This window comes from Klebsiella oxytoca NBRC 105695 (assembly GCF_001598695.1).
Taxonomy (GTDB): Bacteria; Pseudomonadota; Gammaproteobacteria; order Enterobacterales; family Enterobacteriaceae; genus Klebsiella; species Klebsiella oxytoca.
Window position 1 is genome coordinate 173,015 of record NZ_BCZK01000001.1, and the last position, 57,671, is coordinate 230,685.

Below are 57,671 nucleotides of genomic sequence, written 5' to 3' on the forward strand. Positions count from 1 at the left end.
ACCGCAAACGCTGGATTCAGACCTGATGGCAGTAGGGCGCTATGTGCTTTCTGCTGATATTTGGCCGGAGCTGGAGCGTACTGAACCCGGCGCATGGGGCCGTATTCAGTTAACCGACGCCATTGCTGAACTGGCGAAAAAGCAGTCGGTTGATGCGATGTTGATGACTGGCGAGAGCTACGACTGCGGGAAAAAAATGGGCTATATGCAGGCCTTTGTTAATTATGGTCTGCGTAACCATAAAGAAGGCGCAAAATTCCGCGAGAGCATTAAGAAGCTGTTAGCGTAATTTTGCCATCAGCAACCTAAGCGTACGAGGGTAAGCGGTTCGCATGATCTGATGATGAACTCAGGGATTCGGGACCGTTTACTCTTTTTAATACAATACGTCACGCTTTAAGGCTTGTGTAGAAAAACAAAGGGTTAGATTTTGCTTTGTTATATTGTATCGTTGAAAAGTGCGGTAAAGGTTCGGAGACTTCTGGTAGTCGAATAACATGTCGCATGGTGAAATGGTGTGACTAGCAAAATTTCATCTTTGCTGATAATTACTTACTAAGATTTTTCTTATGTAAATAGCCCTGAGTCAAGTTGTCAGACAAAAATAAAACTTGACTGAGATCATGTTTGCGCATTAAACAACGGTCATGCATGCATATAAATGTGAAGTGACTGATTGTGTATGCCCACATAAATGTCGCGGAAATGACGTTACGGACTGGAGAGATCGTCAAAGGATGAAAGGTAAATGAACTGGCAGGTTGTCACTTTTTTTGGCGATAGCACCGTACTGTTACCCAGTGCGGCCGTGTTGTTTATCGTTCTTTTTCTGCGCAAAGATTCAAAGCAGGTCGCCTGGCACTGGGCGCTGCTGTTCGGCATCACTGGCGCCATTGTCTGCGCATCAAAACTGGCATTTATGGGTTGGGGTATTGGGATTCGCGAGCTGGACTTCACCGGCTTTAGCGGGCACACCGCATTATCTTCAGCTTTCTGGCCAATTCTCTTATGGCTGCTGTGCGCGCGTGCTACACCAGCTCTTCGTATTGCTTCTGTCGTATTTGGTTATGCATTAGCCGGTTTGGTCGGCTATTCCCGCCTGGTGATCCACGCTCATTCAACGTCTGAAGTGATTGCCGGTTTACTGCTGGGAACCGCAGGCAGCGCATTGTTTCTGCTGCTGCAGTCGCGCACCCGCGGCACTCATACAGCGCAGTTATCATGGGGAGGGCTGGCAAGCGTGGTCATCATCCCGGCTCTGCTGTTGAATACCGGCGCTAAGGCGCCAACGCAATCGCTTCTGGGTGAGATCGCAGTGAAGCTTGGCCCGCTGGATAAACCTTTTACACGGGCCGATCTGCACAAGCGCTTTTACTGACGCAGAGGCGACCGGGAAAGGTCATGAATTCAGACAGGCGCGTGATGTGTTCACAATATAGTCAGTGTGAAATGATGGGGTGAAAAAGCCTTCATAAGCACTATTTCATATTCATGAAATAAATTGGTGATACGGCATTCTGCGCAATAATTAGCACAATGATAATCAGCCAGGATGTTTCCTAAATAAGTTTTCTGGCTAAATATCGAATTTATTAATGATAACAACACACTGGCATAATTCTTTTTACTATTAAATTTTGTAGTTGACTAACCATAATTAATTCGAAACTAAATCAACACTGTTTTTGTGGTAAAAAGCTAATGAAATCATAATGTTGAGATTAAGTTGTTGTTTGGTGCCGATCGCCGTTTTAGACGTTTAGTGTCAAACAATAACGTTATCGTCGTTATGGTTCATGCCGTTCGCGACGTCGCTAATAATTCGAGATTAGACTCCCAATTGAGGGCAGAATCTCGTAAACTTATGGCCGCGAAATTGATTGCTTTGATGGATTAATCGCCGATTCACCTGAATCCGGCGGTTGAAATTATATGGAAAGAAGTACAGTGCATTGGTAGCTGTTAAGCCAAGGGCGGTAGCGTACCTGCGGGCTGGCATTTTCTGCATATCACATCTCATTTCATGCGACCGAAATTCCTAAAGTGGCCTTCATCCAGGTGATTATCTTCATAACCTGTATATAATTGCGTGTTTGTCGCCACCTCAGAGAAGGTTCTGCAGGGCTGGCAAGAGGAAACTGCGGGTATGATGCGCGATGGAATGGCCTTCAATAACAATTTCGCATACATTGAGTACTGCAGATAGAGCCGTATGATGAAAACGTCTGTTGGTATGTGATCCATAACACATGCTTTCGTTTTCTCCGGTCAAAATCTGCAGACCGAACATACCAAAGGTTGGCGTCAGAGGGCGCTGCATCTATCAGTGTTCCCCTTGTCGCGCCAGCTTGCGGAAACGGGGCTTAAAATGGATCTTGTACAATGATAAAAATCGCGCGAATCGCACTCGCACTAGGGCTGCTTACTTCTGCCAGCTCACTTGCCTATGCCTCCGGCTTGGTAATGAACGACAACGAACTGCGCAACGATCTGGCGTGGCTCTCCGACCGCGGCGTTATTCATCTCAGCCTGTCGACCTGGCCGTTAAGTCAGGAAGAGATTAATCGGGCACTAAAGAAAGCAAAGCCCTCTTATTCATCCGAACAGGTGGTTCTGGCGCGAATCAACCAGCGCCTCGATTCTTTGAAAGCAGATTTTCGGGTCAGCGGCTATACCTCAACGGATAAGCCCGGCACCCCGCAGGGATTTGGTCAGAATCAGCCTGCTGACAGCTCTTTATCGTTAGCCTTCAATAACAGCGGCGAGTGGTGGGATGTTCACCTGCAGGGAAACGTTGAGGGCGACGAACGCATCAGCAATGGTTCACGTTTTAATGCTAACGGCGCCTACGGGGCGGTTAAGTTCTGGAACCAGTGGCTTTCCTTTGGACAGATGCCGCAGTGGTGGGGGCCAGGCTACGAAGGCAGCCTGATTCGCGGTGATGCTGCCCGTCCGATGACCGGCTTTTTGATGCAGCGTGCTGAACAGGCCGCGCCAGAAACCTGGTGGCTGCGCTGGATCGGCCCATGGCAGTATCAGATCTCCGCCAGCCAGATGAATCAATATACCGCCGTACCGCATACCAAGATTATCGGTGGTCGTCTGACTTTTTCCCCCTTCCAGTCACTTGAGCTTGGCGCATCGCGCATTATGCAGTGGGGAGGGGAGGGAAGACCCGAGTCGTTCAGTAATTTTTGGGACGGCCTGACGGGTAAAGATAATACCGAAGCAAACGATCCCAATGAACCAGGCAACCAGCTTGCTGGTTTTGACTTTAAGTTGAAACTGGAACCTACGCTGGGCCTGCCGGTCAGCTTATACGGTCAAATGATTGGCGAAGATGAATCCGGCTTTTTACCTTCAGCAAATATGTTCCTTGGTGGAGTCGAAGGCCACCACGGTTGGGGTAAAGATGCCATCAACTGGTATCTGGAAGCTCACGATACCCGATCGAACATGAGCCGCACCAACTATAGCTATACGCACCATATCTATAAAGATGGCTACTACCAGCAAGGTTACTCACTCGGTGATGCTATGGGAGGGGATGGCCAACTCTTTGCGGGTAAAGTTGAACTGGTGACAGAGGATAATCAGCGCTGGAGCGCGCGTTTAGCGTATGCGAAGGTTAACCCAGAAAATCAGTCAATCAACAAGGCGTTTCCTCGTTCGGATACATTAAAAGGTGTGCAGCTGGGCTGGAGTGGCGACGTGTACAAATCGGTACGACTGAGCACTTCTCTCTGGTATACCGATGCGAACCATAATGATAGCGATGATGTAGGCGCAAGCGCCGGGATTGAAATTCCCTTTAATTTATAGCCTTAACACAGCTTCTGGAAATAGACTGTTGTTTGGGGATTAGAAACTTTTGGTTTACTGATGATGTGACATTATGAAGAAAAAAATTGTTAGATTTTCGGCATTGGCATTAGCAATAGGCTTTTTATCAGGCTGTACCATTTTGCCGGGACAAGGGTTAAATAGTCTGCGTAAGAACGTCGTTGAGTTACCGGATAGCGACTACGATTTGGATAAACTGGTGAATGTTTATCCCATGACGCCGGGGTTAGTGGATCAGCTTCGCCCTGAAACCATATTGGCTCGCCCCAATCCACAGTTAGACAACTTACTAAAAAATTATGAGTACCGGATCGGTGTGGGCGATGTATTGATGGTGACTGTCTGGGATCATCCTGAGTTAACTACTCCTGCAGGCCAATATCGTAGTGCAAGTGATACTGGTAACTGGGTAAATGCGGATGGAACGATTTTCTACCCTTATATTGGTAGAGTACAAGTTGCTGGTAAAACACTAAGTCAGGTTAGACAAGAGATCGCGAGTCGTTTAACTACTTATATTGAAAGCCCGCAGGTTGATGTGAGTATTGCCGCTTTTCGTTCACAAAAAGTATATGTGACGGGTGAAGTTGCTAATTCTGGAAAGCAAGCAATAACAAATATACCTTTAACAGTGATGGATGCAATTAATGCTGCTGGTGGGCTTGCGCCTGATGCTGACTGGAGAAATGTTGTACTGACCCATAATGGAAAAGACACTAAAATCTCTTTATATGCGTTGATGCAAAAAGGAGATTTAACTCAGAACCATTTATTATATCCAGGAGATATTTTATTTATTCCACGAAACGATGATCTAAAAGTATTTGTTATGGGAGAAGTCGGTAAGCAAAGCACTTTAAAAATGGATCGTAGTGGAATGACCCTTGCTGAAGCTATAGGAAATTCTGAAGGTATATCTCAAGCAATGAGTGATGCAACAGGAATCTTTGTCATTCGCCAGTTGAAAGGTGATAAAGAGGGAAAAATAGCGAATATTTATCAATTAAATGCTCAAGATGCATCTGCTATGGTTATCGGAACAGAGTTTCAGTTGCAGCCATATGATATTGTATACGTAACTTCTACACCACTTGTTAGATGGAATAGAGTCATCTCTCAACTTGTACCAACCATCACTGGTGTTCACGATATGACAGAAACTGTACGATACATTAGGACGTGGCCATAATGTTTGATTCAATACTAGTTGTATGCACAGGTAATATATGCCGCTCTCCAATAGGAGAACGTTTTTTGCGAAGGGCACTGCCCAATAAAAAAATTGACTCAGCTGGCACTGGAGCACTTGTCGATCATGAAGCAGATATTAGTGCTGCGAAAGTATCTGCTCAGCATGGATTGACTTTAGAAGGTCATCGGGGACGTCAATTTACTGCTACGTTAGGCCGACAATATGATTTAATTCTTGTGATGGAAAAAATACATATTGAGCAGATTGGTCGTATAGCACCAGAATGTAGAGGCAAAACAATGTTGTTTGGTCAGTGGTTGAATCATAAGGAAATCCCTGATCCATATCGCAAAAGCGAAGAAGCATTTTCTTTAGTATATCAACTGATCGAGCAAGCCGGCTTGCGCTGGGTTGAAAAATTAGGCGCATAATAATCAGGAATTATTGCATGTCTCCACTTAAAAACAAGTCTGTCGAAAAAGATACAGATGAGATTGATTTAGGTCGTTTGTTTGGCGAACTTATTGATCATAGAAAATTAATTATTTCAGTAACGGCTTTATTTACTTTAATTGCTTTGATTTATGCACTTTTTGCTACGCCTATATATCAGGCTGATGCATTAATACAAGTAGAGCAAAAGCAGGGGAATGCAATTCTAAGTAATTTAAGCCAGATACTTCCAAGCGGACAACCGCAATCAGCGCCAGAAATAGCTTTATTACAATCAAGAATGATTCTGGGTAAAACTGTCGCAGATCTCAATCTTCAGGCGCAAGTGAAACAAGATTATTTTCCGTTATTTGGAAGAGGTTGGGCCAGATTGATGGGTGAAAAACCCGGGACTATAAATGTAACAAGATTATATATTCCTAATAATGGTGATGAAACGCCAGAATTAAAAGTAACTGTTATTGATGATGTTAATTATAAAGTTATTTATGGTGATTTTGAGCTAAAAGGAAGGGTAGGTGAATTATTAAATGAAAAAGGTATTTCATTAAAAATTGAGAGCATGGATTCTCAACCTGGAGTCTCATTCTCTGTCTCATATATAAGTAAATTAAAAGCTATAGCTGATTTGCAAAACACTTTTACAGTTGCAGATTTGGGTAAAGATACAGGAATGCTTAATCTTTCATTAATGGGAGATAATCCGGAGCAAATTAGAAACATTGTAGATAGTATTAGTCACAATTATCTTTCCCAGAATATTGCACGTCAAGCAGCACAAGATGCCAAAAGTCTTGAGTTTTTAAATGCTCAGTTACCAAAAGTGCGTAGCGAACTAGATGTTGCGGAGGATAAACTCAATCAGTATCGACGTCAAAAGGATTCAGTCGACTTGTCCTTAGAGGCTAAGTCTGTCTTAGAACAAATTGTAAATGTTGATAATCAATTAAATGAGTTAACTTTTCGGGAATCAGAAATATCACAGCTTTATACTAAAGAGCATCCAACTTATAAAGCGTTAATGGAAAAAAGGAAAACTCTTCAAGATGAAAAGGGCAAACTTAATGAACGTGTTTCAGCTATGCCGAAGACTCAGCAGGAAATTTTGAGACTTAGCCGAGATGTTGAGTCAGGACAAGCGGTATATATGCAACTACTCAATCGTCAACAAGAGTTAAGCATAGCAAAATCAAGTGCTATCGGAAATGTAAGGATTATCGATGAGGCAGTTACTGAAACAAAACCAGTAAAACCGATTAAGATTATTATTCTTTTAGTTGGTATAGTATTAGGTATGGTAGTATCTGTAGGGGTGGTCCTCTTGCGTGTCTTTTTAAGAAGAGGCATAGAGAGCCCTGAACAGCTCGAAGAAGTTGGTATCAATGTTTATGCGAGTATTCCAGTATCTGAAAATTTTGCCAAAAAAGCGCTTCAGACTGGTTGGAAGAAAAAAACGGAAAGTGAGATTCAAGGTTTCCTTGCTGTTGAAAATCCAGCAGATCTGGCAATAGAAGCAATCCGCGGATTAAGGACAAGCTTGCATTTTGCAATGATGGAAGCGAGAAATAATGTCTTAATGATTTCAGGTGCCAGCCCGAATGCAGGTAAAACCTTTGTAAGTACTAATCTTGCAGCTGTTGTTGCACAAACGGGTAAGAAAGTACTTTTAATCGACACAGATATGCGTAAAGGTTATACCCATAAATTATTTGAGGTTTCAAATGACAATGGCCTTTGTGACATATTGTCCGGTAAGATTGATATTGGAAGGGCAATAAAAACTATAAAACAAGCGGGTTTTGATTTTATATCAAGAGGGGTGGTTCCACCAAACCCGGCAGAGCTTCTAATGCATCGACGATTTGGTGAATTAGTCGATTGGGCAAGCCAAAACTATGATATTGTTATATTAGACACCCCACCAATCTTGGCAGTAACAGACGCCGCAATTATAGGACATTATGCTGGGACAACACTTCTAGTAGCCCGCTTTGAGCAAAACACTGTCAAAGAACTAGAGGTCAGCTTCAAGCGCTTCGACCAAAGTGGCGTTATAGCTAAAGGATGTATTTTGAATGGAGTAGTTAAAAAGGCTAGTAGTTACTATGGCTATGGATATAGTCACTACGGCTACTCATATACGGATGAAAAATAACATTACTCCTCGTATAGCCCGGATAAACTTATCCGGGTTTAATCAATTTAATTACAGTTGTCAAATAAAGTTTCAATCGGCGCATCTTATTAAATATATATTTAATAGTGAGAGGATTCATGACGCTTCTCGGTAAAAATATCTTGGTCAGTGTAGCGTTAGCCCTATCTGATCTTATTAGTTTCACGATTTCAACTTATTTAGCTATAGTATTACTTTCGTTAACCTTTAACAATTACAGCGAGGTAATTTCTTTACATGAGGCTGAAGGTTGGATTGTATTACACTGGCTTTTAGCATTTTGTTGTGTGGGTTGGTATTCTGTTAGATTACGGCATTATTTCTACCGTAAAACCTTTTGGTTTGAACTAAAAGAGATTCTTAGGACATTAGTAATTTTCGCAACTATCGAAATTGCAGTCATGGCCTTTACAACATGGACCTTTTCTCGCTTTCTGTGGGTGCTGACGTGGATATTCATATTAATATTACTTCCTGCATCAAGAATGTTAACGAAAAGGCTATTAGATACATGTGGATTGTGGCTAAGAGATACTTGGATTATTGGTAGTGGCGATAATGCTATAGAAGCTTATAAAGCAATTAGTAGCGAAAGAAACTTAGGTCTTAATATTGTAGGCTTTGTAAATTGTGATGAAGGTGTCCCCGCTGGTAACAATATAAATGGAGTACCGGTCCTTAGCAATGATATAAATTGGTTGTTGTCTATTGACACCAAAACTCAATTTATTGTTGCTGTTGAGTCACCACAGAGTGAAATAAGGAATACATGGCTGCGTAACTTTATGATTAGAGGATTTCGTTATGTCTCTGTAATCCCAACATTACGCGGTATGCCCTTAGATAGCACAGATATGTCATTTATTTTTAGCCATGAAGTAATGATTTTTAGAGTGCAACAAAATTTAGCAAAGTGGTCTTCAAGGATCCTCAAGCGAGTCTTTGGTATATTCGGATCTATTATGATTATAATACTTCTTTCCCCAGTATTATTTTATATAAGCAGGAAGGTAAAGCATGATGGCGGGCCCGCCATTTATGGACATGAAAGAATCGGAAAAGGTGGTAAGCCTTTTAAATGCTTGAAATTCAGGTCAATGGTAATTAATTCGAAAGAAGTTTTAGATGACTTACTTAGTAAAGATCCTGTTGCAAAGGAAGAATGGGATGCAACATTTAAATTAAAAAATGATCCCCGTATTACTAAAATTGGTCATTTCTTGCGTAGAACAAGCTTGGATGAGTTGCCTCAATTGTTTAATGTATTAAAAGGTGAGATGAGTTTAGTTGGACCAAGGCCAATAATTACTGCTGAGCTAGAAAGGTATAATGAAGAAGTTGATTATTATCTTCTGAGTAAACCCGGTATGACTGGATTATGGCAGGTCAGTGGTCGTAGTGATGTTGACTATGAAACAAGAGTTTACCTCGATGCATGGTATGTTAAGAACTGGTCTATGTGGAACGATATAGCGATCTTATTCAAAACGATTGGCGTTGTTTTGAAAAAAGATGGTGCCTACTAAAATTTGAATGTTTAGGTAGTTATGAAAAAAATAGTGATCGCATGCCGGGCCTATTACCCTGATGTTGCGGGTGGTGGAGAGATATCAACACGTGTACTTGCTGAACAACTAGCTAGTGTTGGATATAATGTTGAAGTATTAGCTATAGGTAATGAAACATGCACTAATGTGCAAAATGGGATAAAGATAAATAGGATAAAGTATAGAAATATTTACTGGTCATATAATAATAAAAATATTAGCGTTGTGAAAAAATTAATTTGGCACTCTTTGGATTGTAACAATTTTTTAATTGGTGAAATGATAAGTAACGTTTTAAAAGAAATAAAGCCAGATATACTAATAACCAGTACCATAGAAGACTTGTCGAGTATCATTTGGAAAATTGCGAAAAGTCAAGGCATAAGAGTTATGCATATCCTAAGGAGTTATTCTTTAATTTGTGTAAATGCAAATATGTTTAAAAAAGATAACTGTAAAAAAATATGCACTACGTGTAAGCCCTTTTCTATTTTAAAGAAGGAAAATTCAAAATATGTTGATGATGTAATTGGTATTAGTGAATTTATTTTAAATGTCCACTTGACTTACGGTTACTTTAAAAATGCGAGATCGCATGTTATATATAATATGTGTATGGATGAAATCCTTCTTGAACGCAGCTATAATGGCTTTAGAGAAAATAAAATAAGAATTGGTTATTTAGGTCGTATACATAAGACTAAAGGCATTGAGCTAATAGTTGAGGCTGTTAGCGGTCTATCAGATAGTCATAAAAATAATATCCTATTTAAAATCGCCGGAACCGGTGATGAGGATTATATAAACGAATTGACTAAACTAGCTAATGCAAAAAATGTTAAATGCTCGTTTGAAGGTGTCATTCCTGCTAATCAACTGTTAGACCAAATTGATTTACTGATTGTCCCTTCTAAATGGAATGAGCCCTTTGGGCGAGTAGTTATTGAGAGCTTGGGAAGAAGAGTCCCTGTAGCTGCAAAGAGAGTAGGGGGAATACCGGAGCTTCTAAATGATAATGAAGATTTTCTCTTTAATACTATTGAAGAATTAACAAGCATTATAATGTGTTATGTAAATAAGAGTATAAACTTTAATTTTAATTTATCTCGCTTTGAAAATAAGCGCATTATAAATGATTGGACGAAAGTACTTGGTGGATTGGGAGCATAGATGAAGAAAGTTTTATTTGATAGACGGTGGGAAGGTGGGCATGGAATAGGACGGTTCTCAAAAGAGATTACAAATAGAATACAGTTTGATAAATATATTTGTAATAAAATTAAGCCTACCAGTCCTGTTGATATTTTTATAACTCCATGGTACCTATGTTGGAATAGATTTTTGTATTTTACCCCAGGTTTTAATGCTCCATTTTTTTTCGTAAAAAGATCAGTCATTACTATTCACGATCTAAATCATGTTGATATTGATAATAATTCCAATATCTTGAAGAGAATTTATTATAATTTAGTTTTGAAAAGAGCTTGCAAAAAATGTCTAGCTATACTTACAGTTTCTGAGTTTTCTAAAAAAAGAATTATTGAATGGTCTGGCATTGAAAAAGACAAAGTTACGGTAGTAGGAAATGGTGTTTCGGATAGTTTTACTCCAAATGGTGAAGTTTATAAGCCAGGATATGATTATATCTTTTGCGTTAGCAATCGTAAGGAGCACAAAAATGAGAAAAGATTAATTGAAGCTTATTCTTTAATTGCAGAAAAAAATCATGTTAAATTGGTGTTTTCTGGCAAACCATCTTCGTCTCTGCATGAGCTAATTAAAAATTATAATTTAGAAGATAATATCATCTTTACAGGCTTTATAAGTGATGAGATGCTTCCAAATTATTATCGTGGTGCTCTGGTTTTAATCATGCCGTCTATTTATGAAGGGTTTGGATTGCCAGTGATTGAAGCTATGGCATGTGGAATCCCTACTATTGCTTCAGCAACTACGTCCTTAGGTGAGATAGCAGGTGATGCTTCGCTATTAATTGACCCTTTTGATGTGGAAAGTATAAAAGATGCACTGGAAAAAATTATTTCTGATCAGATGTTACAGAAAGAATTAAAGATAAAAGGGCTTGAGCATGTTAAAAAATATACTTGGGGGAAAACTGTAAACAAAGTGAAGGTGGTAATCGATTCGTTAAGATAAATTAAAAATTAAATCTTTACTTATTTAATTTTTGAAAAAGCAATCTTCATGAAGATAATAAGTAAGGTTTGTAATTTGATTCCCTATTTAAGTTTATAATCAAAACTGTCAATAAAATACTCTAATAACAAAACACCGTATATAAACAAATTAGAGGTAAGCTCAAATTAAACACAGTGATTCTGATAACTCTATTTCTATATTTATAACGCGAACGTTAAGAGGTTTATGTCTCTATGCATCAAGATCTTAGTATTGGCATTGTTGCTGATTGGTTTGTAACATATGCTGGATCAGAAAAAATAGTTGCAGAATTTATTGAATTATTCCCTAATTCTGAGCTTTATTCTATTGTCGACTTTCTTTCTAAAGAAAATAAACTCCATTTCAAAAATAAAAAAATCACTACTACATTCATACAAAACTTACCCTTTGCGAAAAAAAAATACCAATCGTATTTACCATTGATGCCTTTAGCAATTGAACAGTTAGACGTTTCTAAGCATGACATTATACTTTCAAGCTCCCATGCTGTTGCTAAAGGTATTTTAACTGGGCCTGACCAGCTCCACATAAGTTATGTACATAGTCCTATTAGATATGCATGGGATCTTCAACACCAATATTTACGTGAGGCTGGTTTAAGTAAGGGCCTAAAAGCAACCCTCGCACGATGGCTCTTACACAAAATACGTGTATGGGATTGTAGGACTGCTAATGGAGTGGATCATTTCATCGCTAATTCGCAGTTTATAGCGAGGAGGATCAAGAAAGTCTATGGACGGAAAGCTGATGTAATTTATCCGGCGGTTGACGTCGAGCGTTTTGCTTTACAAACTAACAAGCAAGACTACTATATGACTGCTTCACGGATGGTTCCGTATAAAAGAATGGACCTTATTGTTGAAGCTTTCAGCCATATGCCAACAAAAAAGCTTGTTGTTATTGGTGATGGCCCTGAAATGAATAAAATTAAATCAAAAGCAACTAGTAATATTGAAATACTTGGCTACCAACCAAATGATGTAATGCAGAAATACATGAGTGAGGCAAAAGCATTCGTATTTGCAGCAGAAGAAGATTTTGGAATCACGCCTGTTGAGGCACAGGCTTGTGGAACTCCTGTTATCGCTTATGGTAAGGGGGGAGCTCTGGAAACAATAATTTCAATAGAAAAAGAGAATCCTACAGGATTATTCTTTTACAAACAAGATGTTGAATCGTTGGTTGAAGCTATTTCTAAATTTGAATTATCAAGGGATTTAATATTACCAGAAAATTGTAGAGCAAATGCTTTAAAATTTTCTGTCGAACGGTTTAGAGAAGAAATTAAACACTATGTGGAACAAAAATGGAAAGACTTTGAAGATAGCAAAAAAATTCATGATTATTAATTAAAGTTGGAACTGCCAATTTTTATTAAAACTTAGTTTGTTGAAACCTTGGGGCTTTTATGAATGTCATTAAACATAGTGTAGCAGCAGTTCTAGTCACATATAATAGAGTTGAACTATTAAAAATTGCTATTGACTCACTAGAAAAACAAACGATTGAGCTTAAAAATATTGTTGTTGTGAATAATAATTCTACAGATGGTACAGAGGATTATCTAAGAAGTATTGCAAGTGACAAAATCCAATTTATAACTTTGCACAAAAATACTGGTGGCGCTGGTGGTTTCTCAGCTGGCATTAATTATGCCTACAAACTGAATATTGATTATGTGTGGATTATGGATGATGATGCTATTGCTAGCCCTTCAGCATTAGAAGAATTATTAAAAGCAAACGATACTTTACAAAATCATTCAGCGACACCGGGTTTTTTATGCAGCCATGTCCTTAGTGATAATGAAGATTGCATGAATGTTCCCGAGATTTCTAAGAAAAAGAACTCCACTGGTTATTTCAGTTGGCCTGAGTTTGCTTCAAAGGGCATAGTTGGAGTTGATAAAGCTACTTTTGTTTCTGTACTAATATCAAAAGATATTGTTGGTGAGTTTGGTTTGCCAGTTAAGGAAATGTTTATTTGGGGAGATGATACAGAATATACATGGCGAATAAGTAACAAATATAATTGCTATTATGTCGCGAATAGTGTTGTTTATCATAAAAGGGTCATGGCTAAGTCATTGTCACTTGCAACAGAAGACAATTTAAATAGAATGCCATGGTATGGATTGCTTTACAGAAATAATTTTTACAACGTACGGAAACATGGTAAAGCTAAAGACTATGTTTTCTATTTTAATTATGTTTTAAAAGATTTCTTTAAGGTTTTATTCAAAGCAAAAAACAAAAAGATCAAAAGGTTATGTATTATTATTAAAGGATTTATATCTGGTATAGTATTTAACCCCAAAATTGATAGACCATAAGTTTAATTCTGTGATTGTTAATTTCTATTTTTGAGAATATTATGAATTTACAAACTAAAATTATTAATAAGGTGAAAGGGAAAGTTAATGATCTTTCCCATCGCTTTTATAAATTGCCTAAATTTGATGGAAATAAAAACATTGCTTATGTATTAGGGGTTAGTAACCATCCTAACGCAGGGGATCAAGAAATAACATTAGCGCAAAAGAAGTTCATATTAAAATATTTACCAGATTATGCCTATGTTGAGATTGAAAAAGAAAAAATTGAATTTGTTGTTGACGAACTCGCTAGAACATTAAAGCCTCAAGATATTATCTTCATTCAGGGAGGGGGTACACTAAGTGATTTGTATCCAGAGCATGAGTTACCTCGTCAACTACTGCTAAAAAAATTAAAAAATTGTCCATGTAAAATAATTCAGTTTCCAGTCTCCTTCTATTATGAGAATATTGAAAGTTTCAGAAAAATTAAAAGCATTTATAATGAAGCAAAGAATTTGACTGTTTTCGTTCGTGAATCTAAATCTTACAATATCCTAAAAAGAGAACTTGAAATTCCTGTACATCATATTCCTGATATTGTTTTATCTCAAGATGAGTCTTCTTTAACAAATCGTGGAGATGATGTCTTAATTATGTTTAGAAGTGATGTTGAGTGCGTCTTGCCTAAACCATTAGCTCATTCTATAAAAGAACATTTTGCTAAGAATAACAATATATTAATTACAGATAATTATGTTGAGGATTATGTCCTTACATTTGAATCAAATAGAGACAATTTGTTAAATAAGAAATTTGATGAATTCCGTGGTGCAAAGCTGATTATTACAGATAGATTGCATGGTATGATTTTTGCGTATGTGACTAAAACCCCTGCGGTAGTATTTGATAATTCTTATGGTAAGGTAAAGTATAGCTATGAAGATTGGCTTTCTGATTCTAACTACATAAAGTATCTTGATTCAACTGTTGCAACATTGGAAGATGTTATAAATTATGCTTCCCAAGCTTCTAATTCAGAAAAAGCATTTTGTTTTGATGTAAAAGAGGCATTTGATCCTTTAATTAAGTTAGTAGTCGGTAACCGTTAGTTTGCATTGATGATTAGAAAGATCTATCTTTCTTTATTTTCATTTATAACCTTAAAGGAAGGCATCCATATGGTTGTCTTCCTTTGTGAGGTGTGGGATTTGAACAGATATAGTAAGCTTCTAAACAATTCAATCATATTTGCATTAGGGAATTTAGGTAGTAAATTAGTAGTTATCTTACTTGTCCCGCTTTATACGTTCTATTTAACGGCACAAGATTATGGTGTTGTAGATCTTATTTCTTCCACCCAAGCTCTAATGATGCCTTTTATAACTTTAACTATAGAGCAGGCACTGTTACGTTATATAATCAGTAATCAAAATAAAGACGAGACAAATTCACTATTTTCAACGTCCTTATTTATTTGTATTTGTACTCTTATTGTATTATTGATACTATGCTTAGTATTTGCCATATTTAGTATTTGGAATATTAAGCTAATAATATATTTCTATCTTTTAGTTTTAGTAGCAGTGGTTCAAGTTCTATTTTCAACCTATCTTCGAGCTGTTGGTAAAACTAAGATATTTGCATTTAGCGGTGTTTTACAAGTTGTTGCACTTTTAATTCTTAATGGACTTTTTTTAGTTTATTTCAAATTAGGTATTAATGGTTATCTCATCTCTTTGATCGGATCTTATATCTTTTCTTCACTGTATTGTATCTACTACGCCAGAGATATAACTATTTCTTATAAGTTGGTGAACAAAGAAGTTATTCATAAGATAATAAGATTCTCTTTGCCTCTTATTCCTAATTATTCTATGTGGTGGCTAGTGAACAATTCCACAAGATATGTGGTTCTTAGCTTTGTCGGACTATCTGCCAATGGTTTATTTGCTGTTGCTAGTAAAATACCTATGTGTATAAACGTATTTGTAACAGTTTTCCAGCAAGCATGGCAAATATCAGCTTTTGAAGAATTTGAATCTAAGGATAGAGCAAAATATTATTCTTCAGTGTTCCGAAGTTATTACCAGTTTCTATTTTTATTAGCCTCTATCCTTCTGGTTTTGAATAAGGATATCTTTCGGTATCTTGTAAGCTCTGAATATTTTATGGCTTGGCAAATGGTACCTTTCTTAATTTATGGTGTTTTATATCAAACTTTTTCCTCTTTTTTAGGAACTATATATACAGCTAATTATAAAACCAAAAGCGTCTTTTTAACTAGTCTTATTGGTGCCGGGATATCAATAGGAGCTAATTTCATATTTATACCTTTATATGGTCCAGCATATGCGGGGGTTGGAGCCTCATTAGGTTTCTTTATTATGTGGTATCTTAGACTTAAAGATACACGAAAAATAATTTATACTGATTTAAAATTAATTGAGTTTTCATTTCTCAATGTGGTTTATATTGCACAAGTGATCTTTTTGTTTTTAATTGATGATTACTCATGGCTAATTCAGTTATTTATACAGTTGCTATGTTTCACAATTATTATTTTTCTTACCAGGGATTTTTTGGGTTCTGTTTTTGTTTTCATCAAACAGCGCATGTTAAAAACGCGAACTTAATTTAATTATTAATGATATGTTTAGGAGCGGATTGTGTACGATTATTTGATTGTAGGTGCAGGCTTTTTTGGTGCAGTTTGTGCGCACGAGTTAACAAAAAAAGGAAAGAAAGTACTCATAATTGAAAAAAGAGAGCATATTGCAGGGAATGCTTATACAGAAAATTGTGATGGCATACATGTACATAAATATGGTGCTCATATTTTTCATACGAATGATAAAACTCTTTGGGATTACGTTAACCAGTTTGCAGATTTTAATAATTTTATTAATTCTCCAATTGCTAATTATAGGGGTAAACTTTATAACCTGCCTTTCAATATGAATACTTTCTATCAATTATGGGGAGTTAAAACACCTTCTGAAGCAAAGCAGGTAATAGATTCACAGAAAAAAGGATTGGTCAGCAGTACTGCCTCTAACTTAGAAGAAAAAGCTATTTCTTTGGTTGGAGAGGATATTTATAATATTCTTATTAAAGGTTATACTGAAAAACAGTGGGGGCGCAGTGCTCTGGAACTCCCTTCATTCATAATTAATCGACTCCCTGTACGTTTCACATTCGATAATAATTATTTTAGCGACCGCTTTCAAGGAATCCCTATTGGTGGATATACTAAACTGATTGAAAATATGCTTGAAGGTATTGAAGTAAAGCTTGGTGTTGATTTCTTTGCAGACAAAGAAAAGTATACAAGCATGGCTAATCAAATTATTTATACTGGCCCTATAGATCAATATTTTGATTATTGTTTTGGCCCGCTAGAGTATCGTTCACTGCGGTTTGAAAGTGAGCGTTTGTCTGAAGAAAATTATCAAGGTGTTGCGGTTGTAAATTATACTGAGTATGATATACCCTACACTCGCATAATTGAACATAAGCATTTCGAAGGCATTGATTCCGAACATACGGTTATTACTAAAGAATTTCCCGCTGAATGGTCAGTAGGTTCTGAACCTTATTACCCGATTAATAATGACAAAAATATGGATGTTTTCCGTCGCTACAGAGAGTTAGCAAAAAAAGAAGGGAAAGTTGTATTTGGTGGAAGGTTAGCAGAGTACAAATATTATGACATGCATCAGGTAATAGCATCCGCTTTAAAAACTGTTAATGATTTGGCATGACGTTAATCTAATAAAATTTTGTCAATCGTAGGTATGCTTCATATATTCACAAAATTACATTTGCCTTGTACTTATGCTTTTAGCTAATTATTCTATTTAACATAATGAATCTTATGCTCTGGGATGTCTTTGCCAGGGTTTTTATTCAACTTTCAGAGTAGATGTTACCAATTAATTCTGTATTGATAATTGTATTGCTATCTATCTTGAATTTACTGAATAGGGTAATATAGTTTGCACATGCTGTGAGATTGTTCACAGCAATAACACCTGACAGGAGTATGTAATGTCCAAGCAACAGATCGGGGTTGTCGGTATGGCAGTGATGGGGCGTAACCTTGCGCTCAACATCGAGAGCCGTGGTTATACCGTCTCCGTTTTCAACCGCTCCCGTGAAAAGACCGAAGAAGTAATTGCCGAGAATCCCGGCAAGAAACTGGTCCCTCATTATACTGTGCAAGAGTTTGTTGAATCACTCGAGACTCCGCGCCGTATCCTGTTAATGGTGAAGGCGGGTGCAGGCACTGACAGTGCCATCGACTCTCTGAAGCCTTACCTGGATAAGGGTGACATCATCATTGATGGTGGTAACACCTTCTTCCAGGATACTATTCGTCGTAATCGCGAACTTTCTGCAGAAGGCTTTAACTTCATTGGTACCGGTGTGTCCGGCGGTGAAGAGGGCGCGCTTAAAGGTCCTTCTATCATGCCTGGTGGTCAGAAAGAAGCTTATGAACTGGTTGCTCCAATTCTCAAGCAGATTGCCGCAGTTGCAGAAGACGGTGAACCGTGCGTCACCTATATCGGTGCGGATGGTGCTGGTCATTATGTCAAAATGGTTCACAACGGTATTGAATACGGCGATATGCAGCTGATCGCTGAGGCCTACGCTTTACTGAAAGGTGGCCTTGCGCTTTCTAATGAAGAGCTTGCGCAAACTTTCACTGAGTGGAATGAAGGTGAGCTGAGCAGCTATCTGATTGACATCACCAAAGACATCTTCACCAAAAAGGATGAAGAGGGTAAATACCTGGTTGACGTGATCCTTGATGAAGCAGCAAACAAAGGTACCGGTAAGTGGACCAGCCAGAGTTCTCTGGATCTGGGCGAACCGCTATCACTTATCACTGAGTCAGTCTTTGCCCGCTATATCTCCTCCCTGAAAGACCAGCGTGTTGCTGCTTCTAAGGTTCTTACCGGGCCGCAAGCGAAGACTGCTGGTGATAAAGCAGAGTTCATTGAGAAAGTTCGTCGCGCTCTCTATCTGGGCAAAATCGTCTCTTACGCTCAAGGTTTCTCCCAGCTCCGTGCTGCGTCTGATGAATACCACTGGGATCTGAACTACGGCGAGATTGCAAAAATCTTCCGTGCAGGCTGCATCATCCGTGCTCAGTTCCTGCAAAAGATCACTGATGCCTATGAGCAGAATGCTGGTATTGCCAACCTGCTATTGGCGCCTTACTTCAAGCAGATCGCCGATGATTATCAACAAGCGCTACGCGATGTGGTTGCATATGCAGTGCAGAATGGTATTCCGGTTCCAACCTTCTCTGCGGCTATTGCCTACTACGATAGCTATCGTTCCGCTGTTCTGCCCGCTAACCTGATTCAGGCGCAGCGTGATTATTTCGGCGCGCATACATATAAGCGTACTGATAAAGAAGGCGTATTCCATACTGAATGGCTTGATTAATTCGTGATAAAACAGCCTGGCAAGAGCCAGGTTGTTTTTTAATGGGGTAACACGGAATCTAATTTCAGTTTTTATTAGAAAATATAAGATTTATATTCCATCCGAAATTTTTTAATCTTTCTTCTTTTGCAATTTTGTCAAAATTTGCAAAAGAAGAAGTCATTACTTCCATAACGTCATATTTAATATTTCATTTTATTAAGGATTTTATCATGTTACTTCCTGTGATTATGGCGGGTGGCACCGGTAGCCGCCTGTGGCCGATGTCCCGTGAACTCTATCCAAAACAGTTTCTCCGACTGTACGGGCAGAACTCCATGTTGCAGGAAACCATCTCGCGCCTCTCCGGTCTGGATACCCATGAGCCTATGGTTATCTGCAATGAAGAGCACCGCTTCCTGGTGGCCGAACAGCTGAGGCAGCTCGGTAAACTGTCAAAAAATATCATCCTTGAGCCGGTGGGCCGCAACACGGCACCGGCCATCGCCCTCGCGGCGCTGCAGGCCACGCAGAATGGCGATGACCCGCTGATGCTTGTCCTGGCAGCGGACCACATCATCAATAATCAGCAGGTCTTCCACGACGCCATTCGCGTCGCGGAGCAGTATGCGCAGGCTGACCATCTGGTCACCTTCGGTATCGTTCCGAACACCCCCGAAACCGGCTACGGCTATATCCAGCGCGGTGATGCGCTGGGGGAAGGGGAGCACACGCCTTATCAGGTCGCCCGCTTTGTCGAGAAGCCGGACCTGGAGCGTGCGCAGGCCTATCTGGCCTCCGGAGAATATTACTGGAACAGCGGCATGTTCATGTTCCGGGCGAAGAAGTATCTCTCCGAACTGGCAAAATTCCGCCCGGATATTCTCGAAGTCTGCACGGCTGCGGTCCGCGCCGCCGACAGCGGCAGCGACTTTATCAGCATCCCCCATGAGGTGTTCAGCACCTGTCCCGACGAATCCGTTGACTATGCGGTGATGGAAAAGACCGCCGATGCGGTGGTGGTGGGGCTGGATGCCGACTGGAGCGACGTCGGCTCCTGGTCAGCCCTGTGGGACGTCAGCCCGAAAGATGAGCTGGGCAACGTGCTGACCGGCGATGCCTGGGTGCACAACAGCCAGAACTGCTACATCAACAGCGACGAAAAGCTGGTGGCGGCTATCGGCGTTGAGGACCTGGTGATCGTCAGCACCAAGGATGCGGTGCTGGTGATGAATAAAAACCGCGCCCAGGACGTGAAAAAGGTCGTGGAGTACCTGAAGGCCAACCAGCGCAGCGAATACAAACGACACCGCGAAATCTACCGTCCGTGGGGCCGCAGCGATGTGGTGGTCCAGACGCCGCGCTTCAACGTTAACCGTATCACCGTCAAGCCGGGCGGGGCGTTCTCCATGCAGATGCACCACCACCGCGCCGAGCACTGGGTGATCCTCGCCGGGACGGGGCAGATAACGGTCAACGGCAAGCAGTTCCTGCTGACTGAAAATCAGTCGACCTTTATTCCCATTGGTGCCGAGCACTGCCTCGAGAACCCGGGACGTATCCCGCTGGAAGTGCTGGAGATCCAGTCCGGCTCCTACCTGGGCGAAGACGACATTATCCGTATTAAAGACCAGTATGGTCGTTGCTAATTTGTATTTAAGGATTAAATAGATGGCAAAATTAAATTGTTTTAAAGCTTACGATATCCGCGGTGAACTGGGCGAAGAATTAAACGAAGATATCGCCTACCGTATCGGACGCGCCTACGGTGAATTTCTGAAGCCGAAAACGATCGTGGTGGGCGGCGATGTGCGTCTGACCAGCGAGTCGCTGAAGCTGGCGCTGGCCAGAGGCCTGATGGATGCGGGAACGGACGTCCTGGATATTGGTCTGAGCGGGACCGAAGAGATTTACTTCGCCACCTTCCACCTGGGCGTGGACGGCGGGATAGAGGTGACGGCCAGCCATAACCCGATGAACTACAACGGCATGAAGCTGGTACGTGAAAACGCGAAGCCCATCAGCGGCGACACCGGGCTGCGCGATATCCAGCGCCTGGCGGAAGAGAATCAGTTTGCGCCGGTGGATGCGTCCCGTCGCGGCACCCTGCGACAGATATCGGTGCTGCAGGAGTACGTGGACCACCTGATGGGCTACGTGAACCTGGCCAGCTTCACCCGTCCGCTGAAGCTGGTGGTGAACTCCGGCAACGGCGCAGCCGGTCACGTGATTGATGAAGTGGAGAAACGTTTTGTGGCGGCAGGCGTGCCGGTGACCTTTATCAAGGTGCATCACCAGCCGGACGGCCACTTCCCGAACGGTATCCCGAACCCGCTGCTGCCGGAGTGCCGGCAGGACACCGCGGATGCGGTGCGCGAGCACGGCGCGGACATGGGTATCGCCTTTGACGGTGACTTCGACCGCTGCTTTATGTTTGATAACGATGCAGAATTTATCGAAGGCTATTATATTGTTGGCCTGCTGGCGGAAGCGTTCCTGCAGAAGCAGCCGGGCGCCCGGATTATTCACGACCCGCGGCTGACGTGGAATACGGTGGATATGGTGACCCGCAGCGGCGGCACGCCGGTGATGTCGAAGACCGGGCACGCGTTCATTAAAGAGCGGATGCGTCAGGAAGATGCGATTTACGGCGGGGAGATGAGCGCACACCACTATTTCCGCGATTTCGCCTACTGCGACAGCGGGATGATCCCGTGGCTGCTGGTGGCGGAGCTGCTGTGTCTGAAGAACAGCCCGCTGAAGGCGCTGGTGGCGGACCGGCAGGCGGCGTTCCCGGCGTCGGGGGAAATAAACCGCAAGCTGGAGAACGCGGCGGCGGCAATAGCGCGCATCCGTGAGCGCTATGAACCGGATGCCGTCAACGTGGACACCACAGACGGCATCAGTATTGAATATCCGGAGTGGCGTTTTAACCTGCGCAGCTCGAACACCGAGCCGGTAGTGCGCCTCAACGTCGAGTCAAAAGCTGATGATGAATTAATGAAGGCTAAAACAGAAGAAATATTAGCTTTACTTAAATAGAAATTATTCTGTTTAGAGCCATAGGGTTGATGTGTGGAATTATGCATAACCTTATGGCTCTTTCTTGACTTCCCATCTTTCTGAGAGTAAAACCGCCACAAGTGTTGATTACCAGGGTGGCTAATATGCCGCCGTCCAGTTAACTGATTAAAGTGTGATCGAATGAAAATTACTATTTCCGGTACCGGTTATGTCGGTTTATCGAATGGCATCCTGATTGCGCAAAACCACGAAGTGGTGGCGCTGGATATCATTCAATCCAAAGTTGATATGATTAACCAAAAGATTTCTCCGATTGTCGATAAGGAGATTCAGGAATACCTGGCGGAAAAACCGTTGAATTTTCGCGCAACAACTGACAAGCATGATGCTTATCGCAATGCAGATTATGTCATTATCGCCACGCCGACTGACTACGATCCGAAAACAAACTACTTCAATACGTCGACCGTTGAAGCCGTTATTCGCGATGTTACCGAGATTAACCCTGATGCGGTCATGATCATTAAATCAACCATCCCCGTTGGTTTCACTCGTGATATTAAAGAGCGCCTGGGCATTGATAATGTTATTTTCTCTCCAGAGTTCCTCCGTGAAGGCCGCGCGCTCTATGACAACCTGCACCCGTCGCGTATCGTTATTGGCGAGCGTTCAGAACGCGCGGAACGTTTTGCTAATCTCCTGAAAGAAGGGGCGATCAAGCAGGATATCCCGACGCTGTTTACTGATTCTACCGAAGCTGAAGCAATCAAGTTATTTGCCAATACCTATCTGGCGCTGCGCGTGGCTTACTTCAATGAACTGGATAGCTACGCTGAGAGCCAGGGCCTGAACAGTAAGCAGATTATCGAAGGCGTGTGCCTCGACCCGCGTATTGGTAACCACTATAACAACCCGTCCTTTGGCTACGGTGGTTACTGCCTGCCGAAAGATACCAAGCAGCTGCTTGCGAACTACGAATCTGTACCGAATAACATTATTGGCGCCATCGTTGATGCTAACCGCACGCGTAAAGATTTCGTTGCTGACTCTATCCTGGCGCGTAAGCCTAAGGTCGTTGGGATCTATCGCCTGATCATGAAGAGTGGTTCTGATAACTTCCGCGCTTCCTCAATTCAGGGCATCATGAAGCGTATTAAGGCTAAAGGTATTCCGGTTATTATCTATGAACCGGTTATGCAGGAAGATGAATTCTTCAATTCCCGCGTTGTTCGCGATTTTGAAGCGTTCAAACAAGAAGCTGATGTGATTGTCTCTAACCGTATGGCTGAAGAGCTGTCGGATGTTGCAGATAAGGTATATACCCGCGATTTATTTGGCAGTGACTAATCTGTCTTCTGGCCGGGAGCAGCAGCTGCCGGCCACCGCTTTCCTCCCCCTCTAAATGATTACGCATTTTTTCTGCCAGTCTCACCGTTCCTTCACCTAAACCATATCCCCTTAAAAAACGTGACCCCGCTTAAATTCTTCAATTGTTCATCTTGTCGCAATCATTGAGGTCGGATATGTTAAATTCACCTTGTGAAGAGCTACCGTCACTGAGATGTAGACGCTGGAGATAAGCGCCGGAAGGTAAAACAGAGCCTGCTTGCAGGCTTTTGTTGTTTATAAGTTCCTGCCGGTGTACAGCCTCCTTCCCTGGAATACGATGAGATTCAGATTCCAGTTTAAACCGACGCTTCGGGATCGTTCAGGGGGGAGGCATGGTATGCATGAGTTAGCCGTGGGTATAAAAAATCATCCTGATGTCTGGGATGTTGTTTCCGATTCTAATAACTTTTATAAAATAGCTTCCAGCGCCAGCTGTAAAGACGGAACGCATCTCCACGGCTGGCAGTATTTTATATTATTATTTCCTATGCCAGTATTATAATTATATTAAGTTTTCTTTTCACCACTTTCGCTTGTTAAAAGTCAGCTTGGTTTTTTTCTGGTCCTTAATATAAGAAATCAGAAAATAAACGGAAACAATCAACAGGATGGCAGCAACTGCTAAGAAAATTATGTTTGCCATAATTCGTACCAGAATGAAAGGAATGTGATAAATCCATTTGCTTGCGAACTAATACTTCTGACAAAGTCCGTCCTGACATGCTTAACATATCCTGGAATTAAGAAAATTCCTATATGGAGGTTGTGGCTTTTTTACAGGAAAGTGAATAAATCTTTTTTATCGCTTCTGCTATGAATAAACGATCTGTAACAGACTTAAATGCCAGCCAGACCCTCTGGGGATGATAATCTGTCTAAGCTAATGCTCTTCAGATAGCGTAAGGGAAGGGCTTTATTTTGCCTCTGGTGATATTTTGCTTTTACCAGGTTCAGGTTTCGTTAATGTACGGTATGGGCTGTTCTGTGCCACTTTACCCAGCCTGCTCTGTTACCGACAGAATCGTAAGATTGCTCAACATGGCCTACCAAACAGAAAAGCCGCAGCGGGGTGCCGCTGCGGCTTAATAGCATGCGCATTGCCCGGGGGCATTACACCTTATAATATGCCTTATACCAGTCAACGAAGTTCTTCACCCCCTGACTGACCGTTGTTTGCGGTCTGAATCCCACCATATCATACAGCGGCTTTGTATCCGCGCTGGTCTCAAGCACATCGCCTGGCTGAATAGGCATCATATTCTTCTCCGCGACCATACCCAGCGCTTCTTCCAGCGCAGTGATGTAATCCATCAGCTCAACCGGTGAGCTGTTCCCGATGTTATACACACGATAGGGCGCAGAGCTGTCAGCCGGGGAACCTGTCTCAACGGTCCATTCAGGATTGGGCTGCGGGATAATATCCTGCATCCGTACAATCGCCTCAACGATATCATCGATGTAGGTGAAGTCGCGCTTCATCTTGCCGTAGTTGTAGACATCAATACTCTTTCCTTCCAGCATGGCTTTTGTGAACTTGAACAGCGCCATGTCCGGACGGCCCCACGGGCCATAGACCGTAAAGAATCGCAATCCGGTGGTCGGAATACCATAAAGGTGAGAGTAGGTGTGCGCCATCAGCTCATTTGCTTTCTTCGTCGCGGCGTACAGAGAAACCGGATGGTCAACAGAATCGTCGGTTGAGAATGGCATCTTGCGGTTTAAACCATAAACCGAGCTTGATGAAGCATACAGCAAATGCTCAACGTGATTATGTCGGCAGCCTTCAAGAATGTTCAGATAACCAATCAGATTGGAATCAGCATAAGCGAACGGATTTTCCAGCGAGTAGCGAACGCCAGCCTGGGCAGCAAGGTGGATCACCCGGTTAAATTTCTCATGAGCAAAAAGTTGGGCAATACCTTCACGATCCGCCAGATCGATTTTATGGAAACTGAACAGGGGGGATTGCAGCAAATCCAGCCGGGCCTGCTTCAGATTGACATCATAGTAATCGTTCATGTTGTCGAGTCCGACAACCTCATGACCCGCCTGCAGAAGGCGTTTGCACGCATGAAAACCGATGAATCCTGCGGCTCCAGTCACTAAAAACTTCATATTTATCCTCCGGGTTCACTTTGCCCCGCTATATATAATTGCCGATTTTACACTGGCTTGCTGTAGGGATCACCTGCTTTACCGTTAGCGGTTAAGTTGTCGCCAGCAAAAGCTTGAGAGAAGCATTTCATAAGAGCCTTCACCGCCAGAGAATGGCGTAAATAATAATGATTATCATGTACTTAGCTTAGCTGGCAAATAATAACCCTGTGGTCTTTATGTCTGGTAATGATTTCTCTGTTCACAATGTGATCTTTTTTTCGAGATGAAATAAGTTGAATTCATATTGTCGTGATTTATGAATTTGCTTACGTTTCATGCATGATCATTCGGAAAAACCAAGCTAAAATTCGAATCGGTTTTTAAGTTGTTGATTTTATTTTTATTTCTTAAGCATCTGAGTGAGGGTGGAAAAAAGCCAGGCCTGAAGTTCATCTGTTGAATTTATTTTTCATTGAGCTTTTTCATTTTTATTCTTTTAGGCCAACGCGTATACTTCGCAGATAATTCGTTTGTATGGTGTATGTGTTGTCGAGATATGAACCACCCATCCCATCTTCTGGAACATATCGTGAGCGTAATGCTAAAAAAGAGAGTCAATCCGTTCTGCTCAGCCTCCACTGGTATCCAGAGTGTTCTGGCTTTCTCCCGCAGCGCTGCCGTTAACATCGCCATTCAGCGTATTTCTCTCGCTTCTCTCTACGCCTGCAAAGCATCTCTTTCCGCCAATGCGTCTGCCGACAGCGGCAGTGTTCTATCCTTACTAAATGAGAAAGTCCTGATGGATAGCCCTTACGGAAACGGCGAAAGTACTCTGCGTTTTTTGCGCGTGTGATGGTGCGATTACGGATGAAAACAGAGATATGTTCGCCAACATATCTCTGTTTTTAGAATGATTAAGCTCTCAGGCAGATCGTTAAGCGCCGAAGTGCTTAGCCGGTCTGGGGAACGACTCACCTGGCGCTAACGCAGCGACTGCATTAACGCCGTAAGAGAGTGGGTACAACAATAAGGCCCGACGCAATTTGGTAGCGAAAGCCAAGGGCGGTAGCGTGCGCAAAATCCAGCCTGAAGCCAAACGTGTGCCGTTGATTGATAGTAAACAAAATGATTATTTATTTAAGGATTTTATCATGTTACTTCCTGTGATTATGGCGGGTGGCACCGGTAGCCGCCTGTGGCCGATGTCCCGCGAACTCTATCCAAAACAGTTTCTCCGACTGTACGGGCAGAACTCCATGTTGCAGGAAACCATCTCGCGCCTCTCCGGCCTGGATACCCATGAGCCTATGGTTATCTGCAATGAAGAGCACCGCTTCCTGGTGGCTGAACAGCTGAGACAGCTCGGTAAACTGTCGAAAAATATCATCCTCGAGCCGGTGGGCCGCAACACGGCTCCGGCCATCGCCCTCGCGGCGCTGCAGGCCACGCAGAATGGCGATGACCCGCTGATGCTTGTCCTGGCAGCGGACCATATCATCAATAATCAGCAGGTCTTCCATGACGCCATTCGCGTCGCGGAGCAGTATGCGCAGGCTGACCATCTGGTCACCTTCGGTATCGTTCCGAACACCCCCGAAACCGGCTACGGCTATATCCAGCGCGGCAATGCGCTGGGGGAAGGGGAGCACACGCCTTATCAGGTCGCCCGCTTTGTCGAGAAGCCGGACCTGGAGCGTGCGCAGGCCTATCTGGCCTCCGGAGAATATTACTGGAACAGCGGCATGTTCATGTTCCGGGCGAAAAAGTATCTCTCCGAACTGGCAAAATTCCGCCCGGATATTCTCGAAGTCTGCACGGCTGCGGTCCGCGCCGCCGACAGCGGCAGCGACTTTATCAGCATCCCGCATGAGGTGTTCAGCACCTGTCCCGACGAATCCGTTGACTATGCGGTGATGGAAAAGACCGCCGATGCGGTGGTGGTGGGGCTGGATGCCGACTGGAGCGACGTCGGCTCATGGTCAGCCCTGTGGGACGTCAGCCCGAAAGATGAGCTGGGCAACGTGCTGACCGGCGATGCCTGGGTGCACAACAGCCAGAACTGCTACATCAACAGCGACGAAAAGCTGGTGGCGGCTATCGGCGTTGAGGACCTGGTGATCGTCAGCACCAAGGATGCGGTGCTGGTGATGAATAAAAACCGCGCCCAGGACGTGAAAAAGGTCGTGGAGTACCTGAAGGCCAACCAGCGCAGCGAATACAAACGACACCGCGAAATCTACCGTCCGTGGGGCCGCTGTGACGTGGTGGTCCAGACGCCGCGCTTCAACGTTAACCGTATCACCGTCAAGCCGGGCGGGGCGTTCTCCATGCAGATGCACCACCACCGCGCCGAGCACTGGGTGATCCTCGCCGGGACGGGGCAGATAACGGTCAACGGCAAGCAGTTCCTGCTGACTGAAAATCAGTCGACCTTTATTCCCATTGGTGCCGAGCACTGCCTCGAGAACCCGGGACGTATCCCGCTGGAAGTGCTGGAGATCCAGTCCGGCTCCTATCTGGGCGAAGACGACATTATCCGTATTAAAGACCAGTATGGTCGTTGCTAACTTTTGCAGGACATTGATTCCGAATGACACAGCTAACTTGTTTTAAAGCCTACGATATCCGCGGCGAACTGGGCGAAGAATTAAACGAAGATATCGCCTACCGTATCGGACGCGCCTACGGCGAATTTCTGAAGCCGAAAACGATCGTGGTGGGTGGCGATGTGCGTCTGACCAGCGAGTCGCTGAAGCTGGCGCTGGCCAGAGGCCTGATGGATGCGGGAACGGACGTGCTGGATATTGGTCTGAGCGGGACCGAAGAGATTTACTTCGCCACCTTCCACCTGGGCGTGGACGGCGGGATAGAGGTGACGGCCAGCCATAACCCGATGAACTACAACGGCATGAAGCTGGTGCGTGAAAACGCGAAGCCCATCAGCGGCGACACCGGGCTGCGCGATATCCAGCGCCTGGCGGAAGAGAACCAGTTTGCGCCGGTGGACGCGTCCCGTCGCGGCACCCTGCGACAGATATCGGTGCTGCAGGAGTACGTGGACCACCTGATGGGCTACGTGAACCTGGCCAGCTTCACCCGTCCGCTGAAGCTGGTGGTGAACTCCGGCAACGGCGCAGCCGGTCACGTGATTGATGAAGTGGAGAAACGTTTTGTGGCGGCAGGCGTGCCGGTGACCTTTATCAAGGTGCATCACCAGCCGGACGGCCACTTCCCGAACGGTATCCCGAACCCGCTGCTGCCGGAGTGCCGGCAGGACACCGCGGATGCGGTGCGCGAGCACGGCGCGGACATGGGTATCGCCTTTGACGGTGACTTCGACCGCTGCTTTATGTTTGATAACGATGCAGAATTTATCGAAGGCTATTATATTGTTGGCCTGCTGGCGGAAGCGTTCCTGCAGAAGCAGCCGGGCGCCCGGATTATTCACGACCCGCGTCTGACGTGGAATACGGTGGATATGGTGACCCGCAGCGGCGGCACGCCGGTGATGTCGAAGACCGGGCACGCGTTCATTAAAGAGCGGATGCGTCAGGAAGATGCGATTTACGGCGGGGAGATGAGCGCACACCACTATTTCCGCGATTTCGCCTACTGCGACAGCGGGATGATCCCGTGGCTGCTGGTGGCGGAGCTGCTGTGTCTGAAGAACAGCCCGCTGAAGGCGCTGGTGGCGGACCGGCAGGCGGCGTTCCCGGCGTCGGGGGAAATAAACCGCAAGCTGGAGAACGCGGCGGCGGCAATAGCGCGTATCCGTGAGCGCTATGAACCGGATGCCGTCAACGTGGACACCACAGACGGCATCAGTATTGAATATCCGGAGTGGCGTTTTAACCTGCGCAGCTCGAACACCGAGCCGGTAGTGCGTCTTAACGTGGAGTCCAGAGCGGATACCGCGTTGATGAAGGAGAAAACTGCCGAGTTGCTCAATATGTTAAAAGAGGAATCGCTTTGAGTCCGATGTTTTCAGCGATCTATCGCTATCGTGGTTTTATCATTGACAGCGTTAAACGAGACTTCCAGTCTCGTTATCAAACGAGTTTTTTGGGGGCCGCATGGCTGATTTTACAGCCTGTTGCCATGATTTCCGTCTATACGCTGATCTTTTCGGAGCTGATGAGGGCACGTTTGGCCGGTATGGATGGCCCCTTTGCTTACAGCATCTATCTCTGTTCGGGAGTATTGACGTGGGGATTGTTTACCGAAACGCTTAACAATCTCGTCAACGTTTTTTTGTCAAATGCCAATATTCTCAAAAAACTCAGCTTTCCGCGCATCTGTTTGCCAATTATTATCACTGCTTCTGCATTTATTAACTTTTTGATCATATTTGGCCTGTTTGTACTGTTTCTGCTTATTACCGGTAATTTTCCGGGCTGGATCTTTTTCGAAATTATTCCGGTGTTGATGATACAGATGCTGTTTACTTTGGGCCTGGGCATTATCCTCGGGGTATTGAATGTTTTTGTCCGTGACGTTGGGCAATTTGTTAACATTCTGCTCCAGTTTTGGTTCTGGTTCACTCCCATTGTTTATGTCTCTAAAACTTTACCAGAGTGGGTTTCGGGACTGCTGGCGTATAACCCAATGGCAACAATTATAACGTCTTACCAGAATGTGATGTTGTACCATCAAAGCCCTAACTGGATGGCTTTGCTACCGGTAACCATACTATCCCTTATTCTGTTCTTATTTGCCTGGCGCCTGTTTAAGAAACACTCAGCTGATATTGTGGACGAGATTTGATCATGACCATTAAAGTTCAGAACGTCGGCAAGGCGTATAAATATTACTCATCGAAATGGAACCGGGTTATTGAGAAGCTATTACCGGGCAATAAGTCGCGACACAGCAAAAAGTGGGTACTCAAGGATATTAACTTTAGCGTTGAACCTGGCGAGTCTATCGGCATCGTCGGGGTTAATGGCGCCGGGAAGAGTACCTTACTAAAATTGTTAACCGGTACGACTCAGCCTACTGAGGGGTCAATTGAAATTCATGGCCGGGTGGCTGCTCTTTTGGAGTTAGGGATGGGTTTTCATCCTGATTTCACCGGTATTCAGAACGTTTATATGTCCGGCTTAATGATGGGTTTAAATCGCGAAGATATCGAGCGTTTAATGCCGGAAATCGAGGCCTTTGCTGATATAGGCGACTATATAAACCAGCCGGTACGCATCTATTCGAGCGGTATGCAGATGCGTCTGGCTTTTGCGGTCGCCACTGCTTCCCGTCCGGATATTTTGATCGTTGATGAAGCCTTGTCCGTTGGTGATTCTCGTTTCCAGGCTAAATGTTATGCACGGATTGCTGATTTCAAAAAGCAGGGGACAACCTTACTGCTCGTATCTCATAGCGCCGGTGATATAGTTAAGCATTGCGATCGTGCTATCTTCTTGAAAGATGGTAATATTTGCCTCGATGGCACCGCGCGTGAAGTGACCAACCGCTATCTTGATGAGTTATTCGGTAAAGCGGACAAAAATGCTGCGCAAGTGGCTAAAAAACCCAAAAATAGTGACAGCGGCGTCCATATGTCACTTGATGAGGTTGCTGACGTTTTCCATACCCGTCCGGGCTATCGACCTGAAGAATATCGTTGGGGACAGGGGGGCGCAAAGATCATTGATTATCATATCCAAAGCTCCGGGATAGATTATCCACCGTCACTGACTGGAAACCAGCAGACTGACTTCATGATGAAAGTTGTCTTTGAATATGATTTTGACTGCGTAGTGCCTGGTTTGTTAATCAAGACTTTGGATGGTTTATTTCTCTATGGTACCAATTCCTTCCTGGCCTCGGAAGGTCGGGAAAATATTTCGGTATCACGTGGGGACGTTCGGGTATTTAAATTCAGTTTTCCGGTTGATTTAAATAGTGGTGACTATCTTCTGTCGTTTGGCATTTCAGAGGGAAGCCCGCAAACCGATATGACACCGCTCGATCGTCGCTATGACTCCATCATTTTGCATGTAACTAAGAGCATGGATTTCTGGGGTGTGATTGACCTGAAGTCGACGTTCAATAGTTACCAATGAAGATGAGAAAAAATATTCCATGACTACTAATACACATAAATTGGTTAGCGAATTACCTGAGATTTATCAGACTATTTTTGGGCATCCTGAGTGGGATGGTGATGCTGCACGCGACTGTAATGAACGGCTCGCGCTAATTAGTGAAGAATATGACACCTTGTCCAGAGAGTTAGGCAGGCCACTGCGGGTTCTCGATCTGGGCTGTGCGCAGGGATTCTTCAGTTTAAGTCTGGCAAGCAAGGGCGCCAGCGTATTAGGTATCGACTTTCTACAGCAGAACATTGATGTTTGCCAGGCGCTTGCTGAAGAAAACCCACATTGTGATGTTAGATTTCAAGTCGGGCGCATCGAAGACATTATCAGCACGCTGGAAGAAAACCAGTTCGATCTTGCCATTGGGCTAAGTGTTTTTCACCACATAGTTCATCTGCATGGGATTGCGGAAGTCAGAACGCTGCTAGAGCGATTGGCAAACCTGACGCAGGCGATGATTCTCGAACTCGCTGTTAAAGAGGAACCGCTGTATTGGGGGGAATCCCAGCCAGAAGATCCGCGTGAGCTTATTGAACAGTGTGCTTTCTATCGATTGATTGGAAGATTTGACACTCATTTGTCTAATATTTCACGTCCGATGTATATTATCAGTAACCACAGGGTTATTCTTCCGGAATTTAATCAGCCTTTTACTTCATGGCGCGACAGTCCTTATACCGGGGCAGGTTTTGCGCATAAGCAGAGCCGTCGCTATTATTTCTCTTCTGATTTCATATGTAAGTTCTATCGGTATAGTACGGTAAGTGGTTTACTAACTGATAAGGAAAGCGAGCGTAATCGTACAGAACTCGCCCATGAAGAAGCTTTTCTCAAATCTCCGCCATCTGGCTTAAAAGTGCCCGCGTTGTTTACTTCCGGGGGGAATGAAGTTGCGGGATGGCTGGTAATGGAAAAAATACCCGGAGAGCTGTTAAACGACGTTCTGGCCAGCGGACGGCATATTGATCGGGAAAAAGTTATTTCCGATCTTCTCGATCAGCTGGTTATTTTGGAAGAGCATGGCCTGTATCATGATGATTTCAGAACCTGGAATGTTTTAATTGACGATAATGACAGCGCTCGTTTAATAGATTTTGGTTCGGTTGGAAGTGTGCAACAAGACTGCAGCTGGCCAGTTAATATTTTCCAGTCGTTCATTATTTTTGTAAATGAACTGTTTGGTGAAAATAAATCCTGGGGGGGGTTCTGGCGTTCCGCACCATTAAGCCCTTTTCAGTTGCCTGAACCGTATTCAAATTGGTTGACAGCATTCTGGAAACATCCTGTTGGTGAGTGGAATTTTGCTTTACTCCAACGACTCTTTAATACCAAAGATGCTCTACCGGCTGCGAGCTCCGCTATGGATGCTTCTGATCTATGGGTCCGTGCTCAGGAGCCCGTATTGTTGGAAGGTCAAACGCAAATACGCAATACGGATGCGCGGGTTGTCCGTCTCGAGTCGCAAATCAATGAACTCACATCCCTGATAAATATGATGGGTGAGAGTATTCAGACGCTTGAAAAGCGTGAGTATCCGCCACAAGACGTTATCACCGATGCACAGCAGTGTGTCGAGGTTGAGCCGAGCCAAACTGTGGATTCTGAAGAGGTTATGCAACTCCATATTCAGCTCAATGATGCGCGACAAGAAGCAGAGAATCTCCGCCATGAAATCGCTAAAATCCATAATAGCCGCTCATGGAAAATGACGAAGTGGTATCGTTATGCTGGCATGCAGTACTATTTACTTCGCCAGTATGGCTTCAGGCAGCGTTGTAAGCATTTACTGAAACGAGTACTTGGCAAAATATTCATTTTTCTGCGTGCACATCCACGGCTAAAGCAGAGAGCTATCAATCTACTGCATAAAGTTGGAATTTATGACTTTGCTTATCGTTTGCATCGTCGTATTAATCCTGGTTCACATAACCCTTATCATAACGACCCACAAAATCAGTCGCAGACTGAAAAACAGATATTACATCCAGAGTTATTGCCTCCGGAAGTTAATTCAATTTTTAGCGAGCTTAAAAACAAGAGATAAGGTGAGTCACTTGCATATTTTGATTGATGTACAAGGATATCAGTCGGAAAGTAAATTCCGTGGAGTTGGTCGCAGCACTTATGAAATGAGTCGTGCGATCATAAAAAATGCTGGCCAGCATCGAGTCAGCATCTTAATGAACGGCATGTATCCGATTGACAGTATTAATGAAATTAAAAATAGCTGGGGTGATATTCTACCGCAGGAAGAAATGTTTATTTTTTCAGCTGCGGGCCCGACAGCTCTTCGCGACCGTGAAAATCAACCGCGGAGTGTTGCCGCTAAACTAGCTCGCGATCTTGCTATTGCTAACATCAACCCCGATATTGTTTTCGTCATTAATTTCTACGAAGGTTTTGACGACAGTTACACCGTCTCAATTCCTCAAACTACAGTGCCGTGGAAGACAGTTTGTGTTTGCCACGATCTCATTCCGTTACTAAATAAAGAACGCTATCTGGGCGAACCGAACTTCCGTCAGTATTATCTTGATAAACTTGCTGAATATGAAAGGTCGGACGCTATTTTTGCTATTTCCAGATCATCCATGCAGGAAGTTATTGATTATACATCAATTCCTGCAGATAAGATCATTAATATTTCATCTGGAGTCAGCGATTTATTTAATATTACAGATTATACTCAAGACGATATCAATGCTTTACGTAACAAATATCATCTGCCTCAAGAATTTATTCTCTCCTTGGCAATGATAGAGCCGCGTAAAAATATTGAGGCGCTGATTCATGCGTATAGTTTATTACCGGATGCCCTGCAACAGAGTTATCCCTTAGTTTTAGCTTATAAAATTAGCACTGATGAAAAGGAAAGGCTGTACCGCGTTGCAGAGAACTATGGTTTATCCCGCAATCAGCTAGTTTTTACCGGTTTCTTAAACGACGGTGACCTTATTGCACTTTACAATTTGTGCAAAATTTTCGTTTTCCCCTCTATACATGAAGGGTTTGGCCTGCCTCCACTAGAAGCTATGCGCTGCGGCGCAGCTACGCTGGGTTCAAATGTGACCAGCTTACCGGAGGTCATCGGTATGGAAGAGGCTTTATTTAATCCGCAGGATGTTCACGATATTTGCCGTGTTATGCAAAGGGCTTTAACCGATAATGCGTTCTACTCAGCGTTGAAAGCTCATGCTCCGAAGCAGGCGGCAAAATTCACATGGGATCACACCGCGCAACTCGCATTAAAGGGATTTGAAAGGCTTGTTGATACGGCTTCTGCTTCAGAGCCTCTGGATATCACTAGTTTCACCGCAAACACCATTAATCAAATTAAAAATATTGCGGAATTAGGTGAAGCCGAACGCTTACAAACAGCCTGGGCTATTACTCGTAACAGCTTTGCCACGCATCAGCGCAAGCTGCTGGTTGATATTTCTGTCCTTGTCGAACATGATGCGAAAACGGGGATTCAACGAGTTTCCCGTAGTATACTTAGTGAGTTACTGAAATCAGGCGTTGCTGGTTACACCGTCAGTGCGGTTTATTATCGACCGGGTGAATGCTATCGTTATGCCAACGAATATCTGAATACCCATTTTAACGGCCAGTTCGGGCCTGATGAACCGGTACTGTTTACCAAAGATGATATTCTGGTTGCTACCGATCTGACTGCACATTTGTTTCCAGAACTTACTGCCCAGCTGGATTTTATTCGTTTATCCGGCGCCAGGGTTTGTTTTGTTGTGCATGATATCTTGCCTCTGAGAAGGCCGGAGTGGAGCGATGAGGGAATGCAGCGCGTTTTCCCCATTTGGTTATCCTGCATTGCGCAGCACGCTGACCGTCTGATTTGTGTTTCTGCAAGCGTAGCAGAGGATGTGAAATCGTGGATTGCTGAAAATGCCAACTGGGTTAAACCTAATCCATTGCTGCAGGTGAGTAATTTCCATCTTGGCGCCGACCTGGATGCCAGCGTTCCTTCTGTGGGTATGCCGGATAACGCGAATGACTTGCTGACTAAGATGGCTGCTGAACCCTCCTTTATTATGGTGGGAACGATGGAACCTCGCAAAGGCCATGCGCAGACGCTAGCGGCATTTGAGGAATTGTGGCGGCAGGGCAAGAACTACAATCTGTTTATCATTGGTAAACAGGGGTGGCATGTTGATGATTTATGTGAACGTTTACGTCACCACCCACAGCTAAATAAGAGATTATTTTGGCTACAAAATATTAGCGATGAGTTCCTTGCGAAGTTGTATGCTCAGTCTAGTGCGTTAATCTTCGCATCTCTCGGCGAAGGATTTGGGCTACCATTAATTGAAGCCGCGCAGAAAAAATTACCGGTAATCATTCGTGATATTCCAGTGTTTAAAGAAATTGCTCAAGAACATGCATTCTATTTCTCTGGTGAACAGCCGGGAGATATTTCAACAGCGATTGACGAGTGGTTGGAGTTATATCGGAAAAATGCTCATCCTCGCTCTGAAAAAATCAACTGGTTGACATGGAAGCAAAGTGCAGAATTCCTGGTGGAGAATCTTCCGGTTATTAAATCTGACGCGAATAAATAAACAATATTAGCCGTGGCAGTCTCCTGTGTCACGGTCAAGAGCTTTTATGAAAATTATATTTGCAACTGAGCCAATCAAATATCCATTAACGGGTATCGGTCGTTATTCCCTCGAACTGGTAAAACGATTGGCGGTGGCCAGCGAAATTGAAGAGCTAAAATTATTTCACGGCTCTTCATTTATTGACAGCATTCCCCAGATTGAAAATAAAGCGGATACCCGAGCCAGCAATCACGGTAAGCTGGCGGCTTTTTTACGCCGTCAGCCGTTATTGATTGAAGCCTATCGCGTGTTGCATCCGCGTCGCCAGGCGTGGGCGCTGCGCGATTATAAAGATTATATCTATCATGGGCCTAACTTTTATCTGCCGCATCGTCTGGAACGTGCCGTAACCACATTTCATGATATCTCCATATTCACCTGTCCGGAATTTCATCCAAAGGACCGGGTGCGTTATATGGAAAAGTCACTGCGCGAAAGTCTGGACACGGCAAAGCTTATTTTGACGGTATCTGACTTTTCCCGCAGCGAAATTATCCGGCTGTTTAACTATCCTGCCGATCGGATCGTAACGACCCATCTTGCCTGCAGCGGCGACTATATTCCGCGCAGCCCGGATGAATGTCTACCGGTTCTGCAGAAATATCAGCTGGAGTGGCAGCGCTACGCGCTTTACATCGGCACGATGGAGCCGCGGAAAAATATTCGAGGCCTGTTGCAGGCGTACCAGCTTCTGCCGATGGAGACGCGCATGCGCTACCCGCTGATCCTCAGCGGTTACCGTGGGTGGGAAGATGATGCGCTGTGGCAGATCGTTGAACGCGGGACTCGTGAAGGATGGATCCGTTATCTGGGCTATGTACCGGATGGCGATCTCCCGTATTTATATGCGGCAGCCAGAACCTTTATTTATCCTTCGTTTTATGAAGGATTCGGATTACCTATTCTTGAAGCAATGTCTTGCGGTATTCCAGTAGTATGCTCCAATGTCACATCATTACCTGAAGTGGCGGGGGATGCGGGGTTGTTATCCGACCCTAACGATGTAGACGCGATAAGCGCTCATATATTGCAAAGTCTGCAGGATGAATACTGGCGGGAGATAGCAGTAGCGCGCGGTTTTATTCAGGCACAACAGTTTTCGTGGGAAACCTGTACGGCCCAGACGATCGATGCCTATAAATTACTCTAAGGGTGCAAGTTGAGAGTTTTACACGTCTATAAGACCTATTATCCGAATACCTACGGTGGTATTGAACAGGTCATTTATCAGTTGTGCCAGGGCTGCGCTCGTCGGGGGATCGCGGCCGACGTCTTCACCTTTTCCCCGGATAAAAATACCGGGCCAGTGGCTTACGAACAGCATCAGGTTATCTATAATAAGCAATTAATTGAAATCGCCTCGACGCCATTCTCACTCGGCGCGTTAAAGCGATTTAATAAAATTAAAGATAACTACGATATTATTAACTATCATTTCCCGTTTCCCTTTATGGATATGCTACATCTGATGGCGCATCCTAAAGCGAAAACCGTTGTCACCTATCATTCCGATATTGTGAAACAAAAGCGGCTAATGAAATTATATCAACCGCTGCAGGAGCAATTTCTTTCCAGCGTTGACTGCATTGTGGCCTCATCGCCAAACTACGTAGCCTCCAGCCAGACGCTGCAAAAATACCTCGATAAAACGGTGGTCATTCCCTTCGGCCTCGAGCAAAAGGATGTGCAGCATAATCCGCAGCGCCTGGCTTACTGGCGAGAGAAAGTCGGCGAGCGCTTTTTCCTTTTTGTCGGCGCATTTCGTTACTATAAGGGATTGCATATTCTGCTGGATGCCGCAGAGCGCAGTCGACTGCCGATCGTTATTGTCGGCGGCGGCCCGCTGGAAGCGGAAGTTCGCCGTGAGGCTGAACAGCGCGGCCTGAATAACGTGATATTCACCGGCATGCTGAACGATGAGGATAAATATATTCTCTTTCATCTGTGCCGCGGGGTGGTCTTTCCCTCGCACCTGCGCTCAGAGGCGTTTGGCATTACCTTACTGGAAGGGGCGCGGTTCGCCCGGCCGCTGATCTCGTGTGAAATTGGCACCGGAACCTCGTTTATCAACCAGGATAAGGTCAATGGTTGCGTGATCCCGCCGGATAACAGCGCAGCGTTGGTCGAAGCGATGAACGAACTGTGGCATAGTGATGAAACGGCAGCGCGCTATGGCGCAAATTCTCGTCGCCGCTTTGAGGAGATGTTTACCGCCGAACATATGATTGATGCCTACGTGAATCTCTACAGCACGCTGCTGGAGCAGAAACCCTGATAGGCCGCAAATCGCCCCCGCCAGCGCGGGGGCGCAAGGCATCAGTGACGGCTCTTAAGATTGTTAATCACGTCCGTTAAATTCAGCCCCTGATCCTGCAGCAGCACCAGCAGGTGATACATCAAATCCGACGCTTCATTCTTCAGCTCGAACTGGTCATGCACCGTGGCGGCCAGCGCGGTCTCAACGCCTTCTTCTCCCACCTTCTGGGCAATGCGCTTGGTGCCGCTAGCGTACAGCTTCGCGGTGTAAGAGCTCTCCGGGTCAGCGTGCTTGCGTTCGGCCAACAGTTGCTCCAGCTGGTAGAGAAACAGCCACTGGTGGCCGGTTTCGCCGAAGCAGCTCGATGTGCCTTTATGGCAGGTTGGGCCAATCGGATTTACCAGCGCCAGCAGGGTGTCGTTATCGCAATCCGGGGTGATGCTCACCACGTTGAGAAAATTACCCGACGTTTCCCCCTTGGTCCACAGACGCTGTTTGGTCCGTGAATAAAAGGTCACTTTACCGGTCTCTTCGGTTTTCGCCAGCGCATCCTGATTCATATAGCCCAGCATCAGCACTTCCCCGGAAACGGCGTGCTGCACGATGACCGGCATCAGACCGTCGGTTTTTTGCCAATCCAGCTGTTCACTTAACATACCCTAATCTCCACGCCCTGTGCTGCCAGGTACGTTTTCAGTTCACCAATATTGATAATTTGCTTGTGGAACACTGAGGCGGCCAGCGCGCCGTCGACGTTGGCGTCGCGGAAGGCTTCCAGGAAGTGCTCCATAGTCCCGGCACCGCCGGATGCAATCAGCGGCACGTGGCACACGGCGCGTACCTTGCTTAACTGCTGCAGATCGTAGCCGTTACGCACGCCGTCCTGATTCATCATATTGAGGACGATCTCGCCGGCCCCGCGCTTTTGTACTTCCTGCACCCAGTCCAGCGTTTCCCACTGCGTCACCCGCGTACGGCTCTCATCGCCGGTATATTGATTGACGTGATACTTCCCGCTCTCGGCGTCAAACCAGGTATCGATACCCACGACAATACACTGCACCCCGAACCGATCGGCCAGGCGAGTAATCAGCGTCGGGTCCGCCAGGGCAGGGGAGTTGATGGAGATTTTATCCGCGCCAAAGGAGAGGATTTGCGCCGCCTCTTCCAGCGACTTAATGCCGCCGGCGACGCAGAAGGGAATGTCGATCACTTCCGCAACGCGCGATACCCAGCTTTTATCCACCACGCGACCGTCGCTCGAGGCGGTGATATCGTAGAACACCAGCTCATCCGCGCCTTCGTCGGCATAGCGTTTTGCCAGCGGGACAATATCGCCGATGATTTCGTGATTACGGAACTGCACGCCTTTCACTACCTGGCCGTCGCGAACGTCAAGACAGGGGATTATCCGTTTTGCCAGCATTGAATGGCCTCCGTTACGTTAAATTTACCTTCCAGCAGCGCCCGGCCGACAATCACCCCGCGCACCCCGGTTCCGCGCAGCGCGGCGATATCATGCAGATCGCCAATGCCGCCGGAGGACTGAAACGCCACCTGCGGATAGCGGGCGCAGACTTCTTCATACAGCGAGACGTTAGACCCGGCCAGCGTCCCGTCGCGGGAAATATCGGTACACAGCACGTGCTGCAGGCCGACGGACTGATAGCTCTCCACCAGCTCCTCCAGGGTTACACCGGAATTTTCCTGCCAGCCGCTAACGGCCACCTGCTTGCTGCCTTGCGCATCGATCCGTACGTCCAGCGCCAGCACCAGATGCTGCGGGCCAAAACGCTTAAACCAGCCTTTCACCACCTCCGGCGACTTCACCGCCGTCGAGCCCACCACCACGCGCGCCACGCCCGCGTCAAGCAGGGCGGCCACGTCTTCTTCCGTGCGCACGCCGCCGCCGACCTGCACCGGCTCGTTCACGCCAGCTACCAGCGTTTTCAGCAGCGGGATCTGGCGCTTCGCCGGATCTTTCGCCCCGGTCAGATCGACGAGATGCAGTACTTCGGCCCCTTGCGCGGCATAGGATTGCAGGCGCGGCAGCGGATCGTTGCCGTAGTCGCGCTGCTGGCCATAATCGCCCTGATGGAGACGGACGACCGTACCGTCAATTAAATCTAAAGCAGGAATGATCATCACATCTCCAGGAAGTTTTTCAGCAGCTGCGCCCCGGCGCTGCCGGAGCGTTCAGGGTGGAACTGGACGCCAAAAAAGTTATCTTTCTGCACCGCCGCGGTGAAGGCCTCGCCGTAGCTGCATTGAGCGATGGTGTTAACGTTGACCGGCATCGCGTAGCTGTGGACGAAGTAAAAATACGCCCCGTCTTCAATGCCGCGAAACAGACGATCGCCCGCTTTAGCATATACCCGGTTCCAGCCCATATGCGGCAGCGGCAGGCCGTGGTCGGTCATTTTTGGCACGTCCTGGTCGATAATACCCAGCAGGTCGACACCGTTATTCTCTTCGCTGCGTTTTCCCAGCAACTGCATACCGAGACAAATGCCCAGCACCGGTTGGGTGCAGGCTTTAATCAGATCGATTAAATCCCGTTCGCGCAGCTGGTCCATTGCCGCCTGAGCCGTCCCTACGCCCGGCAGAAACAGTTTATCGGCGCGCAGCACCACGTCCGGGTCACGGCTGACCTGCGGCTCGTAGCCGTGGCGGCTCACCGCAGATTTCACCGAATTGAGGTTGGCGCAGCCGGTATCGAGGATCACCACGTTCATCAGAGTACCCCTTTCGAAGATGGCAGCGTGTCGCCCTGGACGCGGATGGCCTGGCGTAGCGTGCGACCGAAGGCCTTAAACAGGCTCTCAACGCGGTGGTGGTCGTTTTTGCCCTTGGTTTTCAGGTGCAGAGTGACCGCCATGGTATAGGAGAGCGAGCGGAAGAAGTGTTCGACCATCTCGGTGCTCAGATCGCCAACGCGCTGATAGGTAAAATCAGCTTTGTATTCAAGGTGCGGGCGGCCAGAAATATCCAGCGCGCAGCGGGCCAGGCATTCGTCCATCGGCAGCACAAAGCCGAAACGGGCGATGCCGCGCTTGTCGCCGAGCGCCAGCTTCAGCGCTTCGCCCAGCGCAAGGCCGGTGTCTTCCACGGTGTGGTGATCGTCAATATAGAGGTCGCCGCCGACCTTGACCTCCAGACGGAAGCCGCCGTGGGTGGCAATTTGGTCAAGCATATGATCGAAGAAGCCGACGCCGGTGGAGATTTTGCTGCCGCCTTCGCGATCGAGCCACACTTTGACATCCACCTGGGTCTCTTTAGTGATGCGCTCAACGTGGGCGTAGCGATCGCGACGGGTCAGCTGTTCGCAAATGGTCGGCCAGTCAAGCGTTTCGCGATCGTAGCGCAGTCCGGTAATGCCCATGTTATCCGCCAGCTGAATGTCGGTGGCCCGGTCGCCAATCACGTAGCTATTGGCGGTGTCCATCACCCCTTGCTCCAGCCACGGCAGCACCAGTCTGGTTTTCGGCTTGCGGCAGTCGCAATTATCCGCCGGGAGATGCGGGCAAATCAGCACCTCGTCAAAGTTGACGCCCTGTGAGGAGAAGATCTGCATCATCAGGTTGTGCGGGCCGTCGAACTCGTCCTGCGGCAGGCTGGCGGTTCCCAGTCCGTCCTGATTGGTGATCATCACCAGCTTATACCCTTCCTGCTGCAGCTTGAGCAGGGCCGGGATCACCTGCGGCTCAAACGCCAGCTTATCGAAGCGGTCTACCTGAAAATCAACCGGTGGTTCGGAAATCAGCGTACCGTCACGGTCAATAAAGAGAAACTTCTGGGTCATACATTCTCCGCAGTCAAAGCGTCAATGACGCGCTGGCTCTCTGCACGGGTACCGATAGTGATACGCAAACAGCCGCTTAATGAAGGTTGTTTATTCTGGTCACGTAAGATAATGCCCTGATCCCACAAAGATTTAAACACCGCGCTGGACGCGGTGATCCGCGCCAGTACGTAGTTGGTCTCGGAAGCGAACACCTCTTCCACGCAGGCAATGCTGCGCAGCTGGCTGACCAGATAATCGCGTTCGTTGAGGATCTGCGCCACGCGCTCGCGCATGGCGGCAATCCCTTCCGCACTCAGGGCCTGAGCGGCAATATCGGCGACCGGCGTCGAGAGCGGATAGGGCGCGATAACTTTCAGCAGTACGTTAATGACCTCGACGTTGGCGAGGGTAAAGCCGCAGCGCAGTCCAGCCAGGGCAAACGCCTTGGACAGCGTGCGCAGAACCACCAGATGCGGATACTCGTTCAGCCAGGTTGCCAGCGTCGCCTGCGGACAGAACTCAATATAGGCTTCATCCGCGACCACGATGGCTTTACCGCGCGCCATCTCCAGCAGGGTGCGGAAATCTTTCGGGTTGATAATCTGTCCGGTCGGGTTATTCGGGCTGCAGACGAAAATCACTTTCACGCCGTCAAGATTGGCTGCGATGCCCGGCAGATCCAGCTGCCAGTCGGCGAGCGTCGGCACCGTACGACAGGTCACGCCGATGGTTTCGGCGCTGACGCTGTACATGCCGTAGGTCGGCGGGCAGTAGAGCACCGCGTCCTGGCCCGGCTCGCAGAAGGCGCGGATCAGTAGTTCAATGCCTTCGTCGGCGCCGCGGCTGACCAGCACCTGCTCCGGCTTAACGCCAGCATACTGCGCATAGCGTTCAATGACGGCTTTCGGCTGCGGTTCCGGATAGCGGTTCAGCGTCTGTTCGGTCAGCTGGAACGCAACCGCGGTGGGGAATTCATTGGCGTTCAGCCAGACGTCGCCCTTACCGCCCAGACGGCGAGCAGACTGATACGGCGTCAGCGCGCGGACGTTGGCGCGGGCTAAATCTTCGATGCTCATGCTTGCTCCTTAAGGGCTGCAACGCGCAGCGTAACGGCGTTTTTGTGGGCGTCCAGGCGCTCGGCGGCGGCCAGTATCTCAATGGTGGAAGCGAGAGCGGCGAACCCGTCGCGGGACAGCTCCTGCACGGTCATGCGTTTCTGAAAGTCCGCCAGGCCGAGGCTGGAGCAGGTCGCGGTGTAGCCGTAGGTCGGCAGCACGTGGTTGGTTCCGGAGGCATAATCCCCGGCGGATTCCGGCGACCAGTCGCCGAGGAACACCGAGCCGGCGCTGGTGATGCCATCGACCAGTTCGCGGGCGTTGCGGGTCTGAATAATCAGATGTTCAGGGCCGTACTGGTTGGATATTTCCACACACTGGGCGATATCGCGGGCCACGATGATCCGGCTGGCGGAGAGCGCCTCACGGGCGGTTTCCGCACGCGGCAGCGCGGACAGCTGGCGCTCAACGGCTTCGGCGACGCGGGTGGCCATCGCGCTATCCGGCGTCAGCAGGATCACCTGCGAATCCGGGCCGTGCTCCGCCTGGGAAAGCAGGTCAGAGGCGACGAAATCGGGGGTTGCGCCGCTGTCGGCGATCACCAGCACTTCCGATGGCCCGGCGGGCATATCGATAGCCGCGCCGTCAAGACGCTGGCTCACCTGACGCTTGGCCTCGGTGACGAAGGCGTTGCCCGGGCCAAAGATTTTATCGACTTTCGTCACCGACTCCGTGCCGAAGGCGAGGGCGGCAATTGCCTGCGCGCCGCCGACGTTAAAGATATTGCGCACGCCGCATAGCTGGGCGGCATAGAGAATTTCATCGGCAATCGGCGGCGGCGAGCACAGCACTACCTGCTGGCAGCCCGCGATGCGCGCCGGCGTGGCGAGCATCAGGACCGTTGAGAACAGCGGCGCCGAGCCGCCGGGAATATATAAGCCAACGGAGGCGATAGGGCGGGTCACCTGCTGGCAGCGCACGCCCGGCAGGGTTTCCACATCTACGGCCTGCAGCCGCTGCGCGTTGTGAAAGGTTTCGATATTTTTAACCGCTACGGCCATCGCCTGCTTGAGCTCGTCGCTCAGGCGCGCACCGGCGGCGGCAATCTCTTCTTCGCTAACTTTCAGCGCTGTGACCTCGGTTTTGTCGAACTTTGCGCCGTATTCACGCAGGGCCGCATCGCCGTTGTCTTTAACATTATTCAGGATCTCCGCCACCGTTTTGCTGATGCTCTCGGAGGCGGAAATGGCCGGACGCATTAAAAGTTGTTGCTGTTGTTCTGCGCGACAGCCGTTCCAGTCGATAATTGTGTTGAAGCTCATGATTGTTTCCCCTGTTTGTCCCGTGACCGACCCGCCGGATTACTCCATCATCTTCTCAATCGGCAGAACCAGAATGGAGCTGGCGCCCAGCGCTTTCAGTTTTTCCATGGTTTCCCAGAACAGGGTTTCACTGCTGACCATGTGCATGGCGACGCGCTGCTTGTCCCCCGCCAGCGGCAGGATGGTCGGACGCTCGGCGCCGGGCAGCAGGGCGACAACCTCTTCCAGGCGCTCGGTGGGCGCGTGCATCATGATGTATTTCGATTCGCGAGCCTGAATCACGCCCTGAATACGGGTCAGCAGGCGGTCGATAAGCTGCTGTTTGCTATCCGCCATCTCACCGTCGCGCTGGATCAGGCAGGCTTTGGAGCGGAACATGACTTCCACTTCGCGCAGGCCGTTCGCTTCGAGAGTCGCGCCGGTAGAGACCAGGTCGCAAATCGCGTCGGCCAGGCCAGCGCGCGGGGCCACTTCAACCGAGCCGTTCAGCAGGCAGGATTTAAAGGAGATGCCTTTCTGGTCAAGGTAGCGCTTCAGCAGGTGCGGGTAAGAGGTCGCGATGCGTTTGCCGTCCAGTGCCGCAGGGCCGTCCCAGGGTTCATCCGCCGGGGTCGCCAGCGACAGGCGGCAGCCGCCGAAGTCGAGGCGGCGCAGGGTAAAGTAGCGCGGATCTTCGCCCTGGGCGCGGCGGCTCAGCAGCTCTTCTTCCAGCACGTTTTCACCGATAATCCCCAAATCGACCACGCCGTCCATGATAAGGCCAGGAATATCGTCATCACGCACGCGCAGAATATCGATCGGCATATTTTCCGCCATCGCGATCAGGCGCTGGGTGTGCAGATTCACTTTGATGCCGCAGCGGCTGAGTAATTCGCGTGAATCTTCGCTTAAACGCCCTGATTTCTGAATAGCTATGCGTAAACGATTATTGTCTAACATTGTTATTTTCCTCTGTAACCCTGTCTGAATCTGTCCGAATGCGGTCCAAAAAAAAGCCCCCGGAAGTGAATCTTCCGGGGGCTCTCTTTGCGTTCATGCACCACTGGAAGATCCAAATGTCTTCCAGCACACATCGCCTGAAAGACTAGTCAGGATGATGGTGATGATGGTGGTTTTTAAATTGAACGCTGTTCATAAAATTCTCTGTGAATGACTATGCATTTGATGCCTTTTAACCTAAACCACTTCACTCGCATAAAGCAAGGGCTTTTTTCTATCATTAATTCATTTCATATTGACCGAAGAAATTGTCAGTTGCCGCCGGCTGGCGTAGCCTTAAGTCAGCACAGCGAAAATTCAGGAGCAAGGGGATGAAGAAGGTCGCAATTGTAGGATTAGGATGGCTGGGTATGCCGCTTGCGCTGTCGTTGATGTCGCGGGGATGGCAGGTCACCGGCAGTAAGACCACCCAGGATGGCGTAGAGGCGGCGCGGATGTGCGGTATCGACAGCTACCCGCTGCGTCTGGAGCCGCAGCTGGTCTGCGACGCTGAGGACCTGGATGCATTAATGAACGTCGACGCGCTGGTGATTACCCTGCCGGCGCGCCGGACCGGGCCGGGAGACGACTTCTATCGTCAGGCGGTACAGGAAATCGTTGATTCCGCGCTCGCGCATCACGTGCCGCGCATCCTGTTTACCAGCTCGACTTCCGTCTACGGCAACGCCAGCGGCACGCTGAAAGAGAGCTCGCCCCGTAATCCGCAAACCGCCAGCGGACAAGTGCTGAAAGAGCTGGAGGACTGGCTGCACAATCTTCCTGGCACCTCGGTGGACATTCTGCGCCTTTCCGGGCTGGTGGGGCCGTCTCGTCACCCGGGGCGCTTCTTTGCCGGAAAATCCGCACCGGACGGCCAGCACGGCGTGAACCTGGTGCATCTCCAGGATGCGATCGCCGCGATCGAGCTGTTATTGCAGTCCCCGAAAGGCGGACGCATCTATAATATATGTGCGCCTAAGCATCCCGCGCGCGGCGTCTTTTATCCGCTGATGGCCCGGGAGCTTGGGCTTCCCGTTCCCGTCTTCTCTGATAACCCGGAAAACGGTAGCGGCAAGATCGTGGATGGCAGCCGTATTTGCAACGAACTGGGGTTTGAATACCAATACCCCGACCCGCTGGTGATGCCGATGGAGTGATCCGCCAGCGGTGAATCGCGTACCGTAAGGGGGTAGCGATGAAACCACTGCTGGATGTGCTCGTCATTCTTGATGCCCTCGACAAAGAGGGCAGTTTTGCCGCCGCCTCGGCAAAGCTCTATAAAACACCCTCCGCGCTGAGCTATACCATTCATAAGCTGGAAAGCGACCTCAATATTCAACTACTCGATCGCAGCGGCCACCGGGCGCGCTTTACCCGTACCGGTCAGATGCTGCTGGAAAAAGGGCGCGACGTGCTGCATACCGCCCGCGAGCTGGAAAAGCAGGCTGTCAGGCTGCATCAGGGCTGGGAAGACAGGCTGGTGCTGAACGTTGATAGCGGTTTCCCGTTTCACCTGTTGGCGCCGCTGATAACGGCGTTTTATCGCCAGCATCACGCCACCCGTCTGGAATTTCGCCGCGATACCCTCGCAGCAGGCTGGCAGACCCTGGCGGAAGGGCGGGCGGATCTGCTGCTCGGGGTTCAGAGCGACCCGCCGGCGCTAAGCGGCTACGGTTGTCTGCTTCTCGGTGAACTGACGCAGGTATTTGTCGTTTCGCCCCAGCATCCGCTGGCGCAAATTACCGAACCGCTGAGCTGGCGCACTTTGCGCCGTTATCGCGCGATTGCCAACTACGGCTTGTTGCCGCAGGCAGAAAATCAGGACAGCCTGACGGTATTCGATCTTTCCGGCCAGCTGACGCTGCTTTGCGCCGGGCTGGGATGGGGCTATTTGCCGCTATTTCAGGTGCAGCCTTTATTAGCGCGCGGCGAGCTGCGAATAATTCAAACCAGGATGGTTGCGCCGGTAAATCGCGCGTGGATTGGCTGGCATGAAGAGGGCGGTGGTCTGGCGGGCGAGTGGTGGCGAGCAGAGATATTAGCAAATAGTGCTATCCATCAGGTCTATAATACTAAAATCGTATGAATATTAATCTGTTAGAGATTAGCCGTAATTATTAAGCCTTGCAACATCTTGTCATCGTGCCAGTAGTTGTTGCAAAATACGCGTCCTGAAAATCAGAAACTGGCCGACGCTTTTTTAAAGTGTCGGTTATTTTTTTGGTTGAAAGACACATCATTCAATACCAAGAGGCCGGGCTTCGTACCGGATAGATATTTACTAAAAACCGACAGTGGTTGTCGCTGAGGAATACAAAGAAATGGGGCAATTTTTTGCTTACGCGCTGGCGTTCACCGTAAAAGGGGATAACTATGTCGCATAACGCTACTCCAAAAACCTCTCGCGTGGAATTACGTAAAACGCTTACGTTGATTCCGGTTGTAATGATGGGCCTTGCCTATATGCAGCCAATGACGCTGTTCGATACGTTTGGTATCGTCTCTGGATTGACTGATGGTCACGTTGCGACGGCTTACGCCTTCGCGCTGATCGCCATTCTCTTCACGGCGCTGAGCTACGGTAAACTGGTTCGCCGTTTTCCGTCGGCGGGTTCCGCTTATACCTACGCACAGAAATCCATTAGCCCGGCCGTTGGCTTTATGGTTGGCTGGTCATCGCTGCTGGACTATCTGTTCATGCCGATGATCAACATTCTGCTGGCAAAAATTTACTTTGAAGCGCTGGTGCCTTCCATTCCGTCGTGGATCTTTGTTGTTGCGCTGGTGGCCTTTATGACCATCTCCAACCTGCGCAGCATTAAGACCGTGGCGAACTTCAACACCCTGATCGTTATCCTGCAGATGGGTATCGTAGCGGTGATTGTTGGCCTGATTATCTACGGCGTTATGCACGGCGAAGGCGCGGGCACGCTGACCAGCACCCGTCCGTTCTGGTCTGAAGGCGCGCACGTGGTGCCGATGATTACCGGTGCGACCATTCTCTGCTTCTCGTTCCTCGGCTTCGACGGTATCTCTTCGCTGTCTGAAGAAACCAAAGACGCAGAGCGCGTGATCCCGAAGGCTATCTTCCTGACGGCGCTGATTGGCGGCCTGATCTTTATCGGGGCTTCCTACTTCCTGCAGCTGTACTTCCCGGATATCTCGCGCTTTAAGGATCCGGACGCATCGCAGCCTGAAATCATGCTGTACGTTGCGGGCAAAACCTTCCAGTGGGGCGTGCTGATTTTCTCCAGCGTCACCGTACTGGCGTCCGGCATGGCTGCGCACGCGGGCGTTTCCCGTCTGATGTACGTGATGGGCCGCGACGGCGTGTTCCCGACGCGTTTCTTTGGTTACGTGCATCCGAAATGGCGGACTCCGGCGTGGAACGTACTGCTGGTTGGCGCGATTGCGCTGCTGGCGATTAAATTCGACCTCGTGACGGCAACGGCGCTGATTAACTTCGGTGCGCTGGTGGCGTTCACCTTCGTTAACCTGTCGGTGATCTCGCAGTTCTGGATCCGTGAAAAACGCAACAAGACGCTGAAAGACCACTTCAACTATCTGGTTCTGCCGGTGTGTGGCGCGCTGACCGTCGGCGCGCTGTGGATCAACCTGGAAGAGAGCTCCATGGTTCTCGGCCTGATCTGGGGCGGTATTGGTCTGGTCTACCTGGCCTGCGTGACCAAAAGCTTCCGCAACCCGGTACCGCAGTACGAAGACGTTGCCTGATCGCGTTTGGTGATGAGAAAGCCGGAGGGAAACCTCCGGCTTTTTTGTTTCTGGCGGATGTCGATCTTTCCGACTCGCGCTACGCTTAGCCGGACTACAGATTCACCGCTGCCCACGGTCTGGTAGCCCGGGTAAGGCGTGTACGCCGCAACCCGGGATTCCCGGGCACGAGTTCGTGTGGTTTTGCGGGGTGGTTGTCCGGATAGAGGCGCAGCATCGCCTCCGGTAGATTCGGCAGAAATGTGGGCGATTTACTTCTCCTGCTGCATCACCTTAAGCAGCGTATCCAGCAGGCCGGGAAAGCGCGCGTCTAAATCTTCCCGGCGCAGCGAAATCAAATTCTCCCGCCCCTGAGGCCTCTGCCAGATCACCCCGCTGTCGCGCAAGACGCGCCAGTGGTGAGTCATGGTCGACTTCGCCACATCTTCATGACGCAGGGCGTTACAGCTCTGCTCGCTGCCGTCGGCAAGGATCCGGATAATCTCAAGCCGCAGCGGGTTACCGAGGGCGAAAAGCACATTTTCGAGGCGAATTTGTTCACGTTCGGGGTGATTGGCGATCATAATATTCCTGTGTCGGCGGCGGCGCAGATCCGCGAGCAGCAGCCGTTATCGGCGGCTGGCCGGTAATATACCCAAACTCTTTTTCTAAAGCCACGCGCGTCGTCGCAGCCATACCAATCGTAACGATAGCAAAAATAGTTCGAATATACTCGTACAGTTGTACTATGATGAAAGCCGTTAAATGAACGGCGGCTCATTCCGGCCGCTGACTGACAGTCAAAATGACTAAGGACGCATCATGCCCCGACCCATCCCCCTCGAACGTTATCGCAACATCGGTATCTCCGCGCATATCGATGCCGGCAAAACCACCACCACCGAGCGCATCCTGTTTTACACCGGGATGAGCCACAAGCTGGGGGAAGTACACGATGGCGCGGCAACTACCGACTGGATGGCGCAGGAGCAGGAGCGTGGGATCACCATTACGTCCGCGGCGGTGAGCTGCTTCTGGCCCGGCATGGACCGCAGCTTTGAGCCACACCGGATTAATATCATCGATACCCCTGGGCACGTGGATTTCACCATTGAAGTCGAGCGCTCTATGCGCGTACTGGACGGTGCGGTCATGGTTTACGACTCCGTGGGCGGCGTGCAGCCGCAGTCGGAAACCGTCTGGCGCCAGGCGAACAAATACCACGTCCCGCGGCTGGCCTTCGTCAACAAGATGGACCGACCCGGCGCGGATTTTTTCCGCGTGGTGCAGATGATGACCGATCGCCTGAAGGCGAACCCGGTACCGATTGTGATCCCGGTGGGCGCCGAAGAGCACTTCACCGGCGTGGTGGATCTCATCAAAATGCGCGCCATTTTGTGGGATGACGCCACCCAGGGAATGACCTTCAGCTATGCGCCGGTGCCCGACGAACTGCTGGAAACCGCCCGGTTGTGGCGGGAAAAAATGGTTTCGGCGGCGGCGGAAGCCAGCGACGAACTGATGGATAACTATCTCGAAACCGGCGAGTTGAGCGAGGCGGAAATCGTCGCCGGACTGCGTCAGCGCACGGTGAAGGGGGAAATCCAGGCAGTGCTGTGCGGCAGCGCGTTTAAAAACAAAGGCGTGCAGCGGATGCTTGATGCGGTGGTTGAGCTGATGCCGTCGCCGCTGGATATTCCGGCGATTCAGGGCGTGGATGAGAAAGGGCAGCCCGCTGAACGTCACCCGAGCGACGACGAACCGTTCTCGGCGCTGGCATTTAAACTGATGACCGACCCCTACGTCGGCCAATTGACCTTTATTCGCGTCTATTCCGGGACGCTGAAAAAAGGCGATGCGGTGTGGAATCCGGTGAAAGGCAAGAAAGAGCGCATTGGCCGCATCGTGCTGATGCAGGCCAACGATCGCCATGAAGTGGACGAACTGCACGCCGGAGATATTGCCGCCTGCGTCGGCCTGAAGGATGTCACCACCGGCGACACGCTGTGCGACCCTGATGCGGTGATTACCCTTGAACGGATGGAGTTCCCGGAGCCGGTGATTTCGCTGGCGATTGAACCGAAAACCAAAGCCGATCAGGAGAAAATGGGTATCGCCCTGCAGCGGTTGGCGGCGGAAGATCCGTCGTTTCGTCTGCATACTGACGAGGAGTCCGGCCAGACGATCATTTCCGGGATGGGCGAACTGCATCTGGAGATTATCGTTGACCGCATGAAGCGCGAGTTTGGCGTCGAGGCGAACATCGGGCGTCCGCAGGTGACCTATCGCGAGACGATCCGCAAAACGGTCAAAGAGGTGGAAGGCAAGTTTGTTCGCCAGTCCGGCGGTAAAGGGCAGTACGGTCACGTGGTGCTGACCCTTGAACCACTGGCGCCGGGAAGCGGTTTCGTGTTTGAGGACGCGACCAAAGGCGGCGTGGTGCCGCGCGAGTATATCCCTTCAGTCGAAAAAGGGCTGCGCGAAGCGATGGGCACCGGCGTGCTGGCGGGATATCCGGTGGTGGATATTAAGGCGATCCTGACGTTTGGTTCGTATCACGACGTCGACTCCTCGGAGATGGCTTTCCGGATGGCGGCAATATTCGGCTTCAAGGAAGGGGCGCGCAGGGCCGACCCGGTTATTCTTGAACCGGTGATGCACGTGGAAGTGGAGACCCCGGAAGAGTACGCCGGCAATATTATGGGCGATCTCTCTTCCCGGCGCGGGATGGTGCAGGGAATGGAGGAGCGGTTCGGCAGCCAGATTATTCGCGCCGACGTGCCGCTGGCCGAGATGTTTGGCTATTCCACCACGCTGCGTTCAATGTCCCAGGGCCGGGCGACCTACAGCATGGAATTCCACCACTACGCGGAAGCCCCGCGCAACGTGGCTGAGGCGATTATCGCCAGCCGCGCCAAAGGCTAAACTACGTTCCCGGGTGCGACGCGAGGCGTCTTACCCGGGATACGAGTCCTGCCACCGTTGGTAGCCCGGGTAAGGCGTTAGCCGCAACCCGGGAATTTCTTCCAGTCAAACAATATCCTGCGCGTACTGCCACAGCGCCTTCAGCTGCGCCAGCTTCTCTTTATCATCCGCATATTGCTGATACAGCATCTGTAGCTCATCGGCGTAGGCCTGCAAAAACTCTGGCGTAAACACCTGGCGACGGTGCTCCAACCAGCGCTGCTGCTCGGCTTCATCCAGCGTGCCCGGGTAATTGCGCGCGCGATAGTTGAACAGTAGACGCTCAATACGCTTGTCGGCAAAGGTAATGTCCAGCGCCGGCAGATTGCGCGGCTCCGTCTCGAGTACGATTTTCATCGCCGCGCGGTCGGCATCGCTGAAAAAGCCGTTATACAACTGCGTATCGACGTTATCGGACGGCACAAACGGCTCCGCTTCGGCAAAAATCGCCACCGCTTTCTCGCGCACCTGCGGATTGGCCCGCAGCCGCTGGGCGTTCTCCAGACTGCGCTGGATATTGATGCCCAATCGGTCAGCATCCTGCGGGCGCAGGGTATTTTGCTGCGCCAGCACCGGGCACTTATTGAGGTGGACCAGCTTGATCGGCACCGCAGCCAGATCGCCCAACTCGCTTTTCGGCGTATACAGCCGTTCGCGCAGGGCATCGGCATCCAGATCCAGCAGAGGGGCGATATCACCGGCCAGGTCGACCATAATCACCGCGTTACGGTTATCCGGGTGCCACGCCAGCGGGGCGACCAGGCTGGTGTTGCCGCGCGCCGCGCCGAACATACCGGAAACATGCACCAGCGGCTTGATCTGCGGCACGTCAATCAGCGTCGCCAGCTTGCGCTTGTTGCGGTGGGCGTAAAGATAGTCGAACAGGCGCGGCTGCTGAGTCTTCACCAGCTTTGCCATCGCGATAGTGGCGTAAACGTCGGCCATCGCGTCGTGGGCGTTGCTGTGTTCGATGCCGTTAGCGACGGTCAGATGCTCCAGCCGGAAGCTCGGTAAGCCCTCATCATTTTCCGGCCAGTTGATCCCCTCGGGGCGCAGCGCATAGCAGGCGCGCATCACGTCCAGCAGATCCCAGCGGGAGTTGTCATGCTGCCAGCTCCAGGCGTAAGGATCGTAAAAATTGCGATAGAAGATATTGCGCGTGACTTCATCATCGAAGCGCACGTTGTTGTAGCCGACGATGCAGGTTTTCGGCACCGTGAACAGATCGTGAACGCGGCGGGCAAACGCGGCTTCGTTGTCGCCTTTGGCATTGGCCTCCTGCGGCGTTATCCCGGTGACCATTACCGCCTGCGGCTGCGGCAGATAGTCGTCGGAGAGCCTGCAGTAGAACACTTCAGGTTCGCCGACGACATTCAGGTCTTCATCGGTACGGATGGCGGCAAACTGCGACGGCCGGTCGAGCGAAGGGCTGGTGCCGAAGGTCTCGTAATCGTGAAAAAGGAAAAAATGTTTTTTACCATCTGTCATTGTCTAGTCTTGCCTTGTCAATTAAATCGTTGTTTTTTTGTTGATAATCAATTAGTTAAGATGGTGTTTTTTCTATGGTTGGAGAAATATAGCAGTTTCCTGTTGTTAAGGTGAACCTTGAAAAAAGTAATAAATATTAAACCTTGAGGATACCAAATTTATCAAAATTATCATAGCTATGAGCTTGAACTTAACCAAACTGTCTACTATTTATAGTAAACCATTTCTTGCTCGAATAAGTAGTTTATATGTATAAATTTCGTGCGAAAATATCCAAACTTAATTTATAAAAGTATTGTATAAATATTGATGAAATAGATATTTTTGCCATCAAGAAGTTATGCTTTAAATCTGGTAAAATAGGAAAAAAGGATGTATAAACCTATAGCTTAGAATTTTTCTAGGCTAAGATTTTTATATATTGGGAAAAGTGTGGCTATTTTATAATTAAATTTCCGAAATGCAATTTAAGGGTTTTAAACTTAACATGGTTTTATCACACCAGAACTGAGAACATCTAAATAGGCACGAACTTATTAGTAAGTTAATACTATGATCCAATCTGCCAAAACGATCAGAAGTTATATTTTAGTATACGAGAACTGATGGAAATATATTGGCTAAATAACAGAATGGTTTGCTTGGTAAATTATAAAGGTTATGTTTAAGCATTTGTAATGCCGATTTCCTCTCTAAGTAAAAAAGTAGGAAGTTATAGATAGGGGTACTTCGATGATCTCTCAATTTTTCAGTATTTTTTACCATAGTAACTGTTTTAAATTAACTGTTTTATAGAGGCTCATGTCTGTGCTCAGGAGGAAAGTAATAGCAACTGTTATTGTTCATGAACACAATAAGTTTAGAAATAAATACTGGTGCTAAGGTGGTTGCTAAAGGGGAAACCCTGTAAAGGCATTGGATGTAAATGGGATTTGAATGGAAATGGTCCTCTCCTACGTCAAAGAGAACTGGCATCATGTGCCTTACCTAACTTAGTAGGTCACCCTTCAGAATTATTTTTAATAAAGAAAAGAGTGTAAGGTTAAATTCAAAATGCTCTGTTGTTATTTATTGGAATAATATGAGGCCGCTAGGTTTAGCGGCCAGTCTTGTTTTAGCGAGGAACAGTTAGTGTCATATTTTTTAAATTCTTCTTTTCCATTGTATCTTCGTTATCAATTTCTTTTTTTGATAGTGAACCACTCACGTATGTGTAAGCGAACACCATACTGAAACAGAATGAAGTGGTAAAGAGGTGAATGCTGGATAGAGTATATGAAGTGAAACCCCACATGACCATAATCATCAAAATCAAAAATTTGTTTCTGTTTTTTGACGTGATGGAAACAAATGAAATCCATACAAAAGAAAATACAAAACATGCAAATGAAAATATTCCATATGCTGCTAGAGTTAACTTAAATTCATTTTCTATATATGCTTGGCCGCCAACACCAAACAATCTAAATAAAGTGTTTCTTTCCATGATGTTGTTAATCATTTCATATTGAACAACTCTCATTTGTAAAGTATCTAAGTCTCCAACATTAGCAGTCAATTCAGGATTCAAAATCTGGTTTATTTTGTTATTGGCAATAAACAGCATTTCTGTAAAAAATTGGGGGTTTGAGTAATATTGTTGTATAACAACAGCGGCAACTAGTGGCACGATGAAGATAAAATAGCTGGTCGTTTTACCTGGCTTCTTAACAAAGGCTGCCATAGCCAAAACGGCCATAGTTACCATGGCTGTACCTGTATTCTGTGCGATAATACCAATTAAAAGGCAAGCCATCTTCAGGTTGAATACCATTTTGCTTCTTTGTGGAACCAAAAATATCAGGCAAAAGATTGCAAAGCAAATCATTTGTCCATCCATTGTGGGATAGCCAACTCCCATACGTCCCCAATCTCTAAATTTTTCAACAAACAGCGGGAAGCCATATAGATAGATTGGTATAGTTATGACCGAATAAAATGCAGCGAGATTAATTAACATCTCTAGTCCCTTCGTCATTTTGTCTAAATTTTTCCGAGCAAAGCAAATTAATGACAAAAATAACAAAGAAAATATTATGTGTTTGTATATGGCTGAATATTTATTTTCAAATATTAAAATATTGCCTATTTTGTAATCAGCAATGTTGTTAAACAAAGTGATGGGAATATTTACAATAGCCAATAATGAAATGCATAGGAATGGTATGGCAATCCTAAAATCCCTTTTCTTACAAGCAATTAACATTGGAGCACAGCAAATGATAAACAGATTCAGTGCCAACTCTCGAAACGGAGATACTAATCCAGAAATGATCATGTTACTACGCATGCCGTCAAAAACAACAAAGAAAACAAGGAAGTAGAACAACCATCCTTGAATATCACCCAATTTTATTTTCATTTCAGAACTCATGAGATTCCCATTTAACGTAGCATGCAATATATGTAAAGTATGATGGCATATCAAGTTGTATGTTCTTGCAACATGCGATGACCTAATCTGAAGAGGTAGCGATGAAAAATTTTACAAGGCGTGAAGTACTCATTCGTTTAGCCGCAGGAGCGGTTGGAGCATCTATGCCTGTGAAAGTTGCTTTCGGAGGTAATAAAGACCAGAACTGGTTGTTATCACTGGATGCATCAGGTTCGCAAATTGATGGCGAGGGGGCTACTATCCTTGTTTCAAAGCCTCTTACGCTTAGGGCTGGTCACTTTTCAAACATAGCCTTCTCTCCTGCGAAAGGATACTCCGGGCCTGGCCCAATATTCATGGCAAGAGACGGCTTTGTTATACATGACAACGTCCAAGTGACTGGCTTTACTGGCCCAGGATGTAAGATTTTAAGTATAAAAGAACGAGGTAATTCGTTTATAGCTATCGGTAAATGTTCTTATAGCAACAATGGTGCTTTGAAACGAACAGAGCTCACAGCTTCTGCTGACTTAAGATTTGTTTCCTCAGTAAGTGTAAAAGATGCCTCTTTGTTCAATTCAGGCGACTATATATGGATTGGTGATGGGAAGTTTAAAATCGATAATATATCTGGAGATAAAATTAATCTTGTTCGTGGTGATCTTCCGAATATAATTAGCCCTAAAGTATTTAGTGGGGCATATGATAAGTGCTCTTTAGGGCAGTTTGTGACAATCGATTCAGACGATAAAAATGGAATCAGGATTGGTGATGGTGGGTATAGCTGGAATATTGATACATCACAAGCTGAAATAGAGTGCAGTAATAATGCGTGGTTTGGTATGTTTCATTATTGTAAAAAATATTTCGGGAAGCAACTGGTTGAAAATATAACCTCTATTGGTAACGGATATTGCAATATAGGTATGGGTTATATGAACTCTGGTACAATCAAAAATTGCATATCACGTGACGCAGGTAATAACTGTATAGATATTTTTGAGAGCAGGAGTGATGTTGATGTTACGGGTAATATTGTATCTGGTGCCGGAGTAGATGGTATTTTTGTCGGTGGCAATGGAGAGACGGCAAGGGTATATGACAACCAGGTGACTGACTGCCGTAGAATTGGGGTGCTAATTAATGCTAGAAAAAACCCCATCCAGTTAGTTTTTGTTAAAAATAATATAATAAAGAACATGGGTATGAATTCTTTAACTCTGACAGGTGTGGAGGGTGGTGTAGTTGAGAGCAATACCTTGGATGGTAGCAGCTTAAGGCAGGCAATCTATTTAGAGCAAAGAAAAGGACTTGC

48 protein-coding genes and 1 other annotated feature (2 of these 49 running past the window's edge) are annotated in these 57,671 nt (G+C 47.1%); of the genes, 34 read left to right on the forward strand and 14 right to left on the reverse strand.

Features of this window, described 5'->3' with window-relative positions:
• From galF to KO1_RS28395, 19 genes are all read left to right on the forward strand, one after another.
• Positions 1–289: the 3' portion of a UTP--glucose-1-phosphate uridylyltransferase GalF gene (gene galF / locus KO1_RS00695; RefSeq protein WP_016809217.1), read on the forward strand. It extends 608 nt beyond the left edge of the window; the window shows 289 of its 897 coding nt (coding positions 609–897); its start codon lies off the left edge, out of view; its stop codon occupies positions 287–289.
• Between the two features lie 459 nt (positions 290–748).
• Positions 749–1,378 (forward strand): phosphatase PAP2 family protein, encoded by a 630-nt coding sequence (locus KO1_RS00700; RefSeq protein ID WP_024274461.1) that lies wholly within the window; start codon positions 749–751, stop codon positions 1,376–1,378.
• A 1,004-nt stretch (positions 1,379–2,382) separates the two neighbouring features.
• A complete protein-coding gene (locus tag KO1_RS00705) occupies positions 2,383–3,822 on the forward strand; it encodes a capsule assembly Wzi family protein (RefSeq protein WP_024274460.1) in 1,440 nt (479 codons plus the stop codon).
• Positions 3,823–3,895: 73 nt separating this feature from the next.
• Positions 3,896–5,032, forward strand: a complete 1,137-nt coding sequence (locus tag KO1_RS00710; RefSeq protein WP_024274459.1) for a polysaccharide export protein — start codon at positions 3,896–3,898, stop codon at positions 5,030–5,032.
• Positions 5,032–5,466 (forward strand): arsenate reductase/protein-tyrosine-phosphatase family protein, encoded by a 435-nt coding sequence (locus KO1_RS00715; protein WP_029779357.1) that lies wholly within the window; start codon positions 5,032–5,034, stop codon positions 5,464–5,466. The genes KO1_RS00710 and KO1_RS00715 overlap by 1 nt, the downstream gene beginning before the upstream one ends.
• A 17-nt stretch (positions 5,467–5,483) precedes the next feature.
• On the forward strand, positions 5,484–7,643 hold the full coding sequence (locus KO1_RS00720) for a polysaccharide biosynthesis tyrosine autokinase (RefSeq protein WP_024274457.1): 2,160 nt from the start codon (positions 5,484–5,486) through the stop codon (positions 7,641–7,643).
• 119 nt (positions 7,644–7,762) lie between these two features.
• A complete protein-coding gene (wbaP, locus tag KO1_RS00725; protein ID WP_064406803.1) occupies positions 7,763–9,190 on the forward strand; it encodes an undecaprenyl-phosphate galactose phosphotransferase WbaP in 1,428 nt (475 codons plus the stop codon).
• 21 nt (positions 9,191–9,211) lie between these two features.
• Positions 9,212–10,381: a glycosyltransferase gene (locus tag KO1_RS00730; protein WP_024274455.1), complete on the forward strand. Its 1,170-nt coding sequence runs from the start codon at positions 9,212–9,214 to the stop codon at positions 10,379–10,381.
• Complete coding sequence (locus KO1_RS00735) at positions 10,382–11,368, forward strand: glycosyltransferase family 4 protein (protein ID WP_024274454.1); 987 nt, start codon at positions 10,382–10,384, stop codon at positions 11,366–11,368. It abuts the gene before it with no gap.
• Positions 11,369–11,604: 236 nt separating this feature from the next.
• Entirely contained in the window at positions 11,605–12,762 is a 1,158-nt protein-coding gene (locus tag KO1_RS00740; protein ID WP_024274453.1) for a glycosyltransferase family 4 protein, read from the forward strand.
• 59 nt (positions 12,763–12,821) lie between these two features.
• Positions 12,822–13,745 carry a glycosyltransferase family 2 protein gene (locus tag KO1_RS00745; protein WP_024274452.1) on the forward strand — a complete coding sequence of 308 codons (924 nt, stop codon included), beginning with the start codon at positions 12,822–12,824 and terminating at the stop codon, positions 13,743–13,745.
• Positions 13,746–13,786: 41 nt separating this feature from the next.
• Positions 13,787–14,839, forward strand: a complete 1,053-nt coding sequence (locus tag KO1_RS00750; RefSeq protein ID WP_024274451.1) for a polysaccharide pyruvyl transferase family protein — start codon at positions 13,787–13,789, stop codon at positions 14,837–14,839.
• 69 nt (positions 14,840–14,908) lie between these two features.
• Positions 14,909–16,363 carry a lipopolysaccharide biosynthesis protein gene (locus tag KO1_RS00755; protein WP_029779355.1) on the forward strand — a complete coding sequence of 485 codons (1,455 nt, stop codon included), beginning with the start codon at positions 14,909–14,911 and terminating at the stop codon, positions 16,361–16,363.
• A gap of 33 nt (positions 16,364–16,396) precedes the next feature.
• Positions 16,397–17,491 carry a UDP-galactopyranose mutase gene (glf, locus tag KO1_RS00760; RefSeq protein ID WP_024274449.1) on the forward strand — a complete coding sequence of 365 codons (1,095 nt, stop codon included), beginning with the start codon at positions 16,397–16,399 and terminating at the stop codon, positions 17,489–17,491.
• A 286-nt stretch (positions 17,492–17,777) separates the two neighbouring features.
• Complete coding sequence (gene gnd / locus KO1_RS00765; RefSeq protein ID WP_023321280.1) at positions 17,778–19,184, forward strand: NADP-dependent phosphogluconate dehydrogenase; 1,407 nt, start codon at positions 17,778–17,780, stop codon at positions 19,182–19,184.
• A 212-nt stretch (positions 19,185–19,396) separates the two neighbouring features.
• Positions 19,397–20,812 carry a mannose-1-phosphate guanylyltransferase/mannose-6-phosphate isomerase gene (locus KO1_RS00770; RefSeq protein WP_024274448.1) on the forward strand — a complete coding sequence of 472 codons (1,416 nt, stop codon included), beginning with the start codon at positions 19,397–19,399 and terminating at the stop codon, positions 20,810–20,812.
• Between the two features lie 22 nt (positions 20,813–20,834).
• Positions 20,835–22,205 (forward strand): O9 family phosphomannomutase RfbK, encoded by a 1,371-nt coding sequence (rfbK, locus tag KO1_RS00775; protein WP_023321278.1) that lies wholly within the window; start codon positions 20,835–20,837, stop codon positions 22,203–22,205.
• Positions 22,206–22,367: 162 nt separating this feature from the next.
• On the forward strand, positions 22,368–23,534 hold the full coding sequence (gene ugd / locus KO1_RS00780) for a UDP-glucose 6-dehydrogenase (protein WP_004103677.1): 1,167 nt from the start codon (positions 22,368–22,370) through the stop codon (positions 23,532–23,534).
• 379 nt (positions 23,535–23,913) lie between these two features.
• Positions 23,914–24,078, forward strand: coding sequence for a hypothetical protein (locus KO1_RS28395; RefSeq protein WP_158423279.1), 165 nt, complete (start codon positions 23,914–23,916; stop codon positions 24,076–24,078).
• An 18-nt stretch (positions 24,079–24,096) separates the two neighbouring features.
• Here the strand turns inward: KO1_RS28395 and KO1_RS27945 are convergent, their stop codons facing one another.
• A complete protein-coding gene (locus KO1_RS27945; protein WP_004138729.1) occupies positions 24,097–24,219 on the reverse strand; it encodes a small membrane protein in 123 nt (40 codons plus the stop codon).
• Positions 24,220–24,686: 467 nt separating this feature from the next.
• A complete protein-coding gene (locus KO1_RS00785; protein ID WP_004103673.1) occupies positions 24,687–25,691 on the reverse strand; it encodes an NAD-dependent epimerase in 1,005 nt (334 codons plus the stop codon).
• Positions 25,692–26,262: 571 nt separating this feature from the next.
• Between KO1_RS00785 and KO1_RS28400 the strand changes: the two genes are divergently transcribed.
• The 9 genes from KO1_RS28400 (at position 26,263) to KO1_RS00830 (ending at position 38,659) form a co-directional block, all read left to right on the forward strand.
• On the forward strand, positions 26,263–26,526 hold the full coding sequence (locus tag KO1_RS28400; RefSeq protein ID WP_156529680.1) for a hypothetical protein: 264 nt from the start codon (positions 26,263–26,265) through the stop codon (positions 26,524–26,526).
• A gap of 298 nt (positions 26,527–26,824) precedes the next feature.
• Positions 26,825–28,240, forward strand: coding sequence for a mannose-1-phosphate guanylyltransferase/mannose-6-phosphate isomerase (locus KO1_RS00795; protein ID WP_004103671.1), 1,416 nt, complete (start codon positions 26,825–26,827; stop codon positions 28,238–28,240).
• A 23-nt stretch (positions 28,241–28,263) separates the two neighbouring features.
• Positions 28,264–29,646: an O9 family phosphomannomutase RfbK gene (rfbK, locus tag KO1_RS00800; protein ID WP_024274447.1), complete on the forward strand. Its 1,383-nt coding sequence runs from the start codon at positions 28,264–28,266 to the stop codon at positions 29,644–29,646.
• Positions 29,647–29,651: 5 nt separating this feature from the next.
• Positions 29,652–30,437: an O9 family O-antigen export ABC transporter permease subunit gene (wzm, locus tag KO1_RS00805; RefSeq protein WP_023321275.1), complete on the forward strand. Its 786-nt coding sequence runs from the start codon at positions 29,652–29,654 to the stop codon at positions 30,435–30,437.
• 2 nt (positions 30,438–30,439) lie between these two features.
• On the forward strand, positions 30,440–31,732 hold the full coding sequence (locus tag KO1_RS00810; protein ID WP_024274445.1) for an ABC transporter ATP-binding protein: 1,293 nt from the start codon (positions 30,440–30,442) through the stop codon (positions 31,730–31,732).
• A 19-nt stretch (positions 31,733–31,751) separates the two neighbouring features.
• Positions 31,752–33,809 (forward strand): class I SAM-dependent methyltransferase, encoded by a 2,058-nt coding sequence (locus KO1_RS00815; protein ID WP_024274444.1) that lies wholly within the window; start codon positions 31,752–31,754, stop codon positions 33,807–33,809.
• A 10-nt stretch (positions 33,810–33,819) separates the two neighbouring features.
• Positions 33,820–36,342, forward strand: coding sequence for a glycosyltransferase family 4 protein (locus tag KO1_RS00820; RefSeq protein WP_024274443.1), 2,523 nt, complete (start codon positions 33,820–33,822; stop codon positions 36,340–36,342).
• Positions 36,343–36,388: 46 nt separating this feature from the next.
• Positions 36,389–37,534: a glycosyltransferase family 4 protein gene (locus KO1_RS00825; protein ID WP_016809192.1), complete on the forward strand. Its 1,146-nt coding sequence runs from the start codon at positions 36,389–36,391 to the stop codon at positions 37,532–37,534.
• Positions 37,535–37,543: 9 nt separating this feature from the next.
• Positions 37,544–38,659, forward strand: coding sequence for a glycosyltransferase family 4 protein (locus KO1_RS00830; RefSeq protein WP_004103657.1), 1,116 nt, complete (start codon positions 37,544–37,546; stop codon positions 38,657–38,659).
• A gap of 41 nt (positions 38,660–38,700) precedes the next feature.
• Here KO1_RS00830 and hisIE read toward each other — a convergent pair whose 3' ends face one another.
• The 9 genes from hisIE to hisL all read right to left on the reverse strand — a co-directional run bounded on the left by hisIE (position 38,701) and on the right by hisL (position 45,937).
• The gene (hisIE, locus tag KO1_RS00835; protein ID WP_004103655.1) at positions 38,701–39,297 is read right to left on the reverse strand and encodes a bifunctional phosphoribosyl-AMP cyclohydrolase/phosphoribosyl-ATP diphosphatase HisIE; all 597 of its coding nucleotides are present in this window, start codon (positions 39,295–39,297) and stop codon (positions 38,701–38,703) included.
• Entirely contained in the window at positions 39,291–40,067 is a 777-nt protein-coding gene (hisF, locus tag KO1_RS00840; RefSeq protein WP_004113932.1) for an imidazole glycerol phosphate synthase subunit HisF, read from the reverse strand. Before hisF ends, hisIE begins: the two co-directional genes overlap by 7 nt.
• Complete coding sequence (hisA, locus tag KO1_RS00845) at positions 40,049–40,786, reverse strand: 1-(5-phosphoribosyl)-5-[(5-phosphoribosylamino)methylideneamino]imidazole-4-carboxamide isomerase (RefSeq protein WP_064406804.1); 738 nt, start codon at positions 40,784–40,786, stop codon at positions 40,049–40,051. The genes hisF and hisA overlap by 19 nt, the downstream gene beginning before the upstream one ends.
• Positions 40,786–41,376, reverse strand: a complete 591-nt coding sequence (gene hisH / locus KO1_RS00850; protein WP_004103646.1) for an imidazole glycerol phosphate synthase subunit HisH — start codon at positions 41,374–41,376, stop codon at positions 40,786–40,788. The genes hisA and hisH overlap by 1 nt, the downstream gene beginning before the upstream one ends.
• Positions 41,376–42,443 carry a bifunctional histidinol-phosphatase/imidazoleglycerol-phosphate dehydratase HisB gene (gene hisB, locus KO1_RS00855; protein ID WP_004103644.1) on the reverse strand — a complete coding sequence of 356 codons (1,068 nt, stop codon included), beginning with the start codon at positions 42,441–42,443 and terminating at the stop codon, positions 41,376–41,378. The genes hisH and hisB overlap by 1 nt, the downstream gene beginning before the upstream one ends.
• Positions 42,440–43,501, reverse strand: a complete 1,062-nt coding sequence (hisC, locus tag KO1_RS00860) for a histidinol-phosphate transaminase (RefSeq protein ID WP_004103642.1) — start codon at positions 43,499–43,501, stop codon at positions 42,440–42,442. The genes hisB and hisC overlap by 4 nt, the downstream gene beginning before the upstream one ends.
• On the reverse strand, positions 43,498–44,802 hold the full coding sequence (hisD, locus tag KO1_RS00865; RefSeq protein ID WP_023329851.1) for a histidinol dehydrogenase: 1,305 nt from the start codon (positions 44,800–44,802) through the stop codon (positions 43,498–43,500). The genes hisC and hisD overlap by 4 nt, the downstream gene beginning before the upstream one ends.
• Positions 44,803–44,841: 39 nt before the next feature.
• Complete coding sequence (gene hisG / locus KO1_RS00870) at positions 44,842–45,741, reverse strand: ATP phosphoribosyltransferase (protein ID WP_064406805.1); 900 nt, start codon at positions 45,739–45,741, stop codon at positions 44,842–44,844.
• 47 nt (positions 45,742–45,788) lie between these two features.
• Positions 45,789–45,911: a sequence feature (His leader region), on the reverse strand.
• Positions 45,887–45,937 (reverse strand): his operon leader peptide, encoded by a 51-nt coding sequence (hisL, locus tag KO1_RS27950; RefSeq protein WP_009654477.1) that lies wholly within the window; start codon positions 45,935–45,937, stop codon positions 45,887–45,889. (Overlaps the previous feature by 25 nt.)
• Before the next feature lie 175 nt (positions 45,938–46,112).
• Between hisL and KO1_RS00875 the strand changes: the two genes are divergently transcribed.
• The 4 genes from KO1_RS00875 (at position 46,113) to KO1_RS00885 (ending at position 49,512) form a co-directional block, all read left to right on the forward strand.
• The gene (locus tag KO1_RS00875; RefSeq protein ID WP_064406806.1) at positions 46,113–46,937 is read left to right on the forward strand and encodes an SDR family oxidoreductase; all 825 of its coding nucleotides are present in this window, start codon (positions 46,113–46,115) and stop codon (positions 46,935–46,937) included.
• A 38-nt stretch (positions 46,938–46,975) separates the two neighbouring features.
• Complete coding sequence (locus KO1_RS00880) at positions 46,976–47,866, forward strand: LysR family transcriptional regulator (protein ID WP_047720884.1); 891 nt, start codon at positions 46,976–46,978, stop codon at positions 47,864–47,866.
• A gap of 235 nt (positions 47,867–48,101) precedes the next feature.
• Entirely contained in the window at positions 48,102–48,164 is a 63-nt protein-coding gene (gene yoeI / locus KO1_RS28875; protein ID WP_096335043.1) for a membrane protein YoeI, read from the forward strand.
• Positions 48,154–49,512 (forward strand): APC family permease, encoded by a 1,359-nt coding sequence (locus tag KO1_RS00885; RefSeq protein WP_004103635.1) that lies wholly within the window; start codon positions 48,154–48,156, stop codon positions 49,510–49,512. The genes yoeI and KO1_RS00885 overlap by 11 nt, the downstream gene beginning before the upstream one ends.
• A gap of 251 nt (positions 49,513–49,763) precedes the next feature.
• Here the strand turns inward: KO1_RS00885 and KO1_RS00890 are convergent, their stop codons facing one another.
• Positions 49,764–50,075: an ArsR/SmtB family transcription factor gene (locus KO1_RS00890; protein WP_004103633.1), complete on the reverse strand. Its 312-nt coding sequence runs from the start codon at positions 50,073–50,075 to the stop codon at positions 49,764–49,766.
• A gap of 238 nt (positions 50,076–50,313) precedes the next feature.
• Between KO1_RS00890 and fusA the strand changes: the two genes are divergently transcribed.
• Positions 50,314–52,416: an elongation factor G gene (fusA, locus tag KO1_RS00895; protein WP_004103632.1), complete on the forward strand. Its 2,103-nt coding sequence runs from the start codon at positions 50,314–50,316 to the stop codon at positions 52,414–52,416.
• 105 nt (positions 52,417–52,521) lie between these two features.
• Here fusA and sbcB read toward each other — a convergent pair whose 3' ends face one another.
• A complete protein-coding gene (gene sbcB / locus KO1_RS00900; RefSeq protein WP_064406807.1) occupies positions 52,522–53,943 on the reverse strand; it encodes an exodeoxyribonuclease I in 1,422 nt (473 codons plus the stop codon).
• Positions 53,944–55,057: 1,114 nt separating this feature from the next.
• Positions 55,058–56,356, reverse strand: coding sequence for an O-antigen ligase family protein (locus KO1_RS00905; RefSeq protein WP_064406808.1), 1,299 nt, complete (start codon positions 56,354–56,356; stop codon positions 55,058–55,060).
• Between the two features lie 101 nt (positions 56,357–56,457).
• On the opposite strand from KO1_RS00905, the gene KO1_RS00910 reads away from it, so the two are divergent.
• On the forward strand, positions 56,458–57,671 hold the 5' portion of the coding sequence (locus KO1_RS00910; protein WP_126468310.1) for a right-handed parallel beta-helix repeat-containing protein. 157 nt of this gene lie beyond the right edge of the window; only the first 1,214 of its 1,371 coding nucleotides appear in the window; it begins with the start codon at positions 56,458–56,460; the stop codon falls past the right edge of the window.

What these genes read in the sequence shown, in the direction of transcription:
- KO1_RS00700 (WP_024274461.1), top strand. Translation starts at nt 749, where the DNA reads ATGAACTGGCAGGTTGTCACTTTTTTTGGCGATAGCACCGTACTGTTA.
- KO1_RS00705 (WP_024274460.1), top strand. Translation starts at nt 2,383, where the DNA reads ATGATAAAAATCGCGCGAATCGCACTCGCACTAGGGCTGCTTACTTCT.
- KO1_RS00710 (WP_024274459.1), top strand. Translation starts at nt 3,896, where the DNA reads ATGAAGAAAAAAATTGTTAGATTTTCGGCATTGGCATTAGCAATAGGC.
- KO1_RS00715 (WP_029779357.1), top strand. Translation starts at nt 5,032, where the DNA reads ATGTTTGATTCAATACTAGTTGTATGCACAGGTAATATATGCCGCTCT.
- KO1_RS00720 (WP_024274457.1), top strand. Translation starts at nt 5,484, where the DNA reads ATGTCTCCACTTAAAAACAAGTCTGTCGAAAAAGATACAGATGAGATT.
- wbaP (WP_064406803.1), top strand. Translation starts at nt 7,763, where the DNA reads ATGACGCTTCTCGGTAAAAATATCTTGGTCAGTGTAGCGTTAGCCCTA.
- KO1_RS00730 (WP_024274455.1), top strand. Translation starts at nt 9,212, where the DNA reads ATGAAAAAAATAGTGATCGCATGCCGGGCCTATTACCCTGATGTTGCG.
- KO1_RS00735 (WP_024274454.1), top strand. Translation starts at nt 10,382, where the DNA reads ATGAAGAAAGTTTTATTTGATAGACGGTGGGAAGGTGGGCATGGAATA.
- KO1_RS00740 (WP_024274453.1), top strand. Translation starts at nt 11,605, where the DNA reads ATGCATCAAGATCTTAGTATTGGCATTGTTGCTGATTGGTTTGTAACA.
- KO1_RS00745 (WP_024274452.1), top strand. Translation starts at nt 12,822, where the DNA reads ATGAATGTCATTAAACATAGTGTAGCAGCAGTTCTAGTCACATATAAT.
- KO1_RS00750 (WP_024274451.1), top strand. Translation starts at nt 13,787, where the DNA reads ATGAATTTACAAACTAAAATTATTAATAAGGTGAAAGGGAAAGTTAAT.
- KO1_RS00755 (WP_029779355.1), top strand. Translation starts at nt 14,909, where the DNA reads ATGGTTGTCTTCCTTTGTGAGGTGTGGGATTTGAACAGATATAGTAAG.
- gnd (WP_023321280.1), top strand. Translation starts at nt 17,778, where the DNA reads ATGTCCAAGCAACAGATCGGGGTTGTCGGTATGGCAGTGATGGGGCGT.
- KO1_RS00770 (WP_024274448.1), top strand. Translation starts at nt 19,397, where the DNA reads ATGTTACTTCCTGTGATTATGGCGGGTGGCACCGGTAGCCGCCTGTGG.
- rfbK (WP_023321278.1), top strand. Translation starts at nt 20,835, where the DNA reads ATGGCAAAATTAAATTGTTTTAAAGCTTACGATATCCGCGGTGAACTG.
- ugd (WP_004103677.1), top strand. Translation starts at nt 22,368, where the DNA reads ATGAAAATTACTATTTCCGGTACCGGTTATGTCGGTTTATCGAATGGC.
- KO1_RS28395 (WP_158423279.1), top strand. Translation starts at nt 23,914, where the DNA reads ATGCATGAGTTAGCCGTGGGTATAAAAAATCATCCTGATGTCTGGGAT.
- KO1_RS27945 (WP_004138729.1), bottom strand. Translation starts at nt 24,219, where the DNA reads ATGGCAAACATAATTTTCTTAGCAGTTGCTGCCATCCTGTTGATTGTT.
- KO1_RS00785 (WP_004103673.1), bottom strand. Translation starts at nt 25,691, where the DNA reads ATGAAGTTTTTAGTGACTGGAGCCGCAGGATTCATCGGTTTTCATGCG.
- KO1_RS00795 (WP_004103671.1), top strand. Translation starts at nt 26,825, where the DNA reads ATGTTACTTCCTGTGATTATGGCGGGTGGCACCGGTAGCCGCCTGTGG.
- rfbK (WP_024274447.1), top strand. Translation starts at nt 28,264, where the DNA reads ATGACACAGCTAACTTGTTTTAAAGCCTACGATATCCGCGGCGAACTG.
- wzm (WP_023321275.1), top strand. Translation starts at nt 29,652, where the DNA reads ATGTTTTCAGCGATCTATCGCTATCGTGGTTTTATCATTGACAGCGTT.
- KO1_RS00810 (WP_024274445.1), top strand. Translation starts at nt 30,440, where the DNA reads ATGACCATTAAAGTTCAGAACGTCGGCAAGGCGTATAAATATTACTCA.
- KO1_RS00815 (WP_024274444.1), top strand. Translation starts at nt 31,752, where the DNA reads ATGACTACTAATACACATAAATTGGTTAGCGAATTACCTGAGATTTAT.
- KO1_RS00825 (WP_016809192.1), top strand. Translation starts at nt 36,389, where the DNA reads ATGAAAATTATATTTGCAACTGAGCCAATCAAATATCCATTAACGGGT.
- hisIE (WP_004103655.1), bottom strand. Translation starts at nt 39,297, where the DNA reads ATGTTAAGTGAACAGCTGGATTGGCAAAAAACCGACGGTCTGATGCCG.
- hisF (WP_004113932.1), bottom strand. Translation starts at nt 40,067, where the DNA reads ATGCTGGCAAAACGGATAATCCCCTGTCTTGACGTTCGCGACGGCCAG.
- hisA (WP_064406804.1), bottom strand. Translation starts at nt 40,786, where the DNA reads ATGATCATTCCTGCTTTAGATTTAATTGACGGTACGGTCGTCCGTCTC.
- hisH (WP_004103646.1), bottom strand. Translation starts at nt 41,376, where the DNA reads ATGAACGTGGTGATCCTCGATACCGGCTGCGCCAACCTCAATTCGGTG.
- hisB (WP_004103644.1), bottom strand. Translation starts at nt 42,443, where the DNA reads ATGACCCAGAAGTTTCTCTTTATTGACCGTGACGGTACGCTGATTTCC.
- hisC (WP_004103642.1), bottom strand. Translation starts at nt 43,501, where the DNA reads ATGAGCATCGAAGATTTAGCCCGCGCCAACGTCCGCGCGCTGACGCCG.
- hisD (WP_023329851.1), bottom strand. Translation starts at nt 44,802, where the DNA reads ATGAGCTTCAACACAATTATCGACTGGAACGGCTGTCGCGCAGAACAA.
- hisG (WP_064406805.1), bottom strand. Translation starts at nt 45,741, where the DNA reads ATGTTAGACAATAATCGTTTACGCATAGCTATTCAGAAATCAGGGCGT.
- KO1_RS00875 (WP_064406806.1), top strand. Translation starts at nt 46,113, where the DNA reads ATGAAGAAGGTCGCAATTGTAGGATTAGGATGGCTGGGTATGCCGCTT.
- KO1_RS00880 (WP_047720884.1), top strand. Translation starts at nt 46,976, where the DNA reads ATGAAACCACTGCTGGATGTGCTCGTCATTCTTGATGCCCTCGACAAA.
- KO1_RS00885 (WP_004103635.1), top strand. Translation starts at nt 48,154, where the DNA reads ATGTCGCATAACGCTACTCCAAAAACCTCTCGCGTGGAATTACGTAAA.
- KO1_RS00890 (WP_004103633.1), bottom strand. Translation starts at nt 50,075, where the DNA reads ATGATCGCCAATCACCCCGAACGTGAACAAATTCGCCTCGAAAATGTG.
- fusA (WP_004103632.1), top strand. Translation starts at nt 50,314, where the DNA reads ATGCCCCGACCCATCCCCCTCGAACGTTATCGCAACATCGGTATCTCC.
- sbcB (WP_064406807.1), bottom strand. Translation starts at nt 53,943, where the DNA reads ATGACAGATGGTAAAAAACATTTTTTCCTTTTTCACGATTACGAGACC.
- KO1_RS00905 (WP_064406808.1), bottom strand. Translation starts at nt 56,356, where the DNA reads ATGAGTTCTGAAATGAAAATAAAATTGGGTGATATTCAAGGATGGTTG.